Source organism: Luteibacter sp. ME-Dv--P-043b, from assembly GCF_030209605.1.
Taxonomy (GTDB): Bacteria; Pseudomonadota; Gammaproteobacteria; order Xanthomonadales; family Rhodanobacteraceae; genus Luteibacter.
This window is the reverse complement of the sequence record NZ_JARVRT010000012.1, coordinates 229094-286764: the sequence shown is the minus strand read 5'-3', so window position 1 is coordinate 286764 and position 57671 is coordinate 229094. Positions and strand designations below refer to the sequence as shown.

General features: G+C 64.9%; 40 protein-coding genes and 1 pseudogene (2 of these 41 running past the window's edge). 20 read left to right on the top strand and 21 right to left on the bottom strand.

The genetic code is table 11. The features are described from left to right. Positions 1 to 8119, bottom strand: partial view of an autotransporter-associated beta strand repeat-containing protein gene (locus tag QRN34_RS07955; RefSeq protein WP_285403472.1) — the 5' portion only. The gene continues 1112 nt to the left of window position 1, outside the view; 8119 of the gene's 9231 nt are visible here — the first part of the coding sequence; its start codon is at positions 8117 to 8119; its stop codon lies beyond the left edge, outside the window. On the opposite strand from QRN34_RS07955, the gene QRN34_RS07950 reads away from it, so the two are divergent. Further along, complete coding sequence (locus tag QRN34_RS07950) at positions 8118 to 8417, top strand: hypothetical protein (RefSeq protein WP_285403471.1); 300 nt, start codon at positions 8118 to 8120, stop codon at positions 8415 to 8417. The genes QRN34_RS07955 and QRN34_RS07950 overlap by 2 nt on opposite strands. A 201-nt stretch (positions 8418 to 8618) precedes the next feature. On the opposite strand, the gene QRN34_RS07945 is transcribed toward QRN34_RS07950, so the two are convergent. Then, on the bottom strand, positions 8619 to 10115 hold the full coding sequence (locus tag QRN34_RS07945; protein ID WP_285403469.1) for an FAD-dependent monooxygenase: 1497 nt from the start codon (positions 10113 to 10115) through the stop codon (positions 8619 to 8621). Between the two features lie 64 nt (positions 10116 to 10179). Between QRN34_RS07945 and QRN34_RS07940 the strand changes: the two genes are divergently transcribed. After that, complete coding sequence (locus tag QRN34_RS07940; protein WP_285403467.1) at positions 10180 to 10662, top strand: MarR family transcriptional regulator; 483 nt, start codon at positions 10180 to 10182, stop codon at positions 10660 to 10662. A gap of 81 nt (positions 10663 to 10743) precedes the next feature. Next, on the top strand, positions 10744 to 11985 hold the full coding sequence (locus QRN34_RS07935; protein WP_285403465.1) for an NAD(P)/FAD-dependent oxidoreductase: 1242 nt from the start codon (positions 10744 to 10746) through the stop codon (positions 11983 to 11985). 50 nt (positions 11986 to 12035) lie between these two features. Here the strand turns inward: QRN34_RS07935 and QRN34_RS07930 are convergent, their stop codons facing one another. Next, the gene (locus tag QRN34_RS07930) at positions 12036 to 12686 is read right to left on the bottom strand and encodes an SDR family oxidoreductase (protein WP_285403463.1); all 651 of its coding nucleotides are present in this window, start codon (positions 12684 to 12686) and stop codon (positions 12036 to 12038) included. A 122-nt stretch (positions 12687 to 12808) separates the two neighbouring features. On the opposite strand from QRN34_RS07930, the gene QRN34_RS07925 reads away from it, so the two are divergent. Together QRN34_RS07925 and QRN34_RS07920 are read left to right on the top strand one after the other, a co-directional pair. Beyond that, entirely contained in the window at positions 12809 to 13576 is a 768-nt protein-coding gene (locus QRN34_RS07925) for a hypothetical protein (protein WP_285403461.1), read from the top strand. A 349-nt stretch (positions 13577 to 13925) separates the two neighbouring features. Continuing rightward, a complete protein-coding gene (locus QRN34_RS07920; RefSeq protein WP_285403460.1) occupies positions 13926 to 15632 on the top strand; it encodes a methyl-accepting chemotaxis protein in 1707 nt (568 codons plus the stop codon). 57 nt (positions 15633 to 15689) lie between these two features. On the opposite strand, the gene QRN34_RS07915 is transcribed toward QRN34_RS07920, so the two are convergent. The 3 genes from QRN34_RS07915 to QRN34_RS07905 form a co-directional block, all read right to left on the bottom strand. Beyond that, the gene (locus QRN34_RS07915) at positions 15690 to 17516 is read right to left on the bottom strand and encodes a M61 family peptidase (protein ID WP_285403459.1); all 1827 of its coding nucleotides are present in this window, start codon (positions 17514 to 17516) and stop codon (positions 15690 to 15692) included. Positions 17517 to 17670: 154 nt separating this feature from the next. Beyond that, positions 17671 to 18435 (bottom strand): bifunctional NADP-dependent 3-hydroxy acid dehydrogenase/3-hydroxypropionate dehydrogenase YdfG, encoded by a 765-nt coding sequence (gene ydfG / locus QRN34_RS07910; RefSeq protein WP_285403458.1) that lies wholly within the window; start codon positions 18433 to 18435, stop codon positions 17671 to 17673. A 78-nt stretch (positions 18436 to 18513) separates the two neighbouring features. Then, entirely contained in the window at positions 18514 to 20187 is a 1674-nt protein-coding gene (locus QRN34_RS07905; RefSeq protein WP_285403457.1) for a PAS domain S-box protein, read from the bottom strand. A gap of 285 nt (positions 20188 to 20472) precedes the next feature. Here QRN34_RS07905 and QRN34_RS07900 point away from each other — a divergent pair, with 285 nt between their 5' ends. Both QRN34_RS07900 and QRN34_RS19175 read left to right on the top strand, forming a co-directional pair. Further along, a complete protein-coding gene (locus QRN34_RS07900; protein WP_285403456.1) occupies positions 20473 to 21600 on the top strand; it encodes an FAD-dependent monooxygenase in 1128 nt (375 codons plus the stop codon). A 19-nt stretch (positions 21601 to 21619) separates the two neighbouring features. Next, positions 21620 to 22001, top strand: a pseudogene (locus QRN34_RS19175) (VOC family protein). A gap of 15 nt (positions 22002 to 22016) precedes the next feature. Here the strand turns inward: QRN34_RS19175 and QRN34_RS07885 are convergent. The 3 genes from QRN34_RS07885 to QRN34_RS07875 all read right to left on the bottom strand — a co-directional run bounded on the left by QRN34_RS07885 (position 22017) and on the right by QRN34_RS07875 (position 26374). Next, on the bottom strand, positions 22017 to 23099 hold the full coding sequence (locus QRN34_RS07885) for a PA0069 family radical SAM protein (protein WP_285403453.1): 1083 nt from the start codon (positions 23097 to 23099) through the stop codon (positions 22017 to 22019). A 109-nt stretch (positions 23100 to 23208) separates the two neighbouring features. After that, complete coding sequence (locus QRN34_RS07880) at positions 23209 to 24873, bottom strand: MFS transporter (RefSeq protein WP_285403452.1); 1665 nt, start codon at positions 24871 to 24873, stop codon at positions 23209 to 23211. 10 nt (positions 24874 to 24883) lie between these two features. Beyond that, positions 24884 to 26374 (bottom strand): hypothetical protein, encoded by a 1491-nt coding sequence (locus QRN34_RS07875; protein WP_285403451.1) that lies wholly within the window; start codon positions 26372 to 26374, stop codon positions 24884 to 24886. A gap of 165 nt (positions 26375 to 26539) precedes the next feature. Between QRN34_RS07875 and acs the strand changes: the two genes are divergently transcribed. Together acs and QRN34_RS07865 are read left to right on the top strand one after the other, a co-directional pair. Next, positions 26540 to 28480: an acetate--CoA ligase gene (gene acs / locus QRN34_RS07870; protein ID WP_285403450.1), complete on the top strand. Its 1941-nt coding sequence runs from the start codon at positions 26540 to 26542 to the stop codon at positions 28478 to 28480. A gap of 31 nt (positions 28481 to 28511) precedes the next feature. Continuing rightward, positions 28512 to 29180 carry a response regulator transcription factor gene (locus QRN34_RS07865; RefSeq protein WP_036138653.1) on the top strand — a complete coding sequence of 223 codons (669 nt, stop codon included), beginning with the start codon at positions 28512 to 28514 and terminating at the stop codon, positions 29178 to 29180. Between the two features lie 36 nt (positions 29181 to 29216). Here the strand turns inward: QRN34_RS07865 and QRN34_RS07860 are convergent, their stop codons facing one another. Continuing rightward, positions 29217 to 32705, bottom strand: a complete 3489-nt coding sequence (locus tag QRN34_RS07860) for a PAS domain-containing hybrid sensor histidine kinase/response regulator (RefSeq protein ID WP_285403449.1) — start codon at positions 32703 to 32705, stop codon at positions 29217 to 29219. Positions 32706 to 32794: 89 nt separating this feature from the next. Between QRN34_RS07860 and QRN34_RS07855 the strand changes: the two genes are divergently transcribed. Together QRN34_RS07855 and QRN34_RS07850 are read left to right on the top strand one after the other, a co-directional pair. Beyond that, the gene (locus QRN34_RS07855) at positions 32795 to 33421 is read left to right on the top strand and encodes a 4'-phosphopantetheinyl transferase superfamily protein (protein ID WP_285403448.1); all 627 of its coding nucleotides are present in this window, start codon (positions 32795 to 32797) and stop codon (positions 33419 to 33421) included. Positions 33422 to 33560: 139 nt separating this feature from the next. Further along, positions 33561 to 34304 carry a pyridoxine 5'-phosphate synthase gene (locus QRN34_RS07850; protein WP_285403447.1) on the top strand — a complete coding sequence of 248 codons (744 nt, stop codon included), beginning with the start codon at positions 33561 to 33563 and terminating at the stop codon, positions 34302 to 34304. A 52-nt stretch (positions 34305 to 34356) separates the two neighbouring features. Here QRN34_RS07850 and QRN34_RS07845 read toward each other — a convergent pair whose 3' ends face one another. From QRN34_RS07845 to dnaA, 9 genes are all read right to left on the bottom strand, one after another. Next, positions 34357 to 34764 carry a biopolymer transporter ExbD gene (locus QRN34_RS07845; RefSeq protein WP_036138661.1) on the bottom strand — a complete coding sequence of 136 codons (408 nt, stop codon included), beginning with the start codon at positions 34762 to 34764 and terminating at the stop codon, positions 34357 to 34359. 5 nt (positions 34765 to 34769) lie between these two features. After that, positions 34770 to 35183, bottom strand: a complete 414-nt coding sequence (locus QRN34_RS07840) for a biopolymer transporter ExbD (RefSeq protein ID WP_036138663.1) — start codon at positions 35181 to 35183, stop codon at positions 34770 to 34772. 11 nt (positions 35184 to 35194) lie between these two features. After that, on the bottom strand, positions 35195 to 35962 hold the full coding sequence (locus tag QRN34_RS07835; protein WP_036138666.1) for a MotA/TolQ/ExbB proton channel family protein: 768 nt from the start codon (positions 35960 to 35962) through the stop codon (positions 35195 to 35197). A 53-nt stretch (positions 35963 to 36015) separates the two neighbouring features. Next, on the bottom strand, positions 36016 to 36678 hold the full coding sequence (locus QRN34_RS07830) for an energy transducer TonB (RefSeq protein WP_036138669.1): 663 nt from the start codon (positions 36676 to 36678) through the stop codon (positions 36016 to 36018). A 199-nt stretch (positions 36679 to 36877) separates the two neighbouring features. Next, positions 36878 to 38179, bottom strand: coding sequence for a hypothetical protein (locus tag QRN34_RS07825; RefSeq protein ID WP_285403446.1), 1302 nt, complete (start codon positions 38177 to 38179; stop codon positions 36878 to 36880). 282 nt (positions 38180 to 38461) lie between these two features. Beyond that, positions 38462 to 40906, bottom strand: a complete 2445-nt coding sequence (gene gyrB, locus QRN34_RS07820) for a DNA topoisomerase (ATP-hydrolyzing) subunit B (RefSeq protein WP_285403445.1) — start codon at positions 40904 to 40906, stop codon at positions 38462 to 38464. 66 nt (positions 40907 to 40972) lie between these two features. Next, positions 40973 to 42055: a DNA replication/repair protein RecF gene (gene recF / locus QRN34_RS07815; RefSeq protein WP_285403444.1), complete on the bottom strand. Its 1083-nt coding sequence runs from the start codon at positions 42053 to 42055 to the stop codon at positions 40973 to 40975. 94 nt (positions 42056 to 42149) lie between these two features. Continuing rightward, on the bottom strand, positions 42150 to 43250 hold the full coding sequence (gene dnaN / locus QRN34_RS07810; RefSeq protein WP_285403443.1) for a DNA polymerase III subunit beta: 1101 nt from the start codon (positions 43248 to 43250) through the stop codon (positions 42150 to 42152). Between the two features lie 214 nt (positions 43251 to 43464). Continuing rightward, a complete protein-coding gene (gene dnaA / locus QRN34_RS07805) occupies positions 43465 to 44823 on the bottom strand; it encodes a chromosomal replication initiator protein DnaA (protein ID WP_285403442.1) in 1359 nt (452 codons plus the stop codon). A gap of 190 nt (positions 44824 to 45013) precedes the next feature. Here dnaA and rpmH point away from each other — a divergent pair, with 190 nt between their 5' ends. From rpmH to QRN34_RS07770, 7 genes are all read left to right on the top strand, one after another. Then, positions 45014 to 45148: a 50S ribosomal protein L34 gene (rpmH, locus tag QRN34_RS07800; protein WP_036109021.1), complete on the top strand. Its 135-nt coding sequence runs from the start codon at positions 45014 to 45016 to the stop codon at positions 45146 to 45148. Positions 45149 to 45162: 14 nt separating this feature from the next. Continuing rightward, on the top strand, positions 45163 to 45543 hold the full coding sequence (gene rnpA, locus QRN34_RS07795; RefSeq protein ID WP_051938536.1) for a ribonuclease P protein component: 381 nt from the start codon (positions 45163 to 45165) through the stop codon (positions 45541 to 45543). A gap of 67 nt (positions 45544 to 45610) precedes the next feature. After that, complete coding sequence (gene yidC / locus QRN34_RS07790; protein WP_285403441.1) at positions 45611 to 47314, top strand: membrane protein insertase YidC; 1704 nt, start codon at positions 45611 to 45613, stop codon at positions 47312 to 47314. A gap of 52 nt (positions 47315 to 47366) precedes the next feature. Continuing rightward, complete coding sequence (gene mnmE, locus QRN34_RS07785) at positions 47367 to 48710, top strand: tRNA uridine-5-carboxymethylaminomethyl(34) synthesis GTPase MnmE (protein WP_285403440.1); 1344 nt, start codon at positions 47367 to 47369, stop codon at positions 48708 to 48710. Between the two features lie 44 nt (positions 48711 to 48754). Next, on the top strand, positions 48755 to 50503 hold the full coding sequence (locus QRN34_RS07780; protein ID WP_285403439.1) for a RecQ family ATP-dependent DNA helicase: 1749 nt from the start codon (positions 48755 to 48757) through the stop codon (positions 50501 to 50503). Positions 50504 to 50557: 54 nt separating this feature from the next. Next, positions 50558 to 50929, top strand: a complete 372-nt coding sequence (locus QRN34_RS07775; protein ID WP_285403438.1) for a phosphoribosyltransferase family protein — start codon at positions 50558 to 50560, stop codon at positions 50927 to 50929. A 1-nt stretch (position 50930) separates the two neighbouring features. Beyond that, entirely contained in the window at positions 50931 to 52316 is a 1386-nt protein-coding gene (locus QRN34_RS07770) for a DNA-processing protein DprA (protein WP_285403437.1), read from the top strand. A 12-nt stretch (positions 52317 to 52328) separates the two neighbouring features. Here the strand turns inward: QRN34_RS07770 and QRN34_RS07765 are convergent, their stop codons facing one another. Both QRN34_RS07765 and QRN34_RS07760 read right to left on the bottom strand, forming a co-directional pair. Continuing rightward, positions 52329 to 53555 (bottom strand): MFS transporter, encoded by a 1227-nt coding sequence (locus QRN34_RS07765; RefSeq protein ID WP_285403436.1) that lies wholly within the window; start codon positions 53553 to 53555, stop codon positions 52329 to 52331. A gap of 108 nt (positions 53556 to 53663) precedes the next feature. Continuing rightward, positions 53664 to 54572, bottom strand: coding sequence for a LysR family transcriptional regulator (locus QRN34_RS07760; RefSeq protein WP_036138689.1), 909 nt, complete (start codon positions 54570 to 54572; stop codon positions 53664 to 53666). Positions 54573 to 54678: 106 nt separating this feature from the next. Between QRN34_RS07760 and QRN34_RS07755 the strand changes: the two genes are divergently transcribed. Together QRN34_RS07755 and QRN34_RS07750 are read left to right on the top strand one after the other, a co-directional pair. Next, positions 54679 to 55731: an NAD(P)-dependent alcohol dehydrogenase gene (locus QRN34_RS07755; RefSeq protein WP_285403435.1), complete on the top strand. Its 1053-nt coding sequence runs from the start codon at positions 54679 to 54681 to the stop codon at positions 55729 to 55731. Between the two features lie 74 nt (positions 55732 to 55805). Continuing rightward, positions 55806 to 57671 carry the 5' portion of an AAA domain-containing protein gene (locus QRN34_RS07750; protein WP_285403434.1) on the top strand. The gene runs 1272 nt beyond the window's last position, so the window shows 1866 of its 3138 coding nt (coding positions 1–1866); it begins with the start codon at positions 55806 to 55808; its stop codon lies beyond the right edge, outside the window.

Genomic DNA, 57671 nt, shown 5'->3' with positions numbered 1-57671 from the left:
CGCCCGAGCCCAGCCCGCTACCGGCCTGGCTGTAAGTCAGCGCCAGGTTGTTGCCGATCACCTGCCAGCTCGTGTCCAGGAACGGCAGGTTGCTGCCCGTCATGGTGCTGCCGGCATAGCTGCCGGTGATGCCCTGGGACGCGCTGATTACGTTGACCTGGGTGACCGGGCCGAACGACGTGCCGTTGTTCTCCACCGTCACCGTGCCGCCCAGCACCGCCGTGCCGTTGACGACGACGGCATCGGTCACGCCATTGGCGCCCGTGCGGATATAGGTGCTGGAGCCGGCGCCGAGGGTCAGGCCACCGACCGTCAGCACCGTACCCGGCGTGCCCGTACCCGCGGCCGCACCGGTCGCGCCCGGTACACCGCTGGGCGCCACCGTGCCGTCGACCACCACCGGACCGGTGACGGTACCGCCGCCGATGATCGCGCCGCCCGGGTTGATCGTGGCCGGCCCACCCAGCGTGCCGTTGACCGCGATGGTGCCCGCGACGACCGTGCCGCCCGGGAAATTCACCGTCGTGCCTGCGCCGACCGACAACGTACCGTTGCCCACGTTGAGGTTGTCGATGTTGTTGAACACGCCGCCCGGCAGGGTGGCATCGCCCGAGCCCGTGACGTCGAGCGTGGTGCCCGGGCCGGTGCCGTTCACGGTGCCGGTAACCGCCGGCAGCTGTCCGAACCCGATGCCGATGGTGCTGCCGCCGCCGAGGTTGACCGTGCCGGCGATCGGGCCCGTCACCGTCACGACGTTACCGGTGCCGCCGAGGTTGATCGTGCCCGCGCCGCCGACGGCTATGCCGCCGTTGTAGGGGTTGCTGGCGTTGAGGATGCCGCCGTTGACGGTCAGGCCACCGGTGAAGCCGGCCAGCGAGCCGCCGAGGGTAAGGCTGCCGGTGCCTTCCTTGTCCAGGCCGCCCGTGCCGCTGAGGCTGCCGTTCAAGGTGAGGTCGGCCGGGCCCTGCACGGTGACGCCGTTGCCGCCCACCGTCACGGCATTGCCGAGCGTGACGCCGGTGCTCGCCTCCAGCGCCGCGCCGTCGATGCCGAGGCCACCCGTGCCGAGGGCCGTGTCGCTGCCGACCACCAGCGTACCGCCGCCGACCGTGGTGCCGCCGGTGTAGGTGTTGTTGCCGGTCAGGGACAAGCGGATCGTGCCTTGCTGCAACAGGCTGCCGGTGCCTGAGATGGCACCGGCCAGGGTCAGGTCGTTGCTGCCGGGCAAGGTCAGCGCGGCGTTGAGCGCGATGTCGTTCGCCAGTGTGGTGACCGCCGTGGTGTCGAGGCTGGCCGCGCCGCCGACGGTGAGCGCGCCGGTACCCAGGGCCGCGCCGTTGCCGACGGTCAGGCCACCGGCGTTGAGGGTCACGCCGCCGCTGAAGGTGTTGGTGCCGCCCAGCGAGAGCGTGCCCGTGCCGTTCTTGACCAGGCTGCCGGTGCCGGCGACGGTGCTGTCGAGGGTCGCATCGGCATTGCCCGCGAGGGTCAGTGCGTTGGCGCCGAGGTTCACGCTGCTCCCCGCCACGCCGTTGAGCGAGCCGATGGTCTGGTTGCCGGCGGCGGCGATGTCGAAGCCACCGGTGCCGGCCAGGGTGACAGCCCCGCCGCTGGCCAGGCTACCGCCCGCGCCGATCGCCAGCGTGCCGTCGTTGACCGTGGTGCCGCCGGTGTAGCTGTTGGCACCCGCCAGGGTGAGCGTCGCGCCGCCGTTCTTGGTCAGGCTGCCGGCACCGGTGATGGCACCGCCGAGCGTCAGGTCGTTGCTGCCCAGCACGGTCAGGCCCGCGTTGAGCGCCACATCGTTCGCCAGGGTGACGGGGCTGAGCGCGTCGAGCGTGCCCGCGCCTGCCACCGTCAGCGCGCCGGTACCGAGCGCCGCGTCGTCGTTCACCACCAGGCCGCCGGCGTTGAGCGTGACGCCGCCGCTGAAGGTGTTCGCGCCGCCGAGCGCCTGGCTGCCCGCACCGTTCTTGATCAGTGCGCCGGTACCGGCGATGACGCCGTCATAGGTGCCGTTGCCGACGCCGTTGAGCGTGAGCGTGCTGCCGCCGAGCGTGACGTTGCTGCCGGCGACGCCGTTGAGCACACCGATCGCCTGGTCGCCGCCGCCGGCGATATCGAACGCGGTGCCCGCGTTGGCCAGCGTCACGGCGCCCGTGGGCGACAGGCTGCCGCCCGCGCCGATGGCGAGCGTGCCGTTGTTGATCAGCGTACCGCCGGTATACGTGTTGATGCCGGTGAGCGTCTCGATGCCGGTGCCTTCCTTGATCAGCCCACCGGTGCCACCGATGCTGCCGCCGAAGGTGCCGTCCGTCGCACTGCCGACCGTCAGCGTGTTGCCGCCGAGGTTCACGGTGCCGTTGCCCACCAGGGTGCCGAACACCTGCGTACCGTTGCCGGCCGAGAGGTCGAAGATGGCGCCCGTGGCGAGATTCACCGTACCGGTGTTGAGCAGGCTGGCACCGGCGCCCAGGGCCAGCGTGCCGCTGTTGATGAAGGTGCCGCCGGCATAGGTGTTCGTGCCGTTGAGCGTGAGCGTCGCGGCCCCGTCCTTGGTCAGGCTGCCCGCGCCCGTGAGCGCGCCGTTGAGGATGATGTCATTGCTGCCCGCCACGGTGAGGCCCGCGTTGAGCAGCACGTCGTTCGCCAGGGTCACCGCATTGGCGGCATCCAGCGTGGCCGCGCCGCCGACGGTGAGTGTGCCCGTACCGAGCGCGCCATCGTTGCCGACGACCAGGCCGCCGGCGTTGAGGGTGACGCCGCCGCTGAAGCTGCTATTGCCGTTGAGGGTCTGGATGCCGGCGCCGTTCTTCACCAGCCCGCCGCTGCCGGTGAGGCTGCCGCTGAACGTGGCGTCCGTCACACCCGCCAGCGCCAGCGTGTTGCCGCCGAGGGCCACGGTGCTGCCGGCCACGCCACTCAACGAACCGATGGCCTGGTTGCCGGCGGCGGTGATGTCGAACGTGCCGGTGCCGGCGAGGTTCACCGCGCCCGTGCCGGCCAGGCTGCCACCCGCACCGAGCGCCAGCGTGCCGGCATTGATGATCGTGCCACCGGTATACGTGTTGGCCGCGGTGAGCGTGACCGTGGCCGGGCCGTCCTTGATGATGCCGCCCGCACCGGAGATCGCGCCGTCGAGGGTCAGCGCGTTGCTGCCGAGCAGGTCGAGGTTGGCGCCGCCGGCGAGGTCGATGGTGTTGCCCAGCGTCAGCGCGGCACCGGTATCGAGCGAAGCGTTGCCGCCGACGTTCAGTGCACCCGTGCCGAGTGCCGCATCGTCGCCCAGCAGCAGGCCGCCGGCGTTGAGGGCCACGCCACCGGAGAACGTGCTGGCGCCGCCGAGCGCCTGGAAGCCTGCGCCGTTCTTCACCACGCTGCCGGTGCCGGCGATCAGGCCGTCATAGACGCTGTTGCCGACGCCGCCGAGGGTGAGCGTGTTGCCGCCGAGGGTCACCGTGCTGCCGGCCACGCCATTGAGCAGGCCGATGGCCTGGTTGCCGCCGGCGGAGATGTCGAAGCCCGTGCCCGGGGCGGCGACGTTCACCGCACCGGTGGCGGCGAGGCTGCCGCCCGCACCGATCGCCAGCGTGCCGGCGTTGATCGTCGTGCCGCCCGTGAAGGTGCTGGCGCCGGTCAGCACCTGCGTTCCCGTACCTTCCTTGATCAGGCCGCCCGTGCCCGCGATCGCCCCGGCGAACACGCCGTTGGTGGGACCGCCGATGGTCAGGGCATTGGCGCCCAGGTTGACTGTACCCGCACCGGTGAGGGTGCCGAAGCTCTGCGTGCCGTTACCCGCCGACAGGTCGAAGGTGGCCCCGCTGGCGAGGTTGACGATGCCGCTGCTGGCCAGGCTGGCGCCCGCACCGAGTGCCAGCGTGCCGGCGTTGATGTTGGTACCGCCGGTGTAGGTGTTGGGGCCGTTCAAGGTGAGCGTGGCCGCGCCTTCCTTGGTCAGGCCGCCGGTTCCGGTGATCGCGCCGTTGAGGGTCAGCGCGTTGCTGCCCAACACGGTGAGGCCGGCATTGAGGGCGATGGCGTTGGCCAGCGACACGGGGCCGTTCGCATCCAGCGTGGCCGCACCGCCGATGGTCACCGCGCCGACGCCGAGCGCGGCATCGTTGCCGACGATCAGGCCGCCGGCATTCACCGTCACGCCGCCGCTGAACGTGCTGGCGCCGCCGAGGGTCTGCACGCCGGCGCCGACCTTGACTAGGCCACCGTTACCCGAGACGGCACCGTCGAAGACCTGATCCGTCGCCGTACCGAACTGCAACGTGTTGCCGCCGAGCGCGATGGCGCTGCCGGCCACGCCCGACAGGGCGCCGACGGTCTGGTTGCCCGCGGCCGAGACGTCCAGCGTTGCGCCGGCGTTGGCCAACGTCACCGCGCCGGTGCTCGCCAGGCTGCCGCCGGCACCGAGGGCCAGCGTGCCGGCGTTGATCGTGGTGCCACCGGTGTACGTGTTGGCACCTGCAAGCGTGAGCGTCTGCGCACCGTTCTTGGTCAAACTGCCCGCACCCGACAGCGCGCCGGCCAGCGTCAGCGCCTGGCTGCCCTGCACCGCCAGATTGGCGCCGGCGGCGAGGCCGATGGTGTTGGCGAGGTTGAGCGCGGCGCTGGTATCGAGCGACGCATTGGCACCGACGTTCAGCGCGCCCGTACCGAGCGCGCCGTTGTTGCCCAGCAGCAGGTTGCCGCCGTTGAGGTTCACGCCACCGCTGAAGGTATTGGCCGTCGCAAGATTGAGCGTCGCGTTGCCATTCTTGGTCAGGCTGCCCGTGCCGGACACCACGTTGTTGAGCGCCAGGTCCTGGTTGCCCAGCACGGTGAGCGCGCTGCCAGCTCCGAGGTTCACGGCGTTGCCGAGCGCTACCGCGGCCGTGTTGTCCAGCGTCACCGCACCGCCCACGTTCAACGCACCCGTGCCGAGCGCCCCGCTGTTGCCGAGCAGCAGGCCACCCCCGGTGACGCTGAGGCCACCGGTAAACGTGTTCGCGTTACTCAGCGTGAGTACCGACGTACCGCCCTTGGCGAGGCTGCCGTCGCCGGCGAGGACGCCGGCGAGTGTCACGTCCTGGCTGCCGGTCAGTGCCAGCGACGTGCCGCTGCCGAAGTTGACCGCGTTGGCGAGGTTGAGTGCCGTGGTGCTGTCCAGCGCCACCGCGCCACCGACGTTCAGCGCACCCGTGCCCAGTGCATCCGCATTGCCGAGCAGCAGGCTACCCGCATTGAGGTTGACACCGCCGCTGAAGGTATTGGCGCCATTGAGCGTCAATTGCGTCGTGCCGTTCTTGGTCAGGCTGCCCGTGCCGGACACCACGCCACCCAGGGTGACGGCCTGTGTACCGGGGAGCGTGAGCGTGGCACCGGCCAGGTTCACCGCGTTGGCCAGATCGAGCGCCGCACTACCGTCCAGCGTCGCATTGCCGCTCACCGTGAGCGGCCCCGTGCCGATGGCGTTGCTGTTGCCGAGCAACAGGCCGCCCGCATTGAGGTTGACACCCCCGCTGAACGTGTTGGCACCCGTGAGCGTCTGCACGCCCGCGCCGGTCTTCACCAGCGACCCGGTACCGCCGATGACGCCGGCGAACGTCTGGGCGGTGGCGTCGCCGAAGGTGAGCGCATTGCCGCCGAGCGCGATCGTGGTACCGGCCACACCGGACAGCGCGCCGATGGTCTGGTTGCCCGCCGCCGCGATATCGAACGCCGCGCCGGCATTGGCGAGGGTGACCGCGCCACCGGCAGCCAGCGTACCGCCCGCGCCCAGCGCCAGCGTGCCGGCGTTGATCAGCGTGCCGCCGGTGAAGCTGTTGGCACCGGTCAGCGTGAGCGTGGAGGCACCGCTCTTGAGCAAGCCGCCGTTACCGCTCACCACACCGCTGAACGTCGCCGGCTGTCCACCGAGCACATTGAGCGTGGCACCGTTGCCCAGGCTCATGGCATTGGCGAGCGTCAGCGGCACGCTGCCGTCGAGCGTGGTGGATGCATTGACGTTGAGCGCGCCGCTGCCCAGGGCGCCGCTGTTGCCGAGCAACAGGCCACCGCCGTTGACGGTCAGGCCGCCACCAAAGGTGTTGGCGCCGTTCAAGGTCAGCAGCGACGTGCCGGTCTTGACCAGGTTGCCGGGGCCGGAAACGACGCCGCCGAGCACCAGCGGCTGGCCACCCAGCAGGTTGAGCGTACCGCCGGTATTGAGGCTGACGTTGTTGGCCAGGGTCAGTGCCGTCGTGGTATCCAGCGTGACGTTTGCGCCGACGCTCAGCGCGCCGGTGCCGAGCGCACCCGCATTCCCGAGCAGCAGGCCGCCGCCGTTCAACGCCACGCCACCGCTGAAGGTATTGCCGCCTCCGAGCGTCTGCACGCCGGCACCGACCTTCACCAGCCCACCGGTGCCGATCAGCGTGCCCGCGTAGCTGGTGCTCGTGCCGAGGCCACCCGTGGTGAGCGTGGTGCCACCCAGGTTCACCGTGCCGCCCGCACCGGCGAGCGAACCGATCGTCTGATTGGCACCGGCGGAGAGATTGAGCGTGGTGCCGTTCACCAGCGTCACCGCCTGGGTCGGCAGCAGGGTGCCGCCCGCGCCCACGGCGAGCGTGCCGCCGTTGATCGAGAAAGAACCCGACAGCGTGTTGGCCGCGCCCAGGGTCAGCGTGCCCGCGCCCGCCTTGATCACGTTGCCCGCGCCGGACAAGGCGCCGTTGAGCGTGAGCGCCTGCGCACCGTTGAGGGTGAGCGTGGTGCCGCCACCGACGGCCACCGTGTTGGACAGCGTGGTCGCCGTGGACGCGGTGAGCGTGCTGGAGCCGGTGACGTTGACCGCGCCGGTACCGAGTGCCGCGTTGCCGCCGAGCAGGATGCTGCCGCCATTGAGCGTCGTGCCGCCACTGTAGGTGTTGCCGGCGGCTAGGCTCAGCGCGCCCGTGCCGGTCTTGGTCAGCGCGCCGGTGCCGGAAATCGCACCCGCGAGTCCCAGCGTGTTGGTGCCCTGCACGGTCAGGCCGGCCCCTTGCAGGTTGAGCGCCGTGGTGACGCCCAGCCCGTTGATGGCGGCTTCGAGTGCCGCACCCGACACGGTCGCCGTCGCCCCGAGGTTGTCCGCGGTGTTGAGCACCGCCGTGCCACCAGTCAGGTTGCTGGCGTTGGCGAGGCGACCCACCAGGGTCCAGCGTCCGCCTGTGATGTTGAGGTTTTCGAAATTGATGTACTGCGACGACGTGGCCGTATTGGCACCGTTGCCCGCGGCACTTTTCAGCGTCAGCGTATCGACACCGGTGCCGCCGTCGACGACACCGGCGGACGCGAAGTTGAGCACGCCCACGCCGAGCAGATCGGGTACGGACAACGCCACGCCCACGCCGGTGCTGCTGACGCTGGCGGCGGTGTCCGCCACGAAGGTGTCGTTGCCGCCACCGACGTAGACGCTACCCAGGATCTGTCCGTTGTTGATCAACGTGTTGGACGTGCCATTGAAGGCGATGCGCCCCTGCACCGTACCGCCCGCGGCATTGGTCATGTTGACGTTGCCCTGGCCCGACGCGACGATCGCCGGCGCATCCACGGCAAGCACGCTCACGCCGGCCAGCGGCTTGCCGCCGATGATGTTCGAGTTGACCAGCGTAGTGGTGCCGCCTGCGCCGTTACGTATGTCCAACGCCACGCCGCTCAGGTCGCCCACGTTGACCGAGGCAACGCCAAAGGTGCCGTACATGCCGCCGGTATTGGTGATCGTGTGGTTGCTTGCGTTGGCGTTACCGACGATGGTGCCCTTGGACAGCGCGCTGAGGATGCCCAGGAACGACGGATCGATCATCCCCGCGTTGTTCAGCGTCACGTTGTTGCCCGAGAGCGTCATCGCGGGCGTGAGCAGGCCGAGTACCGGTGCCACGCGGCCATCGGCGGTGACGTTCACCGTGAGGTTGTTGGCTGCCGTGTTGAACGGGTTGCCCACGGTCGTGCCGCCCGAGCAGGTCACGGTCACACCATCGCCGGGTGAGCCAGGCGCGCAATCCGCCCACACCTGCTGGCTGACCAGGCCCAGGAGGGTCGAGGCGAAGGCAAGGCCGATGCCCTTGCTGATCGGATGACGACGGACAGATTTCACACGGCGCTTGCTCATGACATTCCCCATAAGCACACGCGTCATCCGTCTGGCGGACGATCGCGCGCACTTCAGCGACGGCGCCGGAAACATTCCGGGCCGTGATGGACATCCGATCGATGACGTCCGCAAAACCTGCATGCGCAGGCGTTTGCTTTCGGGCGCAAGCCTAAGCGCCGGCATCGACGCTCCGATGCACAAATCTGGCGGTGGCTTTCCGGGTGCTTTCCAGGGAAGTGTCGGGAAAATCGACGATTCGGCAAACAGTGGACAAATGCGGCAACCGCGGTTCGTCTTTGCGACGGTTTACGCGTAAGTAGTCTTACTTAGAAAAGCGCTTTATTTATGCGTTTATATCGTGCTTACAGGTCGATGCCATGCGGCGTCCGCTTCACTTGCGTGAAGGGCGATTCCCTGCATGTTCGCGCAACGGTTTCTTGCCGGATAACGCTTGCGATTATCCGTGGCGCGGAGCGCGTTTCACCGAAAAGACGTGACGAGCTCTGCGCGGTTTTTCTCAAACGTGCACGCCTGCGGGAAGGAACGACCGCAGAAAGCGAGACAGCGTTTCGAGGTGCCCGGCGCCCGCGATAGCCCCGATGTAGCCGTCCGGCCTGATAAGGAACCCGTCGCCGTCGCATGCCGCGTAGGCCGACTGGAACACGCCGTCGCTGTCGCGCAGTTCGTGATCCGTGCCGACGTGATGAACATCGACGCCGGCAGGCCATGATGCGGTTTCCTCGTCGCTGTTGAAGATCATCAGTGTCCAGTGCCGGCCCTGCGTGAGTTCGAACAGGCGCTTGCGTGTGCCGTGCCGGGTGGTGAACCAGGCGTCGGGCGCACGATCGCCCGCACGAGGGCCGTACTGCCTTGACGGGGATTCGTAGCGCAACGGACTCGAGGCGTAGCCGATGTCCAGCTGGCGGGTCTCGCGACCACGTCGCATGTCACCCTGCCTCGCGGCATCGAGCAGACGCGTGGACAAGCCCAGCATCTCTTCCGCGACGGGGCGTCGTTCGTCCTCGTAGCTGTCGAGCAGCGCGTCCGCTGCGCCATCGCATACGGCTGCCAGTTTCCAGCCCAGGTTGTAGGCATCCTGGATGCTCGTGTTGAGACCCTGTCCACCGGTGGGTGGATGCACATGCGCCGCATCGCCGACCAGGAACACGTCGCCACTGCGGTAATGCGTGGCAAGCCGCGCACTCATGCGGTACACCGATACCCACGCGACATCGTCGACACGCAGGTCGGAGCCGCCGGTGCGTTGGTCTATCAGCGCCTGCACGCTGGCCACGTCGGTGTCGATGTCGCCCTCCGCCGCCACCGGCGCCTGCAACTGGATCAGGTCGGTGCCCTGCAGCGGGCAAAGCGCGAGTTGCCGGGACATGTCGCCGTCGTTGAAGCGATGCCAGTAACGCCGGTCCAGCCCATGCATTCGCAGGTCCGCAACCATGGCGCGAGCACCCAGCGTCTTGCCGGGAAAGTCGATGCCAAGCAATCCGCGTACCGTGCTGCGCCCGCCGTCGGCACCGACGAGGTAGCGGCAGGTGACCGCGCTTGCCTCGGTGGGCGTGCGCAGGCCCACGCGTATCGCATCCGCCTGGACCACATCCGTGACCTCGGTATCCCATTCCACGGCGCCGCCCAGTTCGCCGAGCCGCTCGCGAAGGATCGCTTCGGTGCGTGACTGCATCACCATCCAGGGGGCACCGTAGGGCTCGGTCGCCGTGGACCCGGCCGTCGCGATGGCCTGCTGCTCTTCCCGCCCACCGTCCGCGTCGTGAATCCATTGGCTGGGATAGGGCCCGCCCGCCGCCAGGATGCGATCGACGACGCCCAGGTCCGCGAACACTTCCAGCGTGCGTGGCTGGATACCCTTGCCGCGCGACCCTTCGAACGCCCCGGTGCGGCGATCGACGATACGATATGGCACGCCACGGCGGGCCAGTTCGATAGCGAGGGTGAGGCCCGCCGGGCCGGCGCCCGCGATCATCACGTGCGTTTGGACAGACATGCTCGGCTCCTGTTATGTGCACAATGCACATATTAAGGACGAGTCTACGGCGATGGATTAATAAGTGCAAGATACACATAAAAAGGCGACGTTCCGCGAACTGCACATGGCGATGGTGGCGCTGGTCGGCGTGATGAACCGCCCCCAGCGCGATGAGCAGCTGCTCGCCGCGGCGGGCGTCAGCCTCGATCGCGCGCTGTTTCCCCTGCTGGTGCTGGCAGGCCGCTTCGGCCCGATCGCCGTGGGCGAACTGGCCGATCGCGTGGGCCGCGATTACACGACCGTCAGTCGTCAGTTGGCCAAACTGGAATCCCTCGGGCTGATCATGCGTCAGCCCGGGCAGAAAGACCGTCGCATCACGGAAGCCACCACCACCCCGGCAGGCGTGGCCATGAACGCCGCCATCGATACGGCCCGCGAACGCATGGCACGCCAGATCTTCGATCGCTGGGAGGATGCGGATGTCGAAACACTGACCCGTCTTCTTTCCCGGTTCGCGCGAGAACTGGAGGCCGTGGACCCAGCACTCCACCTCCGCGACGACTGAGCGCACCGTCGCTCACCGGATCGCCACGGCTGCGCCGGTACAACCGGGGAAAGGCGGTTCCCACCGCCGGAGGCCGCGATCTTGAACGAAACCCTGGATGTGGCGATCGTCGGCGCGGGTGCCGCGGGCGTGGGCGCGGCGCGCCGCCTTGCGGCATCGGGGCAAAACGTCCTGCTGGTCGAGGCATCGTCGCGCATCGGCGGGCGCGCCTTCACTGTCGAGATCGATGGCCTGCCGCTCGACCTGGGCTGCGGTTGGCTGCATTCCGCGGATCGCAACCCGTGGACCGTGATCGCCGATGAAGCCGGCATCGCCGTGGATCGCCACAATCCGCCCTGGGGTCGCTCGATACCCCGACCCGGGTTTTCCGTGCAGGAGCAGGAAGAAGCCCGCGCCGCCTACGACCAGTGGCACGACCGGATCATGGATACGCCTTTGCCGAGCGACGTCGCGGCGGATCATCTCGTCCCGGGCGGCCGATGGAATGCCTACCTGCAGGCGATGAGCGGCTTCATCAACGGGGCCGACCTGGAGAAGTTGTCCATCGCCGACTACGCGCGCTACGAGGGCGCGGCCACCGGCGAGAACTGGCGACCGGTCCGCGGCTACGGATCGCTGGTCGCGGCGTCCCTGCCGATGGACACACCCTGCGCGCTGTCCACACCCGTGGAGCGTTTGGTGCTGCCCGATACCGGCGGCGTGAGGCTGGGCACGCCACACGGCGACCTGCATGCCCGCGCCGTGATCCTGACCGCCTCCACCGCGGTACTGAGCGGCCCCACGATCCGCCTGCCCGACGCCCTCGATCCCTGGCGCGAGGCGGCTGGACGGTTGCCGCTCGGGCACGATGAAAAGGTCTTCCTGCGCATCCTCGACGACAACGCTTTCCCGTCCGAGCAGCACGCCATCGGCAATCCACACGATGCGGCCACGGTGTCGTACCACATACGCCCGCTGGGCCGACCGATGATCGAGTGCTTCCTCGGCGGTGCGAGCGCGCGGCAACTGGCCGAGGAAGGCGTGATCGCCGCTTACGAGCATGTGATGAACGAGCTGGTGGCGCTGTTCGGGCGGAAGGCGCGTGAGAGCCTGCGGTTGTTGACCACCTCGCAGTGGCGGCACGACACGCGCATCGGTGGTGCGTACAGTCACGCGCTGCCGCAGTGGTCGTCAGCGCGACGGACCCTGGCGATGCCGTTCCAGGAGCGGGTGTTCTTTGCTGGCGAAGCGACGCACGAGAGCGCGTTTTCGACGGCGCATGGGGCGTATCTGAGTGGGGTTCGGGCGGCGGAGGAGGTGCTGGCTGCCATCGACATCACATGACGGACAACGTCGCCTGGGCTGCCGAACGTTCGGTCACGTGTGGCTGTCGCTTATTGACCAAGCGCAGCCTCGATCGGCGTCTCCCCGTCGATGAACCGCAGTGTCTTCCCCACGGCGATGCCACTCTCCAGCACGCTGGCAATAGCCCACGCCACATTGGCGCGGGACGTCTTGTCACCACCGGACGACGGGCCCTCCACCACATCCACCCGTCCCGAAGCGTCGTTGCCCGTCAGTGTGCCCGGGCCAAGAATGGTCCAGTGCAGTGACGTGGTACGCAGATAGGCATCGGCCGCGGCCTTGGCTTGCGCGTAGGCATAAAACCCATTGTCAGGGTCGACGTGGTCGATGCCCGCACCGATGTACGAGACCATGACGAAGCGTTTCACGCCCGCCTGGACCGTGGCATCCATCGTGCGGATAGCCGCATCGCGGTCCACGGCGTAGGTACGCTCGGGGCTACCGCCACCGGCACCTGCCGACCAGACGACGGTGTCGCAGCCCTTCAGTTCTGAGGCAATGGCATCGGTGTCGGCATGCTCGATATCGAATACCGACGGCTGCGCACCCAACGCGGAAATATCTGCCGCATGCTCAGGGTTGCGAATGAGTGCGCGCACATCGTGATGCGCAGCGACAAGACGGGGTATGAGCAGCAGCGCGACCTTGCCGTGGCCGCCGACAATGGCAATGCGGTTCATGGGGCTTCCGATTAGTGGTTTGCCCGGACTATAGCCATTGGGCTGTTGGGTTACCGTCTATGCGACCACTATCCCCAGGGGCGAGGCATTCGATTTACGATAGCGGCCTCTGGCTGGGCGTGATGGAAAAGACGATGAAGGCTACCTTGCTCAGCGATACCCGATTCGCCATGCGTATGGCGATCCTTATCCTTGTCACCCACGCCGTGGGCTATCTCACGCACGAATACGCGCATACAACGATGGCGTGGATGCTCGGCTACATGGCGAACCCCTTCGCGCTCGACTACGGCGGGCTCACACCGGCGAACCTCATCCTGCTGTCCGACGTCGGCGACAACGTGCCTTACGACGCCGTGTTCGCAAGCGGGCATGGGTCAGCCGCAGCGGCGATCGCCCTCGCGGGCCCTTTCATCGGCAATGCGCTGCTTTACGTGTGCCTGTACGCCGCATGCAGGCGTCGCGCGAGCGGGCGGATGGCTGCCGCCACGTTCTGGCTCTTGTTGATGTGCGCCGGTAACGTCTGGAGTTACGTACCCATTCGGGCGCTGGCGACGCACGCGGACATTGCGCTGGCCGCACGTGGTTTGCAGATCGGCACCGTGGCCTTGTTCCCGCTGCTGATGGTTCCATCGATGCTTCTGGTCGGACACTTCTTCGCGAAGGCCTGCCCGCTGTTCATACGAAACATCGCGCAAGGCAATCAGGCACGAGCACTACTGATGATCGCGATGACGACGACGTGGTTCTTCTCGTTCTTTGGACGCGTGGGCATGTCGGGAAGTTACGGCACGGCGGCACAGGTCTTCTCCATCGTGTCGGAAATCGTGTTGCTTCCCATCGCCCTTGCAGTCCTCTGGCATCAATGCGTGGCTGACGTCGACGCCTAAAGCAACGCTCCCGCGACATGCGCAGCGTCGTGGTAGTCCGCATGCTTCACTTGCGTTCGACAAAGGTGAAAGAGAAATATGCGATGCAGCGTCGGACAACGAAACCCTGCAGACGTTGAAACATCGCTCGATTAAGGCTTATTTCTGCGACTTCCGTCGCACGAACTAACTGTGCTGTATTCCGCACTAATTAGCCAAAACACATTTTTTGTGCGGTATATGGCACGAAACAACGTGAACCACGTCTCACAAAGCCGACTACGCAGTTAATGGAAATACCAGATCTGCCGGATTTGCATCAAGAAGCCTGCGCGTGTGCCGTCAGAGGAGAACACTTTTAGGACTGCTCATGACAATCAAACTCAAGATCACGCTGGTCATGGCTTTTTCACTCTTCGTCGCGTTACTCCTGGGTGGTACCGGGTTGGCATCGTTGTTGAGCATGAAAAGCCGGATGTCGGATCTCTACAACGATTCGATGGTGTCGATCATGGATGCGACGCGGATACGGGCTCGCACACTCGAGATACATGTTGCGACGAGCCGAGCCTTCCTGCGTATGAATGCAGAGTCCGTCGACCAGGCGGAAAAAATGCTGGTCGCCAACACGGCACTCGTCGATGCGGCATGGCGCGATTACTACCCCGCCCACACGTCCGAGGCCGACGAAATCGCACTGGCCAAGCAGTTCATCGTTCATCAGCAGACGGAAAGGCAACTCACGGCCAAGACACTTGCCGCCATCAAGGCCAAGGACGTGGCCGGCGCGAAGGAATTGCTGACCGGCCCGCTCGGCGCGGCCTACGATGCCGAAATGGCGGACATCGACCAGATCGTCAAGAGTGAGAAAAAGCAGGCTATGGCGTCCTACGATGCTGCCGTCGTCGCCGTCCATCGCACCGCGGTCTTCATGTTCTCCGTGGCGTTCCTCGGGGTTATCCTCGTTGCTATTGTTGGCGTGAAGCTCACGCGTGCCGTCATGCGTCCCCTGCTTCGCGCTCGCGAACTGGCCACTCGCATCAGCGAAGGCGAGCTGGATCACCGGCTGCAAGTGTCCGGCAAGGACGAGCTCAGCGACACGCTGCGTGCGCTCTCCGTCATGGACGCCAAGCTGTCGTCCATCGTTTCCGGCGTGCGCGAGAGTGCCTCCCAGGTGAACCAGGCGGCCCGCGACATCTCCGAAGGCAACGACGACCTGTCCGCGCGTACGCAGGAACAGGCATCCTCCCTGGAAGAAACGGCGGCGTCGATGGAAGAAATGGCCGCGGCGGTCAAGCAGAATGCCGAGAGCGCCGAAGCCGCCCGTACGATCTCGCGCGGACTGCGCGAAGACGCCCTGGCGGGCAGCGATGTCGCCGGCGACGCCGTTCAGGCCATGGAACAGATCACCCAGGCGAGCCGGCAGATCGGCGAGATTGCCGTGTTGATCGACGAAATCGCTTTCCAGACCAATCTGCTGTCGCTCAATGCCGCGGTGGAAGCGGCGCGTGCTGGCGAGCAGGGTCGTGGCTTCGCTGTCGTCGCGTCCGAGGTACGTTCCCTGGCACAGCGAAGCGCTGGCGCCGCGAAGGAAATCAAGGCGCTGATCGGAAGCACGGCGGAACGGGTGGAAGCGGGTGCCGCGCTGGTCGGCAAGACGGGTGAGGCACTGACCAAGATCCAGGGCGGCGCATCGCGTGTCGCCGAGATCGTCAGCGAGATTGCCGCGGCGTCGCAGCAGCAATCGGCAGGCGTCGAGCAGGTGAACCAGGCCGTGGTGGATCTGGACGATGTCACCCAGCGCAATGCGGCACTGGTGGAAGAGGCGAGTGCGGCCAGCCGCCATTCGCTGGAGTTGTCGGACGAGTTGATCAGGCAGGTGTCGTTCTTCCGAGTCGCCGACGCGGCAAAGGCCGGCAGCAAGGCATCGGCCGTGTCGCCCGCGCCGGCACCCCCGGCCGTGGCCGCACCGGCGCGTCCTGTCGCTGCCGTCCTTGCCGCTGCATCCCCAACCAAATCCCCTGCACGGCAGCCCGTAGAGAAGAAGGAGCTGGAGTCGGCGTGGCGGGAATTCTGAGTCGACCCGGCTGTCGGAATGAACCGGCGTCAGTCGAAGAAGATGCCGCGCAGTAACTCACACGCGCGGCATCAGCAACGCAGACAGGCGATCCGGCACGCCCGGTACACGACGCAATGCCGGGTAGCGCGGTCCACCGTGATAATCGAGCATGCCATGACGGATCTTGCCGTCTCGCTCGAAGTCGAACGAGACGGGCTGCCGCACGGACGCGGCAAGGGCCGACGACAACGCATCCGCGGTGAACGCCATGCCGTTCACCTGCGTGATACGCACACCCGGTGCCATGCCTGCCTTGAATGCAGGGCCGTCCCATACCACGCCACGGACCAGGCCCTTGTCGTCCACCGGCAAACCGAGCGAGTAACCGAGGTTGGACACACCCTCCGCCGCTTCGTCTTCGATGAAGCTGGCCGAGGGTGTCTGCACGTAGACCAGTTCCCAGCCTAGACCACGCAGGCCGTCCAGTACCCGGGAGTCCTTCGCGTGCAAGCGCTCGTCGAGAAATGCCTTCCAGTCCATCGGCGCCTGTCGTGCAAGCGCCTGGCTGACGTCGTCGAGGGTATACGTGGACGTGCCTGCATCCTTGGAAGAGACCGCGAAGAAATCGCGAGCGAAATCGTCGATGCCCCTGTGACCCTGCGAAGCGTCTTGCATGCGAGCATGCACATCGAGCCACAGCAGTACGCCTTCGGCGTAGTAATCCTTGCGCCGTTGCCACTCGGGCCACACGTTGGTGCGCCCACTGACATACAGCGGGTCGTTGGTCGTGTCCTGCAGATCCTTCCAGGTTCGGCCTAGATGCGCCTGCACGGATGCGGCATCCATCGCCAGTTTATCCCGTGTCTGCTGCAGCGTACGCATGCCGCTGCGCGCTGCCAGCACGCGGCCCCAAAACTCCGTTTGACCTTCATAGACCCACAGCAGGCTGTTGCGGGTGGGCACGTTGGGCGTCGCCAACCACGCATCCGCCGGCAGCCGCCAGCGACCGTTCCAGGCATGCACGTGCTCATGCGCGATAAGGTCGCGATTGTTGAGTTGGGCTTCGGGATGGCGCAGGTAGTCCGCAGGCAGATAGATTTCGGCGGATGAGGCGTGTTCGATGCCACCGGCCGAGAATGCATCGTCCAGCAGCACCAACGCATCGAAGCGAGCGTACGGAGCCCGCCCGAACACCGCCGAGGTTTCCGTTACCAATCGCTTCAACGCGGCTTCGTCATCGGGCGCCATAGCCAGATCCGCTGGATCCGTCGACATCAGGTCGAGCTGGACGGTGGGGGTTCCCGCCGTCAACGGCACGCGGCGGAGGTACCGGGCAGCGAACACGGGCGCGTCCAGCAGCGTCTCCATGGCGATTGGCGCGAACTGTACGTCGCCACCGTCTTGCGAGCGCACCGGTAACGCGGAGGCAATCTGCAGGCCATCGGGTACGGCAAGCGCGGCCTGAACCGGGATGTTCCTGGCAAACCAGCCGGCCGGATAGATCATCAGGTGCTGCCAGGCGATATTGACCAGATCGTCGCGAAGCAAAGCGTCATCGACGCGGGTGATGTACTGAAAATCCACCTCGAGGTGCCGCGCATGCGCCGGAATCACCACGTGGAATGCGTGCATGTCGATAGTGTCGCGTTCCCAGTCGAGCGTCTTCCCGTCGGCCTGTATCGTCAAGCCGGCCATGCTGGCCGCCGAGACGGTGTGCCCATGACTGGATAGTTCCCACTCCGGATACAGCAGGGTGACTGCGCCAGTGGCCTGCACCGGAATGACCTCGTGCACGCGGAAGACCTTGTGCGCGGTGTCACGCGCGTCCACGGACACGTCGATCTGTCCCTTGAACGCATGGTCGACGGGCAGAGGGATGGTGGATGGAGGCGTCGCAGGCATGGCATGGAGGCCTGCGGCCAGCGCAAGCATCGGCAAGCCGGTGGCCCAGCCCAACCTTGCGCGTCGCGACGGTTCGCGTACGGCGTGCTGCATTACCGGGTGACCGGTACCGCGACGCGTGCACCTTCATACCTATCAGTGGGAGAGAACAACCTCATGACGTCGTGCCCTGGTTCCGTTGGATCGGCAGGGCGCCGAAGGACTGGCTTACCGGCATCAGTTCGATCGCATTGATGTTGACGTGGGCTGGCAAGGTCGCCGCCCAGAACACGGCTTCGGCGACATCGTCCGGCGTGAGCGGCATGGTTCCGTCGTAGACGGCGGCGGCACGCGCCTCGTCGCCACCGAAGCGAACGACCGAGAACTCCGACCCTCCGGCAAGGCCCGGTTCGATGTCGGTCACGCGTATGCCCGTGCCCGCCAGGTCGGCGCGCAGGTTGAGCGAGAACTGCCGGACGAACGCCTTGGTCGCGCCATAGACGTTACCGCCGGGATAGGGGTACGTCGCCGCGATGGAACCGATATTGATGACGTGTCCGCGGCGACGCGCCACCATGCCCGGCAGGATGGCGCGCGTGACGTACATGAGGCCCTTGACGTTGGTATCGACCATCGTCTCCCAGTCATCGGGGTCCGCGGCATGCGCGGGTTCGAGTCCCAGCGCCAGGCCGGCGTTGTTCACCAGCAGGTCGATGGATGCGAGCTCGGCAGGCAGGCTGGACAACGCCGCATCCACGGCCGTCCTGTCACGCACGTCCATCTGCAAGGGGTGGACCCGTTCCCGGCCCAGCTCGTCGGCAAGGGCATCGAGCCGGTCACGGCGGCGGCCCGCGGCGATCACCCGGTGGCCTGCGGCCGCGAAGCGGCGCGCCATGGCGGCGCCAAACCCGGCGGTGGCGCCGGTCACGAGAACAATCATTGGAGTATCCAGGATATGGGATGACTCCCCGCATTATGCCGGGACGATGCCTCGCCACGCACCCGCCACCCTCGTCGCTTATCGGTTGAGCAGCGCCGATATTTCCGTCGCCGAGTCGGACGACTTCTTCGCCAGCTGCCGTACTTCGGAGGCTACGACGGCGAAACCGCGTCCCGACTCACCGGCATGGGCCGCCTCGATGGTCGCGTTCAGGGACAGGATATGCGTCTGCATGGCGATACCGTTGATCACCTCGATGGCGTTGCGCACGCGCTCCAGCGTCGTGCGCTGGCCGGTCACGTCGGTGGCATAGAGGATCAGCTTGGCGAACGTGCCGTCGATGGCGAAGATCGGGTTGATGGTGGCCTGGAGCCAAAGGTCGCGGCCGGCGGCATGCACCGCCAGTTCCGTGGAGATCGATTCGCCGGCGACCAGGCGTGACCGACCCTCGCCATCCATGACCGCCCGGAAGATCGACGACAGTGCCGCGCCCGCCTGGTCTGCGGTGTCCATGCCCAGGACACCGAGCATCGTCGGACTGACGTCGAGCACCGTGCCGTCAGGCAACCAGTTGGCCGTGGCCGTGGATTTCCATATGGCGGCAAGGCGGGTTTCGTCTTCCTGCGCGCGAAGCCGCGTCTCGGTGACGTTGGCCTGCACCGAAATGAACTTGCGCAACTGCCCGTCCGCGCTGAAGACCGGATTGATCGACAGGGATATCCAGTACGGCGTGCCGTCCTTCGCGTAGTTGAGGATCTCTTCGTAGAACGGCTCACGCGCTTCCAGCTTGGCGCGGATACGACCGATCGTCACGGGGTCGGAATGCTTACCCTGAAGCAGTGGCCCTGGCTTCTTCCCGATCACGTCCAGGAAAGCATGGCCCGATAGTTTAGTGAAGCCGCTGTTGACGTATTCGATGCGGCCATCCGGCCCGGTGATGATGACCGAGTTGTCGGTTCCGTTCGCCACCAGCGACAGCAACTCGAAGCTTTGCCGCTGGGCTACCTGTGCCGTGATGTCGGTGGCGAACTTGACCACGCGCACTGGCATGCCATCCAGGCCCAGCACGGGTGTATACGTGGCCTGGATCCAGACGTGCTTGCCCGTCTTGTGCACGCGCTTGAATTCCGCGACCTGGAACTCGCCCTGACGCAGACGATTCCAAAAGGCGAGGTAGGCCGGACTATCGTGTTCCTGCGGATCGACGAACAGGCGATGATGCTTGCCCACCACCTCGTCCAGCCCGTAACCGAGCGCATCGAGGAAGTTCGCGTTCGCGGTGAGGATAGTGCCGTCCATCGCGAATTCGATCACCGCCTGCGATCGACCGATAGCGGTGATCTGGCTCTCACGGTGAAGGTCCATCAGCTTCCGCTGCGTGGTGTCCTGCGCGATCTTCACCACGGACACCGCGTTGCCCTTCTCATCCAGCACCGGATTGTAGGTGGCCTGCAACCAGACCACGTCACCCTGCTTGGTCAACCGCGGGAATTCGGCCGCCTGGAATTCACCTCGTCGCAGGCTGTCCCAGAAGGCCGCGTACTCGGCGCTCTGGGCCATCTCCGCCGCCACGAACATCGAGTGATGTTTTCCCTCGATCTCGGACGCGGCATAGCCCATCAGATCGCAAAAACGTGCGTTCGCCGCAAGGATAGTGCCGTGCACGTCGAACTCGATGGCGGCCTGGGAGCGAAAAAGGGCGTCGAGCTTACGGGTGGCGTGGGACTTGAAGAGGGCGGCGAGGTTCCACACGGCGATGCCTTGGTCGGGATCTTTCGATAGAGTCCGGTGGCAAGCCAGAACCATGCCATGCAACGCGATGGCGTTACGGCGCGCCGCGGTGTGCCGGGATGCCCTTACCTCACCTAACGATATGACCTGAATTGGCATATTCGTCGAATAAAGGGCGGAGGTGAGCTAGTGCATGTAGCGCAGGAAATTACGCCTCATCGATGACCAAGCGAGGGCATGAAGCCTGGAGACCGCTGGCATACTCGACGCCCCCTGGCTTCGTGCCGCTCGAGCAGAGAACGATCGATGTCGATAAAGCCCACCACAGACATTCTCATCGCGGGCGGGGGTATTGCCGGCCTCGCGGCGTGGCGCGCACTGGAGCAGCACGGCGTGCGCTCGACGGTCATCGAACGCCGGATGCAGGCGGTGGATGGTGGCCTCGCCATCAACCTGCCGGGTAATGCCATCGCGGCGCTTGCCCGGCTGGGGCTGGGCGGGGGCATCGGTCGGATCGGCCATCCTGTGCGCCGGCGCGAATACCGCGCCGAGGACGATCGCCTGCTGGCCGCCATTGATGAGGACGCATTCTGGGGCGAGGCGATGCGTCCCCGCGCCGTGCGCCGCGCCGATCTCATGGCGTTGCTGGGAGGGGGCATGCCGAGCGACCGTGGCCGGTTCGGCAGCGCCGTCACCGCCATCACGCAGGACGCAGAGGCTGTCCACGTGCAACTGGCTACGGGTGAAACACTGTCCAGCCGCCTCTTGATCGGCGCGGACGGCGTTCATTCCACGGTGCGCGAATCGATCATGGGTGCCTCCGAAAGCCAGTCGGCGCTCATCGCCTCGGCCAGCTGGCGTTTCATGGCGCCGAACCCGGGTATCGATGGATGGACGTTCTGGACGGGCAGACGCGGAATGATCCTCTTGCTACCCGTCGACGACGCGACCGTGTACGGCTGGGTAACCGTCAGCGAAGCCGACACGGCAGCCGACGACCATGAACACCTTCGACGCACGTTCGCCCGATTTCCGGAGAGAGCACGCAAGGCCCTCGACTGGGTCTTGTCGCATCCCGAGCACCTCTATCATTCGCCGCTCGAAGAAGTGCAGGAGAGCCGCTGGCACGAAGGTCGGGTGACGCTCATCGGTGACGCTGCGCATGCGACGGCACCGGTCTGGGCACAGGGCGCGGCATTGGCCATGGAAGACAGTTTCGCGCTTGCCGCACTCGTTGCGGGTGTGGACGATCCAGCAAGCATCGGCGACCGCTTCCGCCAGCAGCGGATGCAGCGCGTCGCACATGTGAAGGCGATGACCGATCGGTTGTCGAAGGCGGCGGGGCTTCCCTATGCCGTCAGGCGCCTGATCATGCCGTTCATCGTGCCACGCAGCTACAAGGCCACGTATGGCCCACTAAGGGATAGTCAGTGACATACCGGAGTACCGCAGCATGATCGATCACCTGGATCACATCGTCCTTACCTGTACCGATCCGGAGGCGACGACGCATTTTTACGTTCACGTCTTGCGGATGAAGAAGGAAACGTTTCGCGGCGGTCGCGTGGCGTTCCTTGTTCGGAAACCAGAAGATCAACCTGCACGTGAAAGGCCATGAGTTTGAACCCAAGGCCCATTTACCCGTCCCGGGCGCGCTGGACTTGTGCTTCATGGCCAGCATCCCGCTCGATCAGGTCATCGCCCACCTGGACGCATTGAAGTGGCCGATCGTCGAAGGCCCGGTCGAGCGGACCGGCGCGACGCAGAAGATCCGCTCCATCTACGTGCGTGATCCGGACCTCAACCTCATCGAGATTTCGGAACCGATCGCCTAGATCCTGACGATGCCCTCAGAACAACTCCCCCTGTGGTGAAGCAATCCTAGGCGGCACGAACCTCGATGTATCCAACACCGTGTCCCAAGCCCGATGGAGCCCCGCCTTCCGCGTCGCCACCTGCACCCGCTTCCGAATGATGTCCGCAAACACTCCCTGCCCGCGCATGCGCGTCGCAAAGTTGCTGTCGTAATCCTTCCCACCATTCATCTGCTGAATCAGACTGATGATGTGCGCCGCCCGATCCGGGTAGTGCAACTCCAGCCACTCGCGAAACAGCTGTTTCAACTCGTGCGGCAAACGCACGCAGGTATACCCGATCGAATTCGCACCCGCTGCACCGGCTTGCTCGATGATCGCCTCGACGTCCTTCTCGTTGAGCGCCGGGATGATCGGTGCCACCAGCACCCCCGCCGGCACGCCGGCATCGCGCAACGTCTTCACCGCCTGCATCCGTCGATGCGGCGCGCTCGCGCGCGGCTCCAGCTTCGACGCCAGCTTGTTGTCCAGCGAGTTGATCGAGATGAACACCTGCACCAGCTTGCGCTCGGCCATGGGCACGAGGATGTCCAGGTCGCGTTCGATCAACGCGTTCTTGGTGACGATGGTGCAGGGATGGTTGCACTCGTTGAGCAGCGCGAGCGCCGCGCGGGTGAGCCGCCAGGTTTTCTCGATCGGCTGGTACGGGTCGGTATTGCTGCCGATGTTGATCGGTTGGCAAGTGTAGTTCTTGCGCGCCAGCTCGTGGCGGAGCACGTCGGCCAGGTTGCTCTTGGCAAATAGCTTGGTCTCGAAGTCGAGGCCCGCGGACAGGTTGAGGTAACCATGCGACGGCCGGGCGTAGCAGTAGATGCATCCATGCTCGCAACCCCGGTAGGGGTTGGTGGCGCGATCGAACCCGATGTCCGGGGAGTCGTTGCGGGTAATGACGCTTCGGGCGAGCTCCTCGCGCACCTCGGTGACCGGGCGCCGCGCCTCCTCCTCACGCGGCCAGCCGTCGTCTTCGGCGTGGTACCGCACGGACTCGAACCGGCCTTCCGGGTTGGAGGCGGCGCCGCGGCCTTTGTGCTTGTGGAACAGGGGGATAGGGCTCGACATGCGTACAAATGTACGCCACTTTCGTCTCAGAAGTCGGGATACGGTTCGCAGAATGCCGAAAGCGCGCCAGGATCAGGCGGAGGCCGACATGCCTCCGCCCGTGACGCGCTCAATCCTCCAACGGCACATCCTTGGTCTCGCGCACGAAGAACAACCCGATCACGAAGGTCATCAGGGCCACGGCCACCGGATACCACAGGCCGTAGTAGATATCCCCCTTCCACGCCACCAGCATGAAGCCGATGGTGGGCACGAAGCCGCCGAACCAGCCATTGCCGATGTGGTACGGCAGGCTCATGGACGTATAGCGGATGCGCGTCGGGAACATTTCCACCAGCCATGCGGCGATGGGCCCGTAGACCATGGTGACGTAGAGCACCAGGATGGCCAGCAGGAGTACCAGCATCGGGTAGTTCGCCTGCGCGGGGTCGGCCTTTTCGGGATAGCCCGCCGTCTTCACCTGGGCGGCGACCTTCGCGGTGAACGCCTTGCTCTGCTCAGTAAAGGCCGCCTTGTCCAGGCTGCCGCCCTCGAACGACTCGATCACCGCATCGCCGACCTTCACCGTGGCCAGTGTGCCCGCGGGTGCGGCGGCGTTGGTATACGGAATGCCCTTCTTCGCCAGTACGCTCTTGGCGACGTCGCACGAGCTGGTGAAGGTCTTCTTGCCCACCGGGTCGAACTGGAAGGTGCAGGCTTCCGGATCGGCGGTGACGACTACCGGTGCGGCCGCGGCGGCGGCTTCCACGGCGGGATTGCCGAAGTGGGTCAGGCCCTTGAAGATCGGGAACATCGTCAGCGCGGCGATCAGGCAACCGGCCAGCACCACCGGCTTGCGACCGATCCGATCGGACAGCCAGCCGAAGAAGACGAAGAACGGCGTGCCGATCAGCAGCGCGCCGGCGATCAGCAGGTTGGCCGTGGTGCCGTCGATCTTCAGGCTTTGCGTCAGGAAATACAGCGAATAGAACTGGCCCGTGTACCAGACCACGGCCTGGCCGGCGGTGGCGCCGAACAGTGCCAGGATCACCAGCCGCAGGTTCTTCCATTGGCCGAAGGCTTCGGTCAGCGGCGCCTTGGACTGCTTGCCCTCGGCTTTCATCTGCTGGAACACCGGCGACTCGTGCAGTTGCAGGCGGATGTAGACCGATACGCCGACCAGCACCGCGGAAAGCAGGAACGGAATGCGCCAGCCCCAGGCTTCGAACGCCTCGGTGCCCAGGCCCAGTCGCGTGCCGAGAATGACCAGCAGCGAGAGGAACAGGCCGAAAGTGGCGGTGATCTGGATGAAGCTGGTGTACAACCCGCGCTTGCCCGGCGGCGCATGTTCCGCCACATAGGTCGCCGCACCACCGTATTCACCACCCAGGGCCAGGCCCTGCAACAGGCGCAGCAGGATGAGCAGCACGGGCGCGGCCACGCCCATCGTTGAATACCCGGGCAACACGCCGACCAGGAACGTCGAGGTGCCCATGATCAGGATGGTGATGAGGAAGGTGTACTTGCGCCCGATCAGGTCGCCGATGCGACCGAACACGATGGCACCGAACGGACGGACGGCAAAGCCGGCCGCGAACGCAAGCAGGGCGAAGATGAACTGGCTGGTCTCGTTCAACCCCGTAAAGAACTGCTTGCCGATCAGCGCCGCCAGCGAGCCGTACAGGTAGAAGTCGTACCACTCGAACACGGTGCCCAGGCTGGACGCGAAGATCACGCGCCGGTGGCTGGTGCCGATGCTGCCGTCGGCACGCAGGCCGCTTGCGGTAGTCGCCATGTCGCTCCCCTTAGAACCGGTAGTTGCCGTTGAGCGTGAGTTCGTTGCCGGCGGTTTTCTGCCGGCCCAGGCCGTTGGTGGTGGTCGAATCGAGGTTGGCGTGGATCCACTCCACGCTGAAATCGAACGGCCCGGTGGTGTACTGCAGGCTGGCCGCTTTCTGGCGGCTCTTCAGCAGGCCGGGGGTGTTCGCCGCGCGCCAGCGCAGCACATCGTTCTCGTCGGGCTTGCTGACCGAGGCGAAGGCATACACCGTCCAGTGCGGGTCGAACTTGTAGCCCGCCTGCAGGTAACCGCCCTTGTCCTTGATATCGCCGAACTGCGACAGGTCGCCGAACAGTTCGCCGATCGCATTGCCGGTGTACACCACGCTCTTGAAGATGAACTTGCCGGGCGTCCACAGGCCGCCCAGTTCCACCGCCGTGCTCTTCAGGTTGCTCTTGATCGGCGTGGCGGTAAGGCCATCCACGCCGTGCAGGTCCACCTTGCTGTAGTGGCCGGCCACGAAGGCCTGCCAGTTGCCGCCCTTGGCGGTGAGGCGGGCTTCCACCTGCGGCTTGAAGCCCGCGTTGCCGGCGGTCTGGTAATTGGTGGTTGCGTTGGCACCGGGGCCGTTCCAGCTGCCCTGCAGCACGGCCATGTCGAAGCGCCACTTGGTGCCTTCGGAGCCGTGGTTGAGTTCCTGCATCCAGATGGCCCCGGGGAAGCGCCATCCGATCACGCCGCTGCCGTAGCCCAGCGGAAACGCGATATGCGACAGCGACTGCGGGATGTAATCGAGCGGGAACATCAGGTCCCACATCTGGCCGATGCGGAACGTGGTGCCGGTGCTGGCGTTGGCGATATCCATGTACGCCTGGCGCATACGCAGCTCCGGCTGCGAGCCGGCATAAGCACCGGTGCCGTTGAAGCCACCGAAGAAATCCATCTCTAGGCGACCGCTGCCGGCCCAGTTCTCGTTGAACTTCGCCCCGGTGAAGTCCAGCCAGAAGCGCGTGTTGCGCACGTCCACGCCGCTGACACGGCCATCGGCGCGATTGGCGCCACCGGCCGGGATCGGATACTCCGAGTTGGCGCCGTTGCCGTAGGTATACGCCTTGTTCTGGGTGAAAGCGCTGGCGTTGATGAAGCCGTGCAGCGCCAGCGACACACCGGGCGCGGTGCCCGTGGTGAAAGCCGGCTTGGCCGGGACGGTGGCGACCACCTTCTCGACCTTGGCCACTTTCTCCTCGGTCTGCTGCGATTGCGCTTGCGCCGCCTGGGCCGTGGTCGCGGCCTCCGTGGTCTGCGTCTTTTGCTCCTGGATCATCGCCTTCAGTTCCGCCAGCTGCTGCTCGAGCTGGTTGACCCGCGACTCCAGCGCCGCCTCGCGGCTCGTGGTTTTCTTCGATCGCGACTGGGCGTGGGCGAGGTCCGGGACCGCCACCATCGGCAGCATGAGGGCACAGGCGACACTGAGGGCGATGGCCTTGCGGCCACCGTAGCGGTTCGTCTTCATCATGGTCTCCCCAACCATTGGCAGCGCGAGCATGTGGCCGTTCCAGCCGGGGTTCCATTCGCCAAAGGTCGAAACTCGACCAAAGTCGTAGCCGGTGCGACCCATCGGGTCGCGTGGCGGGGATAAACTTCCCCTCATAGCCCCAACGCCGTCCTTAGAGGAGCACGCATGTCCGACATCCATCCCGTCGATCCCACCTTCGCCGCCACCGCGCGCGTCGGCAAGGCCGACTACGAGGCCAACTACGCCCGCTCCGTGCAGGATCCGGAAGGCTTCTGGAAGGACATGGCCACGCGGATCGACTGGATCGTGCCGCCGACGAAAATCAAGGATGTCTCGTTCGACCCGGCCGACCTGCACATCCGCTGGTACGAGGATGGCCAGCTCAACGTATCCGCCAACTGCCTCGACCGGCACCTGGCGACGCGCGGCGACAAGACCGCCATCATCTTCGAGGGTGACGACCCCGGCGAGTCGCGCAGCCTGACCTACCGCGAGCTGCACACCGAGGTCTGCAAGTTCGCCAACACGCTGAAGAACCTGGGCGTGGCCAAGGGCGACCGCGTGCTGATCTACCTGCCGATGATTCCCGAAGCGGCGGTGGCCATGCTGGCCTGCGCACGCATCGGCGCCGTGCACTCGGTGGTGTTCGGCGGTTTCTCGCCCGATTCCGTGGCGGCACGCATCGCCGACTCCGGTGCCAAGCTGGTCATCACCGCCGACGAGGGGTGTCGCGGCGGCAAGAAGATCCCGCTCAAGGCGAACGTGGACGAATCGCTGAACCGCCCGAATACCAACAGCGTGCACACCGTGGTGGTGGTGCGACGCACCGGTGGCGCCATCAACATGCAGTCGCCGCGCGACCGCTGGTACCACACACTGATGGAAGGCCAGTCCGCGGAGTGTGCGTACGAGGCGATGAACGCGGAAGATCCGCTGTTCACCCTCTACACCTCCGGCTCCACGGGCCAGCCCAAGGGCGTGCTGCACACCAGCGCGGGTTACCTGGTCTATACCAGCCTCACGCACGAGTTGACCTTCGACCTGCGCGAGGACGACATCTACTGGTGCACGGCCGATGTGGGCTGGATCACGGGCCACAGCTACGTCGTGTATGGCCCGCTGGCCAACGGCGCCACCGTGGTGATGTTCGACGGTGTGCCCAACTACCCGGACTTCAGCCGCTTCTGGCAGGTGGTCGACAAGCACAAGGTAACGCTGTTCTACACCGCGCCCACGGCCATCCGCGCGCTGATGCGCGAGGGCGACGAGCCGGTAAAGAAGACCTCGCGCAAGAGCCTGCGCGTGCTGGGCACAGTGGGTGAGCCGATCAACCCGGAGGCCTGGAACTGGTACCACCGCGTGGTGGGCGAATCGCGCTGCCCCATCGTCGATACCTGGTGGCAGACCGAGACCGGCGGCTTCATGATCACGCCGCTGCCCGGCGCCACTGCACTCAAGCCCGGCTCCGCCACCACGCCGTTCTACGGCATCGTGCCGGCTATCGTCGATGCCGAGGGACGGCCGCAGGAAGGCGCCGCCAGCGGCAACCTGGTGATCACCGATTCATGGCCGGGCCAGATGCGCACGGTGTACGGCGACCACCAGCGCTTCATCGACACCTATTTCAAGACCTATCCCGGCAACTACTTCACCGGTGACGGCGCCCGTCGCGACGAAGACGGCTACTACTGGATCACCGGTCGCGTGGACGACGTGATCAACGTATCCGGTCATCGCATCGGCACCGCCGAGGTGGAGAGCGCACTGGTGTCGCATGCCAAGGTCGCCGAGGCAGCCGTGGTCGGCTGCGCCCACGACATCAAGGGCCAGGGCATCTATGCCTTCGTCACGCTGAAGGCGGGGGAGACCGGCAGCGACGAGCTGGCGAAGGAGCTGGTGGCCGCGGTGCGCAAGGAGATCGGCCCGATCGCCGCGCCGGATCACCTGCAGTGGGCACCGGGCCTGCCGAAGACGCGGTCGGGCAAGATCATGCGGCGCATCCTGCGCAAGATCGCCGAGAACCAGCCCGACCAGCTGGGCGATGTGTCCACGCTGGCAGACCCGGGCGTCGTGCAGAACCTGGTCGACCAGCGGTTGATCCGGTGATGCCCGGCCACCCGTGTCGTCGCGATCGCTGATGGCCGACGTCCTCATCGCCGACGACCATCCGCTGTTCCGCGACGCCCTGCAGCGCGCGGTGCTGGCGGCGCTGCCGGATGCCGTCGTGCATACAGCGGATAGCGTGCCGGCGCTGTTCGCGCTGATCGAATCGCTGCCGGACGCGGACCTGCTGTTGATGGACCTGCACATGCCGGGTGCACGCGGCTATTCCGCGCTGGCGCATATCCGCGGCCAATACCCGGGGCTGCCCACGCTGGTGGTTTCGGGACACGAGGAAGCGCAGGTGGCGCGTCGTGCCCTGGGGCACGGTGCGTCGGCCTACATACCAAAATCGGCGTCGGTGGAACAGATCGTGGAAGCGGTGCGTACCGTGCTGGACGGCGACGTGTGGCTGCCGCACCAGTTGGTCGGTGGCAACGTGGAGCTCAAGCCCGACGAGGCGGCGGTCGCCGCGCGCGTAGCGTCACTCACGCCGCAACAGTTCCGCGTGCTCGGCATGATCGCCGAGGGCTTGCTCAACAAGCAGATTGCCTACGACCTAGGTGTCTCCGAGGCCACGGTAAAGGCGCACATGACAGCGATCATGCGCAAGCTGGGCGTGTCCAACCGCACGCAGGTCGCCCTGGCGGCAAGCCATCTGGACGTGGACAAGGAAGCCTTTCCGGGAAATACCGCGGAACCCTGAGACGCGGCAGGGCCAGGCAACCGGCTTGGCTTCGGCTCACGCCGCGCCGGTACCCGTACCTACGCGTTTCGCCAGCGCTACCAGCAGCGCGCGCAGCGCGGCCGGCCGCACCGGCTTGTGCAGCACCGGATAACCCAGCGTACGTGCACGCTGCTTCAGCGCCGTGCTGCCGTCGGCCGTGACCAGGGCCGCGGGCGGCATCGGCACGATGGTCGTGCCGATGTGTTGCAGGGCGTCCACGCCATCCATGCCTTCGCCCAGGTGATAGTCGGCGAGGATGAGATCGACGTGCGTGGTCGAGAGCACCGCCAGCGCCGCGGGTACGTCGATGGCCACGCGGCAATCCACGCCCCAGCGGCCCAGCAGGGCCTGCATGCCCTCCAGGATGGTGTCGTCGTTGTCGAGGCACAGCACCGTCAGCGGCAGCTGCTCGCCGCCGGGACGTGCCATCGTCGGCGCGCGCTTGCGCGATACCGCCGCCGTTCGCGGCACGGTGATGCTGAAGCAGCTGCCGCGCCCGACCCGCGAGCGCAGTCCCAGTGTATGGCCGAGGATGCCGGCCAGGCGCTCGCAAATCGACAGCCCCAGGCCGAGGCCTTTTTCGCCCCACGGCGATGGACGCTCCAGCCGCTGGAACTCGCCGAAGATGCGTGCCTGCTGCTCTTGAGCGATACCGGGTCCGGTATCCCACACCTCGATGCGCAGGTGCTCGCCCTCGTGGCGCACGCCCAGCAGGACGCCACCGGTGCGCGTGTAACGCAACGCGTTGGACAGGAAGTTGGCCACGATGCGTCGCAGCAGTTGCGCATCCGAGCGCACGGAAAGCGATGATGGCACCACGTGCAGCGTAAGGCCGCGCTGCTCGGCCACCACGGCGAACTGCTGCTTCAGCGAATCGAACAGGTCCGCGAGGGCAAAGGGGAGTACCTCGGGCCGGTAGCTGCCGGCATCCAGGCGCGAGACGTCCAGCAAGGCGTCGAGCAGGTCCTCGGCCGCGCGGAACGATGCGTCGATGCGTTCGGCCAGGCCGGCCGCTTCCGTGTCCAGGCCGGGATGTTGGCGCAGCGCCGAGGTGAACAAGCGGGCGGCGTTCAGCGGTTGCAACAGGTCGTGGCTGGCGGCGGCGAGAAAGCGTGTCTTCGACGCATTGGCCGCTTCCGCGTCGCGTCGCGCCATCGCCGTGGCGTTCAACGCTTCCGACAGCTCGGCCGTGCGCACCTCCACCCGTTGTTCCAGGGTTTCGTTCGCATCGATCAGCGCCTGCTCCACGGTCTTGTACGCGGTGACGTCGGTGAACGTGGTGACGAAGCCGCCGCCGGGCAGCGCGCGCCCGCGCATCTCGATCACGGTGCCGTCGGGGCGTACGCGCGAGAACACGTGCGGCGAACCGGCACGCATGTAGCGGATACGCTTGGCGACATGCTCGTCCACCTCACCGGGCCCGCATTCGCCGAGCTCGGCGTTCCAGCGGATCAGGTCCGCCACGGGCAGGCCGACGTAGACCATGCCCTCGGGATAGTCGAACAACTCCATGTAGCGGCGATTCCAGGCCACCAGGCGCATGTCGCCGTCCACCACGCTGATGCCTTGCGAGACGTTTTCCAGCGTCGTGGACAGCAGTTCGCGGTTGAAGCGCAGCTCCTGCGAGGCTTCGTCGAGCAGCGCCATGGCCTCGGCGATGTCCAGTCCGGTACCGGACAGCGCGCCCATCAGGATGCGTCGTGCGCTGGCCGCGCCCACGGCGCTCGCCAGCAGGCGTTCGGTGAACTGGATCAACGGACGATCCGCAGCATCCGACGACTCCAGTGCCACGCCGTGGCGCTCGCCGTATTCATGGAACGCACGCGCGGTGACCCGCTCGCCGACGATACGGCCGGCGATGGTGCCCAGGTCGCGCACGGTGACGCGACCGCGCCAGTCGCCGGCGCCGCCGGCGCTGCGCACGAAGGGATCGACGAACAGCGCGGCGTGCAGCCGCTCGGCCACGCTGGGTCGAAAACGCAGGGAGATGAAGACCAGGCAGCCGACGTTGGTCAGCAGCGACCAGAAGGTGCCGTGTGTCACCGGCTCCCAGCCGGTCAGGTGGAACAACTCGGTGGGTTTCAGCCAGGCGATGCCGAACGGGCCATCCTGCAGCCATGAGGTACCGATCCATCCCGCACGCGTCATGGCCGGTAGCAGCAGCGTATAGGCCCATACGGCGAAGCCGGCCAGCAAGCCCACCTGCACACCGCTGCGGCTGGCACCGCGCCAGTACAGGGCGGAGACGATAGCCGGCGCGAACTGAGCCACCGCGGCGAAGGAGAGCAGGCCGGTAGCGGCAAGGTTTTCCGCGTCCGCGATGATGCGGTAGTACACGTACGCCATGGCGGCCAGGCCGACGATCGCGATGCGTCGGATCAGCAGCACGGTGCTGGACAGGTCCGCGCGCTTTTCCAGGTCCAGGCGACGGATGCGCAACAGCATCGGCATGACCAGGTCGTTGCTGATCATCGTGGCGAGCGCCACCGCCGCGACGATCACCATGCCGGTGGCCGCGGAGAAGCCGCCGATGAAGGCGAGCAGGGCCATGCCCGTGTCGCCATGTGCGAGCGGCAGGTTCAGTACCCACGCATCCACGTGGCCACCGGTCACCTGCGGCAGGCCCAGGCCGGCGCTGACGATCGGCAGCACGGCGAGCGAGATCAGCACCATGTAGATCGGGAACAGCCAGCGGGCCCGGCGCAGGTCGCGCGGGTCCTCACACTCCACCACGCCGATCTGGAACTGGCGCGGCAGGCAGAACATGGCGCAGAAGGCGAGCAGGGTCTGTGCGACGAACCCGGGCGGCATGCTGCCTTTCTCGATCTGCTGGAGCGGCGCCCGCAGCGTTTCCTGCAGGCCGGGGCCATGTCGCCAGGCGTAGATGCCGATGGCGACGAAGGCCAGCAGCTTGACCAGCGACTCCGCCGCCACGGCCAGCATCATGCCGTGGTGGTGTTCGGTGGCATCGATGGTGCGCGTACCGAACAGGATCGCGAAGACGGCGAGCAGGGCGGCGCACCACAGGGCCGTGTCACCGAACCACCACGCGGAGTTACCGGCGCCGAGCACGGCGAACGACATCGCCACGGCTTTGAACTGCAGCGCGATGTACGGAATGATCGCGACCACGGCGATCACGGCCACCAGCGCCGCCAGGCCGTGCGACTTGCCGAAGCGCGCAGCGATGAAATCGGCGATCGAGGTGATGTTGCGCTCCCGGGCCACCAGCACCAGGCGCTCGAGCAGGCCGAAGCCCAGCACGAACAGCAGCAGCGGTCCCAGGTAGATCGGCAGGTAGGCCAGCCCGGAACGCGCCGCCGTGCCGACCGCGCCGTAGAACGTCCACGACGAGCAATACACCGCCAGCGCCAGGCTGTAGACCAGCGGACGCAGACGGGGTTGCCGCGGATACAACGGCCGACGGTCGCCCGCGTAGGCGATGACGAACAGTAGCCCCACGTAGAGCAGGGCCACCAGCAGCAGAAGCCATCCTGCGATCACGTCACCTCGCTCCCCCTTCGACAGCGTTTCGATTCTAAGGCACGCGGGCGCACTTGCCGTCGTTGCCGTTCCCACGCAGCATCGTCACCATGCCCCAGTTCCCACCCATTCCGCCGCTTGCGGACAACGACATCCACGTCTGGCACACACCGTGGCCCGGCGGCAAAGGGGAAACGTACTTCGCGGCGCTGGTTGCGGCGTACGCCGGCCCCGGCGCGCCGGACATCGTTCGCGGCGACCAGGGCAAGCCCCGGCTACCGCCTCCCTTCGACGGCCTCGGCTTCAGCTGGTCGCACAGCGGCGATGTCGCGGTGCTGGCCATCGGCCGGGGGCCGGCGGGATTCCTGCTGGGCGTGGACGTGGAGACGGAGCGCCCACGAGCCCGGGCCCTGGAGCTGGCGCGTCGCTTTTTCGCGGCGGACGAGGCCGCATGGTTGGAAAGCCTTCCGGAGGATGGACGCGTAGCCGGCTTCATTGCCTTGTGGACCGCCAAGGAAGCCGTGCTGAAGGCCCATGGTGGCGGGCTGTCCTACGGCCTGCACCGTGCCGCGTTCACGCTCCGCGGGGACCAGGCGCTGCCGCTCGTGTTCGATGGCGACCTCGGCCCGGCCGACGCGTGGCAGGTGCGACCACTGGCGCTGGGCGAGGGAAGGCGGGGCGCGGTCGCCTGGCGTGGTGGTGAACGCCGGGTCCGCGTCTTCACATCTTCGCTTTGAACCTTTTCGGCGTCGGCCGTGTCTCAGTTACGTGTGTGTGTGAGCCGTGGAGTGCGCCACAGGGAGGTGGCGCGTTATGCTGGGAAGACAGTCATTACGCACGTCGCGAAGGTGGCGTGCGTTTTTTTTTGGACCGTCGATGACCCTACTCAGCGTCAACCTCAACAAGATCGCCGTGCTGCGCAACTCGCGCGGCGGCAGCGAGCCCTCGATCGCCAAGGCCGCGCACACCTGCATCGATGCGGGCTGCGGCGGTATTACCGTGCATCCCCGGCCCGACATGCGCCACGTCACCCCGGCGGATGTCCGTGTCATTGCCGGCTTGCTGCGCGGGCGCGTGGAATACAACATCGAGGGCAATCCCTTTGCGGCGGCACGCGGCGCCTATCCCGGCCTGCTGGAACTGGCACGGGAAGTACGACCCACCCAGGTGACGCTGGTGCCCGACGGCGACGGCCAGATCACCTCCGATCACGGTTTCGATCTCACGGCCGACATCGAGACGCTCCGCCCCGTGGTGGCCGCGTTCCGTGAGTTGGGTTGCCGCGTCAGCGTGTTCGTCAACGCCGGCGGCGCCGGTTTTGCGGAGGCCAGGGCTATCGGTGTCGAGCGTGTCGAGTTGTACACCGGGCCTTACGCGGAGGCCTTTGAGCAGGGTGACGCGCGGCGCGAGCTGGCCGCGTTCGCCGACACCGCGCAGCGCGCGCAACAGGCGGGGTTGGCCGTGAATGCCGGCCACGATCTCAGCCAGGCCAACCTGGGCACGTTCAAGTCGGCCATCCCGGGGCTGGCGGAGGTGTCGATCGGCCATGCCCTGATCGGCGAGGCCTTGTACGACGGCCTGTCGCGAACGGTACGCGCCTACCTCGATATCCTCTCGTAAAAAAAACCCCGCCGTGAGGCGGGGTTTTTCGTCTAACCGGACAGACCGTGGATCAGTTCGAGTTGACGAAACCGATCTTGGTCAGGCCCTGGCCCTTTGCGTCGGAAAGCACGCGAGCCACGGCCTCGTACTGTGCCGCGTCGTCCGCGTCGATCTGCAGTTCCGGCTGGTTCGACTGCTGGGCGATCACCGCGATCTGGGCCTTGAGGCCAAGCTCGTCAACCGGCGTGTCGTTCCAATAGAGCGAGCCATCCTGGCGGATCTGCAGCCGGACGGGATCCGGCGGGTTCTCTGGGTTTTGCACGTTCGGATTCGGCTGCGGAAGATCGATCTTGATCTTATGCGACAGCATCGGAGCCGTGATCATGAAGATGATCAGGAGCACCAGCATGACGTCGACGAGCGGCGTCACGTTGATGTCCGCCATGGGACCACCAGAGTTGCCTGAACTGAATGCCATTTTCGTTACTCCTTGCCGGTCGACATGAAGCCGACGTGGACCATACCGGCTTCCTTGGCATCGCCAAGGATCTTCTTCACCACCTTGTACTCGGTGGTGCGGTCCGCACGGATCTGGAGTTCCGGCTGCGGCGACTTCGCCGCCGCAACCGCGAACTGGGCCTTCAGTTCAGCCTCGCTGACTTCACCGTCATTGAGGAAGTACGTACCGTCCGGCTTGACCGCGAGATCCATCGGTTCGACCGGGGTGTCATCCTTAACGTTCGGATTAGCCTTCGGCAGATCGATCTGGACCTTATGGGACATCAGGGGTGCCGTGATCATGAAGATGATCAGCAGAACCAGCATCACGTCGACGAGCGGCGTGACGTTGATTTCCGACATCGGGCCACCGCTGTTGCCACCGCTGGACATAGCCATGGGTCAGCTCCTTACTTCTTGACGACGACCGGCGCCGTACCTTCGACGCGAGCGCCGGTGGCGAAGAAGTCGTGCAGGTCATGCGCGAATTCGTCGAACTTGGCGTAGGTCAGGCGGTTGGAGCGCATGAAGAAGTTGTACGCGAGCACGGCCGGGATAGCGGTGAACAGACCGAACGCGGTCATGATCAGCGCCTCACCGACAGGACCGGCAACCTTGTCCATCGACGCGGAACCCGAAGCGGCGATACCGATCAGCGCGTGGTAGATACCCCACACCGTACCGAGAAGACCGATGAACGGGGCCGAGGAGCCGACCGTGGCGAGCAGGGTCAGGCCACCTTCCAGACGCAGGCTCTCGCGAGCGACGGCCTGGCGGAGTGCGCGGTCGATGAATTCCGAACGCGACAGCGTTTCGGCGAGGCGACCGCCAGCAGCCTGCTGGTGGTGAGCGACGGCCGAAGCGGCATCGAGCGCGATCTTCGAGAACGGTTCGCCCTTCGGCTGCTCTTCGAGCATACGAATGGCTTCCTGCGTCGACGAGGTGTTCCAGAAACCCTGGATGACCTTGTCGGCGCGGGCCCGCACCATGCTGTTACGGATGAAGTTGGCGACGATGAAGTACCACGAGAGTACGGACATCGCGACCAGCACCACGAACACGATCCAACCTAGGAAGTCGAAGTTGTGAATGAGGTGGTCGAAGCCCATCTGCTTGAGGGCATCGGCGTTGGAGTTTTGACCTGGCTGAGCAGGCTGAGCGGAGGTGTCTTGCAACATAACGCTACCCTTGGGAAGTCAAGCGTGAACTTAAAAGATGTAAGTGTGGGGGCTTACAGCTGGTTTAGGTTGAACGTAACGGGGACACGTGCATAGCCTTCGACGGCAGCACCGCCTCGCTTGCCCGGGTTGAATCGCCAGTTCCTTGCGGCATCCTCCGCGGCTTTGTCCAATTCGCGGAAACCGCTCGACTGGTCAACCTTGATGTCTTTCGGCGCACCGTCGACACCCACGAGGACCAGAAGAACCACCGTACCTTCATGCCGCTGACGGACCGCCTGCGGCGGATACTTTGGCGGGTTACGCTGACGGTACGACAGATTTTCGCTCGGCGCGATATCCGCCGGCGGAGCAGGCGGCGCGGGAGGCGCCGGCGGCGGAGCCGGAACAGGATTCGAGCTCGCTTCCTCGACAGCCGGCGGCGGTGGAGCCGGCGGCGGCGGAGTCGGCGGCGGCTTCACCTGCTGGATGATCTTCGGCGGCGGCTGCTTGGGGGGTTCGGGCGGCGGCGGCGGCGGAGGGGGCGGGGGCGGCGGCGGTTCGATAAAATCGACCTGCACGACTTTCTCTTTCTGCTTTTCCTGCGACTTCGGCGGCGCCATGGGCGCGACCAGCAGCAGGAAGGCGAACGAGTGCAACGCAATGGCGACTGCCAATGCGCTGGTGCGCCCCCAACTGAACGGCGCTTGGCCGGTTGATTCGTTACTTGAGGCCATCAGTCACTATCAAGAGCTAATCAAGCGGAAGTGAGCCCGCACTGCTCTTCCGGCGTTCGGCAATTGACATTGCCGAAAACGCAGGTTTCTGCAAGCGGAAAGATATGCAAGTTACACCAGCATATGGCGTTTGTATAGCGCCTGAAGGGAGGATTCGTGACGATCTTGAATCCTCCACTTTTCAGCACCTTACAAGCGCTTACTTGGTGTTCTCTGCATTTTTCAACCAGGCGTTGGCCTTGGCAGACGTTTCAGGGTCCTGCGCCGCGAGCTTCATGTCCGCAATAGCACCCTGTTTGTTCTTCTGACCACGCTTGGCTTCCGCGCGCACCATATAGGCCTGGCCCTTATGCTGAACGCCCTTGCTGATGGCATCGGTCACCGATTTCTCGGCAGCCGGGTATTGATTCTTCTGCAGCTGGAGGCGGGCGACGCTGAGCGACACCTCGCCGTCCTTGGCCAGCGGAGCAGCCTTCTGGTACGCGGCCAGCGCGGCGCTCTCGTTGCCTGCCGTAATGGCGGCGTCGCCCTGCAGCTTGTAGACCTCGGCGGAGGGCTTCACCACGCCCTTCGACAGACCGTCTTCCAGCACGGCCTGCGCCTTGCCGGCGTTGGCTTCCTGGCGCTCGCTGTGGTCCTGGCCATCGATCAGGTAGACCTTGGCGAGGTTGATATACAGCTTCTCGTCCTTGAAGGCGCCCGCGGCACGGCCCTTTTCGAGCAGCGCGATCGCTTCGGGATACTTCTGCGCCTGGATCAGCGAGGACGCCGCGTTCTGCATCGCGGTCGGGTCGTTCGGATTCTTGGCCAGCTCGGCCGAAGCCAGGTCGGCAGCCTTATCGCCCTGGCCGGTCTCCGCATAGCTGGCGGCGAGGATCTGGTCCCACGAGCCCTGCGGCTTCGCGTCCGGCATCGACTTCGCCTTGGTGATCGCGGCGATGGCTTCCGGGTACTTCTCGAGGCGGTAATCGATATTGCCTTCGAGACCGTAGGAGTCGGCGGTTTCCTTCTTGCCTTCCGAGCGCCATTCCTGCAGCGACTGCAACGCCGGGGCGTACTGCTCGTCGGCCACCAGGAACTGCGTGTACATGTACTTCAGCTGGAAATAGGTGTCGTTCGGCATGACGCCGATGTCCAGCGCCTTCTTCAGTTCGACGATGGCGCCTTTCACGTCGCCGTCGTTGTACTTCATGTTGGCCAGGCCCTGGAGGGCGAGTGCCTGGGCATACTTGCTGCTGGTGCCCGAGCCATCGGCCAGCGGCTGCAGGATCTGCGTCGCCTTGTCCTTGTCGCCATTGTTGGCGGCGTCCAGGCCCTCGTTGATGGCCTTCTGGTCTTTCTCGGTCTTGAGGTCGAGCTTGGGCTCCGTACGCGTGGCGTTCGGGTACAGCGCTTCTTTCTTGTCCTTGGGAGCCGAGTCACGCGCGCTGACCGCACCGCTGGCAAGGGAAAGAGCGACCGCCGTGGCGAGCGCGAGCTTTGCGAAGGAACCCTGTTTCATCGAATGACCTCAGGCTGTAGGACTCGGCGCTCAACGAACAGTGCCGGGGGACTACAGAGGTTAACCTGATTCTATTCCTAAGAACAAGTCGCAGTGCGATAAAAAACAATAGTCAAAACAATGACTTGTTATATGTTTGTTGGCGCAGTGCAAATTTGTGGCCCTTATGGCCCTTGAAAACGGCGTTTTCATCCTTCCCTGCGAGTTGTGACGCAGGTCAAAAAAAGAGCCCGATGCGTGACCGCCATCGGGCTCCGGGATGTAAACGCTTACGCCAGATCGTCAGACGTCCAGGTTGGCTACTTTCAGCGCGTTCGATTCGATGAAGTCGCGACGCGGTTCCACGGCCTCGCCCATCAGCATCGAGAACATCTGGTCGGCGGCCACGGCATCCTCGATGCCCACCTGCAGCATGCGACGGGTTTCCGGATTGACCGTGGTTTCCCACAGCTGCTCCGGATTCATTTCACCCAGGCCCTTGAAGCGCTGGATGGAGCGGCCCTTCTTGGCTTCTTCCAGGAGCCAGTTGCGCACGTCCGCGAAGCTGAGTACGCCGCGCGAGGCGTTGCCGCGGCGAACCACGGCGCCGGGCTGCAGGTGCAGGTCGGCGAGTTGACGAGAAATACCCAGGATGGCACGGAATTCGATACCGCCGAAGAACGCCTGCGGCATGATCCACGTGTGGCTGAGGCCGTGCTGCATCCGCTCCACTTCGACGGCGGCGCCCTGCTCGTTCAGCGCCGGACGGAAGCGCAGCTTGTAGGTGGGCTTGCCCAGGCCGCTGGCACTGAGGCGCGTGGCAATGCCATCGAGCCAGGCCTGCATGGCGACAGGGTCGGCCCACAGGCCTTCTTCCATCGGCACGTGCTCGATCATCGCGGTGAGCGAGGTGGTGTCGAAGCGATGGCTGAGGCGAGCGATCTGGTCCAGGGCGGACTGGTAATCGTGCAGCAGCTTCTCGAGGACCTCGCCGCTCACGGGTGGCGCGCCCTCTTCCGGCATCAGCGACGCGTTATCCACCGCACCCGAGATCAGGTACTGGTTCAGGACCACGTCGTCCTTGATGTACATCTCCTGCTTGCCCTGCTTCACCTTGTACAGCGGCGGCAGGCCGATGTAGACGTGCCCGCGTTCGATCAGTTCGGGCATCTGGCGGTAGAAGAAAGTCAGCAGCAGCGTGCGGATGTGGGAGCCGTCCACGTCCGCATCGGTCATGATGATGATGCGGTGATAGCGCAGCTTGTCCGGGTTGTATTCGTCCTTGCCGATGCCCGTGCCCAGCGCGGTGATCAGCGTGCCGACTTCGGCGGAGGCGATCATCTTGTCGAAGCGTGCCTTCTCCACGTTGAGGATCTTGCCCTTCAACGGCAGCACGGCCTGCGTGCGCCGGTTGCGGCCCTGCTTGGCCGAGCCGCCTGCGGAGTCACCCTCGACCAGGAACAGTTCGGACAACGCCGGATCCTTTTCCTGACAGTCCGCCAGCTTGCCCGGCAGACCGGCGATGTCGAGCGCGCCCTTGCGGCGGGTCATCTCGCGGGCCTTGCGGGCCGCTTCGCGGGCACGTGCCGCATCCACCGCCTTGGAAGCGATGGCCTTGGCCTCGGCCGGATGCTCCAGCAGGAACTCGGACAGGCGGTCGTTGACCACCTGTTCCACCGCGGTCTTCACCTCGCTGGAAACCAGTTTGTCCTTGGTCTGCGAGGAGAACTTCGGATCGGGCACCTTGACCGACAGCACGGCGATCATGCCTTCGCGCATGTCGTCGCCGGACAGGCCCACTTTGGCGTTCTTGGCGAGGCCTTCCTTCTCGATGTAGCTCTGCAGCGTACGCGTCAGCGCCGCGCGGAAGCCCGTGAGATGGGTACCGCCGTCACGTTGGGGAATATTGTTGGTGAAGCAGAACATCGTTTCCTGGTACGCGTCCGTCCACTGCATGGCCACTTCGACGGTAATGCCGTCGGCGGTTTCCGTGCTGAAGCTTACGACCGTCGGGTGTAGCGCGGTTTTCAGCTGGGACAGATGCTGGACGAAGGAGCGGATGCCGCCCTCGTAGGCGAAGATGTCCTTGCGCTCGTTGCGCTCGTCCACCAGCTCGATGGTGACGCCCGAGTTGAGGAAGGCCAACTCACGCAGGCGCTTCGCCAGGATGTCGTAGTGGAACTCGATGTTGTTGGTGAACGTGGCCGGGCTGGGCAGGAACCGCACCATGGTGCCGCGCCGCGTGGTGTCGCCCACGGGGCCGATGGGGGCCTGGGCCACGCCGTGTGCGTATTCCTGACGGTATTCCTTGCCGTCACGCCAGATGGTCAGCCACAAACGCTCGCTCAGCGCATTGACGACGGAAACGCCCACGCCATGCAGGCCACCGGATACCTTGTACGAGTTGGCGTCGAACTTGCCACCGGCATGCAGCACGGTCATGACCACTTCCGCCGTGGAAATGCCCTCTTCCGGGTGGATCTCGACCGGGATGCCGCGTCCGTTGTCCGAAACACCGACGGACCCGTCTTGCCCGATCACGACCGTGACGTAGTCGCAGTAGCCAGCCAGGGCTTCATCGATCGCGTTATCGACGACCTCGAACACCATGTGGTGGAGACCGGTGCCGTCGTCGGTGTCACCGATGTACATACCGGGGCGCTTTCGCACCGCGTCCAGGCCCTTGAGGACCTTGATGCTGCCGGAATCGTAGGCGTTGGACTGGTTCGGATCGAGAGGTTCGTTCATGCGATGCCTGGTGGTGGCGCGGGGTGCGGCCCGATGCGGCGCAGGTGCGCCGGCATAGTCGGTCGATTATAGCAAAGCCGCGACGGCACCCTGTTCCACGTGGAACACAGTGACCGGTTGGCTAGAAAGTGCGTCCGGAATGTCTGTTCCGGTGACCAGGACCTGCGCGTCGCGACCGAGAAGCTGGGCCACGACCCACTCTTGATGGGTGCGGTCCAGCTCCGACGCAAGATCGTCGAGACATATCACGGGCCACTCTCCCTTGATCTCGGCGTGAAGCGCCGCCTGCCCAAGCAGGCAGGCCAGCGCGGTCAGTTTTTCCTGGCCACGTGAAAGGTGCTCCCGCAGGGGAGCCTGTTCGAAGCTGATGGCGAAATCAGCGCGATGGGGGCCGACGGTTGTGTGGCCGCGTGCGAGATCACGGATGCGTCGTGCGGCCAAAACGCCCAGCAATGGCTCACCCTCCTCCCAACCGGGGCGATAGCGCAGGTCGAACGCGCCCAGTTCGGGAAGGACGTTGGCGGTGAACTCTCGGATGTAGGGCAGCAGTCGGGCCAGGTAAGCCCTGCGATGTGCGGTCATCGCTTCGCCGGTAGAGGCCAATTCCGCTTCCCACGGCTCGATCCATGACGCTTCGATCGGCCCACCGCCCCGTAACAGCGCGTTTCGCTGCTTGAGGGCACGTTGGTATCGGCGCCACTGTCCGATGAAGTCGTGTTCCACGTGGAACAAACCCCAGTCCACGAAGCGCCGGCGTTCATCCGAAGCGCCGGCGATGAGATCATGTGATCCCGGCTCGAAGCAGACCACGGCACACTCCTGCACCAGCGCGCCCAGCGATGCCGCCGCGTCACCGTCCACCCGCGCTTGCCAACGGCTACCTTCGCGGCCCAAGCCAAGGCGGCGTGCACGCTCGTCTTTCCCACGCACTTCCGCGAATACGGACAAGGACGCCGCCCCGCGCTGCAACAGGACATCACGCGATCCCGCACGGAACGAGCGCCCGTGGGACAGCAGGTAGGCCGCTTCGAGGATGCTGGTCTTCCCGGCACCGTTGGGACCCACGAACACGTTGATCCCCGCAGCCGGAGACAGCGAAACGCTGTCGAGGTTGCGCAACCCGGCGATCCTGAGTGATTCGTACTTCATGGTGCCCTGTGTTGACCGGAACGACGAAACGAAAAACGCCGGGGTGTCGAAGACAACCCCGGCGTCATCAGCCGAACTTTAGCGTGGATGCCGATCAGAGGCGAAGCGGCATCACGACATGACGCGCTTCTTCGTTGCCCTCTTCCTGGAGCAGGCAGCTCGACTGCGCATCACGTAGGTTGATGCGCACCTTCTCGCCACGCAACGCGCCGAGCGCATCCAATAGGTAGCCGACGTTGAAGCCCACGGCGAGGTCGTCGACAACGGTCTCTGCTTCGACTTCTTCCTGGGCTTCTTCCTGCTCCGGGTTGTGCGCGACGATCTTGATGCGACCTGGCGTGAGTTCCAGCTTGACGCCGCGGTACTTCTCGTTCGAGAGGATGGCCGCGCGCTGCAGTGCACTGCGCAGCACATCGCGCTCGATGGTCGCGGACTTGTCGGCACCGAGCGGGATGACGGCCTCATAGTCTGGGAAGCGTCCGTCGATGAGCTTCGACGTGAACATGACGCCACCACGCCGCACGCGCAGGTGATTACGGCCGAACTCCAGTTCCACCGAACCCTCGCCCGCTTCCAGGAGACCGATCAGTTCGTTGACGCCCTTGCGAGGAATGATGATCTGGCGCCGTGCCGATACCGAACTCTGCAGCTTGGTTTCCTTCAGCGCGAGGCGGTGGCCGTCGGTGGCCACGCAACGCAGCGTGTGTTCTTGCAGATCCAGCAGCATGCCGTTGAGGTAATAACGGACATCCTGGTTGGCCATGGCGAAGGCCGTGCGGTCCATCAGGTCGCGCAGCACCTCTTCCGGCAACGTGACCCGCTCGACCAGTTCGATTTCATCGACGGTCGGGAACTCGCTGGACGGCAAGGTGGCCAGGGTGAACCGGCTGCGGCCTGCATTCAGGGCGATGCGCTCGCCGTTGAGCTTGATGTCGATCTTTGCGCCATCGGGCAGCGCACGGACGATATCGAACAGCTTGCGCGCAGGAATCGTGATCTCGCCTTCCTGCACGGCATCGGCAGCGGTGGTAGCGACCATCTCCACTTCAAGGTCGGTACCGGTGAACGAGACCTCTTGTCCGGTAGCGCGAACCAGGAGGTTGGCGAGGACGGGCAGCGTCTGTCGGCGTTCGACGACGCCCACCACTTGCTGCAGGGGTTTGAGCAGAACTTCCCTATGGATGCTGAATTGCATGCGACCCCTACTCCTGCTTTTAATGTTTTTAAGATTTATATAGTGGTTGTTGTTAGGGCGGTGGATAAGTAGACAAGCCTGAATTTCTATTGAATTTCAGTAATTTGTATTTTCATATCCATCGGGTCTAACCGGTGAAGCTATGTGGGTGTCTTGTGGATAACTTCGAGGCCCAAATCTATCCTCTGTCCATCCACCTATTATCCACAGGTTCTCAGCCCGTCAATATACGGATCAGCTGCTCCCAGTCCTGGCGCATGCGTACGTCCTTCTCGCAGAAACCGCGGATGGTCCGGCAGGCATGCAGCACCGTGGTGTGATCACGGCCACCAAACGCTTCACCGATCTCGGGAAGGCTGTGCTCGGTCAGTTCCTTGGACAGGGCCATGGCGACCTGCCGGGGCCGCGCCAGGGAGCGCACGCGGCGCTTGGAGAGCAGATCGGAAAGGCGGACCTGGTAGTAATCGGCCACCGTCTTCTGGATGTTGGGCACCGTCACGGCCTGCGCATGGGTATTCAGCAGGTCGCGCAGGGTTTCTTCGGCGAAGTCCGTAGTGATCGGCTTGCGGTAGAAGTTGGCCCGGGCCGCCAGCGTATTCAGGGCGCCCTCGAGGTCGCGCACGTTGGAGCGGATGCGCTTGGCCAGCAGCATGGCCACGTCCTCGGACACTTCCATGTCCTTCTCCGCGGCCTTCGAAAGCAGGATGGCTGCCCGCGTCTCGAAGTCGGGCGGCTCGATCGCCACCGACAGCCCCCACCCCAGACGCGACTTCAGCCGCGGCTCCAGCTTGTCCAGTTCCTTGGGATAGCGGTCGCAGGTGAGGATGATCTGCTGCTTCGCCTCGAACAACGCATTGAAGGTGTGGAAGAACTCTTCCTGCGTAGTGTCCTTGCCGGCGAAGAACTGGATATCGTCGATCAGCAGCGCGTCCACCGTGCGGAAGCGGCGTTTGAACTCGTCCATGTTCTTTTGCTGCAGCGCCTTGACCATGCCACTGACGAACTGCTCCGAACGCAGGTAGAGCACCTTCGCGCCGGGATTGTTCTGCAGCAGCATGTTGCCGGCGGCGTGCATCAGGTGGGTCTTGCCCAGGCCGGTGCCACCGTAGAGCAGCAGCGGGTTATAGGCCCTGCCCGGATTCATCGCGACCTGCATCGCCGCCGCCTTGCCCAGCTGGTTCGACTTGCCCTCGACGAAGGTCTCGAAGGTGTAGTGCATGTCCAGGTTGTGGACATGGGGCGGTTCCGGCGGCGCCTCGGGCGCCCGAGGCGCCTGCTGCGAGGGGGACGGGGACGGCGTGGCGCTGCTTACGCGCACCGGCACGGCCCTGCCGCCGGACGAGCCCACTTCCAGGCGTACCGTGACGGGATGGCCGATCAGGTGTCCGGAGATACTCTGGATCTTTTCCAGGTACTGCTCGCGGATGGTATCCAGCGAGTACGGGTTCGGGGCATACAGGTGCAGGCCGGACGCGTCTTCCCGGGCCTGCAGCGGCATGAGCCAGGTATGGACTTCCTCGGCGGTCAATTCGCCTTCAAGACGCTCGAGACAGCGCCTCCAAAGATCACTCATCGGGTATTCTTGCCACAGAAGGGGCGCTTGCGCGCGGGGTGGACGGCAAAGTCTACCAGCGTTCCGCCCCCCGTCCGGTGTCCGATCGGCGGCAGCCTCGTGATGGGCACGTGTCCAACCGGTTGACAGTAATCGGGATTGTCGGACATACTTGCCGGCCATATTCAATCTTCACCCGGATGTCTTCGCCATGAAGCGTACTTTCCAGCCCAGCTTGCTCAAGCGCGCCCGTACCCACGGCTTCCGCGCACGCATGGCGACCGCCGACGGCCGCAAGATCATCAACGCCCGTCGTGCCAAGGGTCGCAAGCGTCTGATCCCGTAATCGGCGATACGGTCGTGCGTGCCGCCGCCATGCCGCGCGAAGCGCGGTTACGCCGCGCCGCCGACTTCGCCGCGTTGCGAACAGTCAGCGGTCGCCTCGGCGGCCGCTGTTTTCTTTTGCGCTTCGGAAACAACGACGTCGACACCGCCCGGCTCGGCCTGGCCATCTCCAAGCGCTGTTCCAAGCGCGCGGTCGACCGTAACCGGATCAAGCGCCTGGCACGCGAGGCGTTCCGCCGCGCCCGCCCCGATCTTCCGCCTGTCGACATCCTGGTCATGGCCAAAGACATCGCCGTGCAGGAGACAGGCGCAGCACTGCTTGCCGAGCTGGAAACCCTGTTGCGTCGCATCCGGCCGTTGAAGCGCGAGGGTGCGGACGGCACAATCGCGCGTTGATCTTTCTTAAGTCACCCCCGCCCTTCCCGGCCCCTCGGCCGCGGCGTCATTCGGATCTGGCCCTGCAATGAATCAAACGCGCACGCTTCTCTTCTTCGCGCTCATGTTCGTGGCGTATCTCTTGTGGACCGAGTGGGAGAAGGACTACGTCCATCCGCCGGCCCCCGCTGCGCCGGCCGCCCAGGTCGATGCCGCCGGCAAGCCCGGTGCCGATGCCAGCATTCCAGGTTCCACCGCGCCGGCCGCCGTACCAAACGAGAACGCCCCACCCGCCGAGGGCAAGGCGGAGCTGGTCACGCTGTCCAACGACGTGCTGCGCCTGACGATCGATACCCGCGGCGGCAGCATCGTCCGCTCGGAACTCCTCTACTACCCGACCAACCCGGTCACCAGGAAAGATCCGGTCTCGCCGCCGGTGCGCCTGCTGGACGACGAGGGCGCGCACTTCTTCGCCGCCCAGGATGGCCTGGTCAGCAGCAACGGTGCGGCGCCGGACCACCGCGCCCTGTTCCATGCCGAAAAGACCGAGACGACGCTGGCCGATGGCCAGAAGTCGGTCAGCCTCGATCTCACCTGGACCGATCCCTCCGGCGTGAAGGTGGTGAAGCGCTATACGCTCAAGCGGATGGACTACGTGGTGGATCTCGACCAGCGCGTCGAGAACGGTTCCACGGCGGTCTGGACGGGTAACGCCTATCACCAGCTGCAGCGCGTCGCCAACGAGAAGGTCAACTGGTTCAAGGCGTATACCGACCCGGCGCAGCACAGCTTCTTCGGTGCCGCGTGGTACAGCCCGGATACCAAGTTCGAGACGCTGCCGCTGGTGGACTTCGCCAAGAAGCCGCTCAACCGCGCGATCACCGGCGGCTGGGTCAGCATGCTCCAGCATTACTTCTTCGTCGCGTGGATTCCGCCGGCGGAGCAGAGCGTCACCTATAGCAGCGCCGTGGTCGATCCCAACTCGGCCACGCCGCGTTACCTGGTGCGTGCGTTCGGTCCGGCCATGCAGGTGGCCCCGGGCCAGTCGGTCGACAGCGTCGCGCGCCTTTACATCGGGCCCAAGCTGCAGGGCACGCTGGACGCCATCGCCCCGGGCCTGGAACTGACCAGCAACTACGGCTGGTTCACCATCATCGCGCAGCCGCTGCACTGGCTGCTGTCGCAGCTGCACGCCATCAGCGGCAACTGGGGCGTGGCCATCATCCTGCTGGTGCTGCTGATCAAGGCCGCCCTGTTCAAGCTCACCGACGCGCAGTTCCGCTCGGGTGCACGCATGCGCAAGCTGCAGCCGCGCATCGCCGCGCTGAAGGAGCGCTACGGCGACGACCGGATGAAGATGCAGCAGGCCACCATGGAGCTGTACAAGAAGGAGAAGATCAACCCGATGGCAGGCTGCCTGCCCATCCTGATCACCTTCCCGATCTTCATCGGCCTGCTGCGCGTGCTGTCCGAATCGATCGAACTGCGCCATGCGCCGTTCTTTGGCTGGATCCACGACCTGTCGGCGCCCGATCCGTTCTACGTGCTGCCGGTGCTGTACTTCCTGGTCACGCTGCTCACGCAGCGCATGATGCCGACCGCCGGCATGGACCCGACCCAGGCCAAGATGATGAAGGTGATGCCGCTGATCTTCGGCGTCTTCTTCGCCTTCTTCCCCTCGGGCCTGGTGCTGTACTGGACGGTGAACGGCGCGACCAGCCTGCTCCAGCAGTGGTGGATCAACCGCAGCGTGGAACGCGCCGACGCGGTAGCGAAGATCACCAAGGCATAACCTCAAGGCGGCGCGTCGAAAGACGCGCCGCTTCGCCATACGCGGGTAAGCGATGAATCACGGCGACGACACCATTGCAGCCATCGCCACCGGCGCCGGCGCGGCCGGTGTCGGCGCCGTTCGCGTCTCCGGGCCGCGTGCACCGGTCATCGCCGCGACCTTGCTGGGTCGCGAACCAACACCACGCCACGCCCATTTCGCCGCGTTTCGCGACGCCGACGGTGAACTGATCGATCGCGGCCTGCTGCTGTCCTTTCCTGCGCCGGCCTCCTACACCGGTGAGCACGTGCTCGAATTGCAGGGCCACGGCAGTCCCGTGCTGATGGACGCGCTGCTCCGCCGCTGCATCCAGCTGGGCGCACGGCTGGCACGACCCGGTGAGTTCACCGAGCGCGCCTTTCTCAACGGCAAGCTCGACCTCGCCCAGGCCGAAGCGGTGGCCGATGTCGTTGCCGCCACTTCGGAAGCGGGCGCGCGTGCGGCACTGCGCTCGATGGAAGGCGTGTTCTCCGCGCGCGTGGATGCGTTGCTCGCCGAGTTGATCGCCTTGCGCGTGCACATCGAGGCGGCCATCGATTTTCCCGAGGAGGAGATCGACTTCCTGGCCGATCCGCTTATCGGCGAGAAGCTGAGCGCATTGCGCACGCACCTCGATGAGCTGCTGGTCGAAACACGTCGCGGGGTCAGGCTCAACGACGGTATCGTCGTGGCGATCGTCGGCCGACCCAACGCGGGCAAGTCGAGCCTGCTGAACGCGCTGGCAGGCGAAGACCGTGCGATCGTCACCGATATCGCCGGCACCACGCGCGATGTGTTGCGCGCCTCGGTCAGCATCGACGGCGCGTCACTGGAGCTGGCCGATACCGCAGGGCTACGCGAGTCGGACGACGTCGTGGAGCGCGAGGGCATCCGTCGCGCGCATGCCCAGCTGGAGCGATGCGATGTCGCGCTGCTGGTGACGGACGAGACGCATGCACGCGACGACCTGCCGTTCTTCGAAGGCGCACCCGACCATGCGACGCGTATCGTCATCGTCAACAAGATCGACCTGACCCATACGGCCGCACGTATCGAGCGGTGTGACGGCTACGACATGCTTTGGTTGTCCGCGTACACCGGTCTGGGTATGGATGCGTTGCGCAGCATGTTGAGGGAATTGGCCACTGCGGGTTCCGGTGACGGTGCATTCAGTGCGCGCCGTCGCCATGTGGTCGCCCTGGAGACCGTGCGCGATCATCTTGCCTGCGCTTACGATGCGCTGCACGATTCCCATGCCGGGGAGATTGCAGCGGAAGAGTTGCGGCATGCGCAGCAGGCTCTGGGTGAAGTGACGGGAGCCTATACGTCGGACGATCTTCTGGGTGCGATATTCGGGTCGTTCTGTATCGGGAAATAGGCTACAACCATGAACGCCGCCCCCGGCTTCCCCGAGTGCGCATCGTGGATATCGTATCGAACGCATGGAGCGAGATCATGGAGCTCCATTCGCGAATGACGAATCAAAGGATGGATATGACGACAAGAGTTCAAGCCGAAAGCTACCTGAAAAGCGCGCTCGCTCAACCGCACGCGTGCTTTCGCGACGGTCAATGGGAAGCGATTGATGCGCTGGTCAATCAGCGTCAGAAGCTACTGGTGGTACAGCGCACGGGATGGGGAAAGTCGTCCGTGTACTTCATCGCCACGCGATTGCTCCGCGAAGCAGGTTCCGGGCCGACTATCATCGTTTCGCCTCTGCTTGCATTGATGCGAAACCAGATCGAGGCAGCGCAGCGGCTTGGCGTGCGTGCCGCGACAATCAATTCGTCCAACGTGGATCAGTGGCCACATACGGTTAGGGATGTATTGGAAGATCGCGTGGACGTGTTGCTGGTGTCGCCGGAACGCTTTGCCAACGACAGGTTCAGTGAACAAGTACTGTTGCCGATCGCTCAGCGCCTCGGGTTATTTGTCGTAGACGAGGCACACTGCATTTCCGACTGGGGCCACGATTTCAGGCCTGACTATCGGCGCCTGGTCAACGTCTTGCGTCGTATGCCGTCCAACCTTCCCGTACTGGCGACTACAGCCACGGCCAATGACCGGGTTGTCGCCGACATAGTCGATCAGCTCGGCGACATTCGTGTGCTGCGCGGTTCGCTGATGCGCCCGTCGCTGGAACTGCAGGCCATTCGACTTCCCGATCAGGCCGCCCGGCTTGCCTGGCTGGCCCACTATATTCCACAGATGCAAGGCTCCGGCATCATCTATGTCCTGACTCAGCGCGACGCCAGACAGGTCGCACAATGGCTGCGTAATAACCAGATACATGCGGAGGCCTACTTCAGCGGCGCCTTTGGACCAAGCGGTGAAGATGCTGACGCCTGGCGTGAAAAACTGGAAGATCGACTGCAGAAAAATCAATTGAAAGCGCTTGTCGCAACGACGGCTCTCGGCATGGGCTACGACAAGCCGGACCTCGGCTTTGTCGTGCACTACCAATCACCAGGCTCCATCGTCGGTTACTACCAGCAAGTCGGTCGTGCAGGTCGCGGCATCGACCGTGCGCTCGGCATCCTGTTGGCTGGCAAGGAAGACGGGCGTGTACACGATTTCTTTCGGACAACCGCCTTTCCGAGCGAGCAAAGGGTAATGGATCTGTTGAACCAGCTTGAGAATTCCGACGGGCTCAATGAAAGAGCACTGGAGCAGAAGCTCAATATCCGCCAAGGGCAGATTTCACACGTACTGAAATATCTCTCGGTTGAAAATCCGGCACCCATCATCAGGCAAGACAAGCAGTGGGTACGAACGCCCGTACCCTATCGCCTGGACCAGGAACGGATTCGCTACCTGACCGGCATTCGCGAGCAAGAGTGGAAGCAGATTCAGGCGTATATCGACACGAGAGACTGCAGGATGAAGTTCCTTGCGCAGGTACTTGATGATCCGGACCCTGTCCGGTGTGACAAGTGCTCGTCGTGCCTGGGACGATCGATTGTGCCTGATACATTTCCGCACGAGTTGCTCACTAAGGCGAACCGCTTCCTGCGTCATTCGGAGTTTCCGCTCGAATGCAAGAAACAGATCGCACAAGGGGCGTTTCCTCGCTACGGCTTTCATTTCAATAACATTCCCCATGATCAGCGCGCGGAAGCGGGCCGTGTCCTGTCGCGCTGGGGCGATTCCGGCTGGGGGGCGATAGTCTAAGAGGGCAAGCATGCCGGGCACTTCAGCGATGAGCTGATCGAGGCGATGGCGGACATGATCCAGAACCGGTGGCGCCCTACGCCGGCGCCTGCTTGGGTTACGTGCATTCCGTCGCGCAATCATACCGAGCTGGTTCCCGATTTCAGCCGTCGGTTGGCTCAGCGGTTGGGGCTGCCGTTCCATACCGTGATTACCAAGTTGTTCGACAATCAACCTCAGAAATTCCAGCAAAACCGCTATCACCAATGCAACAATCTTGACGGTGTCTTCAGTGTCGAAGCCGTGTTACCAGGCGGACCGACTTTGCTCGTCGATGACATAGTGGATTCTGCCTGGACGCTGACCGTAGCAGCTATCCTTCTCCGAAACGCAGGTTGTCCGGCCGTGCTCCCTGTAGCCCTGGCCGCCACGAGTGATGGAGAGTGAGATGCAGTTGAGTGAGCAGGCTCAAGCGATTTTGCTGCTGACGGCATGGCTGGGTAAGCAAGATCACGTGGGCGCCACTCCCTTGAGTCCGTCGGAATGGGGACGTTTCGCCTTATTCCTGCGTGGAGCAGGCCATAGCCCGGCCGACGTGTTGCAGACCCGTGACCTGGCCGGGCTACTCACAGGCTTCGAGGGCGGAAACATAACTACGGAGCGTGTGTCCCGTTTGTTGGGGCGTTCTGCCGCGCTGAGCATCTCTCTGGAGAAGTGGGAGAGGGCAGGTCTGTGGGTACTCACTCGATCCGACGCGGCCTATCCATTTCGCTGGAAGCGACAGTTGAAGAACAATGCACCACCGGTGCTGTTCGGCGCCGGGAATGTCGATTTACTCAACCGTGGCGGAATCGCGGTCGTTGGCTCGCGCGATCTGACAGACGCCGAGTTGTCGTTCACCGACAGGCTCGGCCGCGATATAGCCGGCCAAGGACAGCCCGTCATTTCGGGTGGTGCGCGTGGTGCGGACGAAGCGGCCATGCTTGGCGCGTTGGCCTCCGACGGCATGGCGGTAGGCGTACTGGCAGACTCGCTGTTGCGCGCTGCCACGTCTACAAAGTATCGCAAGGCGCTCATGCGAAACGATCTGGCCCTGGTCTCGCCTTTCAATCCGGAAGCCGGCTTCAATGCAGGCAACGCCATGGCGCGCAACAAATATATTTACTGTCTTTCGAGCGCTGCCATCGTCATCGCAGCTACCGAGAACAAAGGCGGGACATGGGCTGGTGCCATGGAAGATATTGGAAAGAAATGGGTGCCCCTGTGGGTACGCCAAGCGAGCGTTTCCGGAAACCATGCTCTGGTCCGCAATGGCGCAAACTGGCTACCCGATGATTTCACCTTACAGCAGTTGACGATGAGCCGCGAAGACCCGGGGATAGGGTCGCCTGACGGTCAGGTAGCCAATCATTCCCAGATACCTCTACCCGATAACCAGGCGGAAAGCCCTCCGCAGGCTTCGAGCACGAAGGGCGAAGCGGAAGCCGTAGTTATTGATCGACACGCGCCCGCCGCTTTAATCGGTACAGAACAGACGGAGCCTCAGGAAACCGCATATACGGCGTTTCTACGGCAACTCTATGTCCTCTTGCACGAGGACGCGTTGAGCTTGAAACAGCTTGAACGTGGTTTCGAGCTCAAACCGAGGCAGCTTTCCGAGTGGCTGAAGCAAGCCGGGTCGGATGGCGTCATAGCAAAGACCAGATCGCCAGTGAAATACCGATTGCTAAAATCGAATGAGTTAGTCAAGCCGGCGGATGAGGCGGAAGAAAAGTCCGATCAATGTGGAGATTCCGACATTGAGAAGCGCGTCCAGTCGGATTTTGAATTCTGATAACGACGCGGCTCAGCAAGCCTGCGCGGTCCCTCGGCGTGTCGACCGCTTCTCGGCCGCGACCGACATCGCCCACACCCCGGTCCCCGCCAGCGCCAGCAAACTCCCCACCCAACCCGGCGAAGTCCATCCGTAACCCCCGGCGATGGCAAGCCCACCCAGGTAAGGACCCAACGCATTCGCCGTATTGAACGCCGAATGATTGAGCGATGCCGCCAGACCCTGCGCATCGCCCGCCACGTCCATCAGCCGCGTCTGCAACACGGTGCCCAGTGCCCCGCCGATACCGATGAAGAACACATCCAGGCTGAGCAGCCATACGTTGCCCGCGGTGAACGGGAAGATCGCCAGGATCACCAGGCTCCACAGCAGCAGCACACCCGCCGTGCGCATCAGTGCGCGATCGGCGAACACCGGCACCACCATGTTGCCGATGGTCATGCCGATGCCGAACACCGCCATGACCCACGGCACGCTGGACAGCGGCATGTGGGTGACGTTGATGAGGATGTCGGCCAGGTAGGTATAGACGGCAAACATGCCGCCGAAGCCGATGGCGCCGATCGCCAGCGTGTACCAGACCTGCGGGCGCTTCAACGCGCTGAGTTCACGCAGCGGACTGGCCTTGGCATCCGCCGGCGTGTTTGGGGCGAAGATGGCGACGGCGATCATGGTGAGCAGGCCGAGCACCGCGACCAGAGCAAACGCCCAGCGCCAGCCGACGGCCTGGCCGAGCCAGCTCGCCATCGGTACGCCCACGATGGTGGCGCAGGTCAGGCCGAGGAACATCTGCCCGACCGCGCGTGTACGGCGGTTGGCCGGCACCAGGGACGAGGCGACCAGCGCGGCGACGCCGAAATACGCCCCGTGCGGCAGGCCGGCGAGGAAACGGAACACCAGCATCCAGTGATACCCGGGCGACAGGCCGGTCAGCCCGTTGAATACCGTGAACATCGCCATGAGGATCAGCAAAAGGCGGCGTCGTGGCACGCGTGCGCCCAGCACCGTCATGACCGGCGCGCCCACCACGACACCCAGAGCATAGGCGCTGATCGCATGTCCGGCGGTGGGTGCATCGATGCCCAGGCCCTGCGCGAACAGGGGGAGCATGCTCATCGAGGCGAACTCGGTGGTGCCGATGGCGAAACCACCGACGGCCAGGGCAAGGATCACCAGGCCGACATGGGCGACACGGACGGGCGGTGCGCCCGGCTCGGGGAGGGGAGCAGAAGCAGACATGGAAGGACTCGGCGACAGGAGAGGCGCGCCCGGCATGATGCGGCGCAGCATGCGTCTAGAATACGCCCGTGGCCGGAACGGTGAAACCGTGGATCGAGCCGTCGCCCTTCACGCCGCCGTGTCGGGAAGCGGGTGATCGCGGATGAACTCGATGAACGCGCGCAGTGCCGAGGTGACTCGCCGCTGGCGGGGGTAATACAGCATGAAGCCGGGATACGGCGGACACCAGTCCTCGAGCACGCGCACCAGCAGGCCGTCGGCCACCAGGTCTTTCACCTGGTCGTCCAGCACCAGCGTCAGCCCGATGCCAGCGACCGCGGCGTCCAGGGCGATGCGAAAATCGCCGAACGTGACCCGTCCGCGGACATCCAGTTCGAGCTTGGTCGAGCCCTGCTCCAGCTCCCACTTGTAGATGCGCCCGCTGGGAAAACGAAAACGGATGCAGTCGTGCTGGAAAAGATCGTCGGGCACCAGCGGCGTGCCGCGGCGGGCCAGATAGTCCGGCGAGGCCACCACCGCGCCGCGCTGCACACCGCTGATCGGCACCGCGATCATGTCCTCGGGTACCTGTTCGAAAAAGCGGATGCCTGCGTCGAAGCCCGACGCAACGATATCGATCAGGCCATCGTTCTCGACGGCCTCGAAATGGATATCCGGATAAGTGGCCAGGAACCGTGGCAACAGGGGCGGCAGCAGCAGCTGCGCCGTGACCCGGGGCATGTTGATCCGCAAGGTGCCCGCGGGCGCCGCCCGAAAGTTGTTCATCTCCTCCAGCGCGTCGTTGACGCCCATCAGGGCCGGCTCCAGCCGTTCCAGCAGGCGCTGGCCGGCTTCTGTCAGGGAGACGCTCCGCGTGGTGCGATGGAACAGCACCACGCCAAGCCGCTCCTCCAGCCCCCGTATCGCGTAGCTGATGGCGGACGTCGACAGGGTCAGCTCCGCGCCGGCCTTGCGGAAGCTGGCGTGGCGGGCGACTGCGGCAAACGCGGCCAGGTGGGAAAGATTATCAGGACGCATGATTATCAAGGATACCTCAACGATACATGCCGATAATCCCGCTGGCGGGGCTCATTGTTGAGGGTTTATCGTTGCGCAGCTTTTTCCACTGAATGAGGATGACCCCATGATCGATGTCCGCGGATATGCCGCCAAGAGCGCAACCACGCCCCTCGTTCCCTTTACCTTCCAGCGCCGTGAGCCGGGCGACCACGACGTTCGCATCGAAATCCTCTACAGCGGTGTCTGCCATTCGGACCTTCACCAGGCCAAGGGCGACTGGGGCAACTCCGTGTTCCCGATGGTTCCGGGCCATGAAATCGTCGGGCGTGTCGTCGCCGTCGGTTCGGCGGTGAAGAAGTTCAAGGTGGGCGACTTCGCCGGCGTGGGCTGCATGGTCGATTCCTGCCGCGAGTGCGATTCCTGCGAGAAGAGTCTCGAGCAGTACTGCCTGAACCACACCAGCTTTACCTACAACGGCACCGAGCAGGACCGGACCACGCCGACCCAGGGCGGCTATTCCACCGAGATCGTCACCGAAGAGCGCTTCGTGGTGAAGATCTCCGAAAAGCTCGACCTGAAGGCCACCGCGCCGCTGCTGTGCGCCGGCATCACCACCTATTCGCCGTTGCGCCACTGGAACGTCGGCCCGGGCCAGAAGGTTGGCGTGATCGGCCTCGGCGGCCTCGGCCACATGGGCGTGAAGTTCGCCAAGGCGCTGGGTGCGCACGTCACCATGATCACCACCTCGGCCTCCAAGGGCGAGGATGCCAAGCGCCTCGGTGCGGATGCGGTGCTGCTCTCCACCGACGCCGAAGCCATGACGGCGCAGGCCGCGAGCTTCGATTTCCTGCTCAATACGGTGCCGGTGTCGCACGACATCAACCCGTACACCAGCCTGCTGCGGCTCGACGGCACCATGGTGCTGGTGGGGGCGCTGACCCCGCTGGAAGGCGTGGTCGGTGGCAGCCTCATGCTGCCCCGCCGCACCATCGCCGGTTCCGCGATCGGCGGCATGGCCGAAACGCAGGAGATGATGGATTTCTGCGCCGAGCACAACATCGTGTCCGACATCGAGGTGGTCGACATGGCCTCGATCAACGAGACCTATGTGCGCCTGGCGAAGAACGACGTGCGCTATCGCTTCGTGATCGATATGGCGACCATGCCGGCCGCCTGATCCACCGAAGAAGCGCTCGCGGCGCGGGTAACCTGTCGGATAATCGCCATGCGATAGACCGACAGGGAACCTGAATGGATGCGTCCGACCTCCTCCGCTACTGGCATGCCGTCGAGCTGCTGCAGCCCCAGACGATTCCCGATCTGAAGATCCGGGACAAGGACTACCAGGCGTACATCCATGACATGGACGACGGGGGGCCGTTTCCATGGGATCCGCTCAGCCCGGTCGCTCGGCAGCCGGTAAAAGAAGGCCGGATCTGGTCGCACCTGGTCTATGCGCATTGGTTCCGCAGTGCGCGACTCGACGCCGTGTTGCGCGATGTCTTCGGGGAAGAAGAGGGCTATCGCGAGCCGCAGGACCGTGATATCGCACTTTTTGCTGTGCGTTTCACGGCCGACGGACGTTTCGTACCCGACAGCCTGGTGTTGTCGAGCGCTGCCTGGATGCTGGGGCGCGTCGTCGCGGGGCAACCGTGGAAGCGTGGCTTCGATGTCGCGCAAAAAGCGGCGACGGATCTTGCCACGCAGTGCTTCCATGGCGAAGTCGATGCTGCCGCGTTCGCGCGGCTCAACGACGGTATCGTCGCCCTGGTCGGCCTCATGGCCTTCTTCGAGGACGACACGCGGCGTCACCGCGTGCTCTCTACCGTGATCGACCCGAAGAACGCCGGGAAGCCCAACGACGATCCGCTCAACAGCTTCATCCTCGACGACCTGGCCGACATTGCCGAGCAGATCGGACATGGCACGACCAGCGAACCGCTGCGCGCCTACCTGAAACGGCATGACGGCGCAGGACGCATCGACGTCACCGACGACGCGGTATCCGAACGGCTGATCCGTGAACTCCTGCCGTCACGTCATCCGTCCGGATGCTGGCCGACAGAGGAGCACCGTGGGCTCGTGCATGCGCAGCAGCTGGCGGTGAACCGTATTGTCGGTGAGTTGCGGCACGGTGTCGGCTTGCTGTCCGTCAACGGTCCACCCGGCACGGGAAAGACCACGATGCTGCGCGACATCGTCGCCGCGGCCGTGACACACCGCGCCGACGTATTGGCCGGCCTGCCCCGTGCCTCGGACGCTTTCGTCAACGACCCGCGCACCGAGGTCGAGACGACCCAGGACGGCACGAAGAAACGTTACTGCTACCGCTTCAAGGACGCCCTGTTCGGACACGAGATCGTGGTCGCGTCGTCGAACAACGGTGCCGTCGAGAACGTGACGATGGAACTGCCGCAGCGTGACAAGGTGGATGCCTCCTGGCTCGACGGGGAAGAGGATCATTTCAGCGACTTGGCCGGGCTGCTTGCAGGAAAACCGGCATGGGGCCTGGTCTCCGCAAAGCTGGGTGCCAAACGCAACCGCACCGACTTCATCGATCGCTTCTATTGGGGCTCCGGCGAGTTGCCACCTCCACCGGCCGGCGACGACACGCCCGCCGCGCCGAAAAAAGCCGTGGGATTCAAGGAATGGCTCAAGCTGAAAGCGGACGTCACGTGGACGACGGAGATGCGCCAGGCGACGTGGACGACGGCCGTGACGCGCTACAAGGCCGCCGTGACGTCGGCCCACGCCATGATCGCCGATGTCGCCTCGCTCGGCGATCGTTTGTCTCGCCTGGGTGAGGCACGTCGACACGTTGCGTCATGCCGCGACGCGCTCGCGGCAGCGACGACGGCGCATGGTCATGCCCTGCGTGAGATGCACAGCGCAGCTGCCGGTCGCGACGCGCTCCGCGCCGCGATCCAGGCATGCATGGATCGCGTGGCGGCGCATGAGCGAACGCGCCCCGGTTTCCTCGACAACCTGATGACCCTCTGGGGGGCATGGCGTCGTTGGTCGGCCATCCACGAGCACGAACAGCGCGCCCTGCGCCTGGCGGACGGCGACCTGGCGGCGTTCGACCAGCGACAGCGGCAGGCACACACTGTCGTGCAG

Excerpts from the sequence above, each read along its gene's own strand:
- QRN34_RS07945 (WP_285403469.1), bottom strand. The coding sequence starts at position 10,115 with ATGTCTGTCCAAACGCACGTGATGATCGCGGGCGCCGGCCCGGCGGGC.
- dnaN (WP_285403443.1), bottom strand. The coding sequence starts at position 43,250 with ATGCAATTCAGCATCCATAGGGAAGTTCTGCTCAAACCCCTGCAGCAA.
- QRN34_RS07925 (WP_285403461.1), top strand. The coding sequence starts at position 12,809 with ATGGAAAAGACGATGAAGGCTACCTTGCTCAGCGATACCCGATTCGCC.
- QRN34_RS07775 (WP_285403438.1), top strand. The coding sequence starts at position 50,558 with ATGATCCAGAACCGGTGGCGCCCTACGCCGGCGCCTGCTTGGGTTACG.
- QRN34_RS07880 (WP_285403452.1), bottom strand. The coding sequence starts at position 24,873 with ATGGCGACTACCGCAAGCGGCCTGCGTGCCGACGGCAGCATCGGCACC.
- QRN34_RS07765 (WP_285403436.1), bottom strand. The coding sequence starts at position 53,555 with ATGTCTGCTTCTGCTCCCCTCCCCGAGCCGGGCGCACCGCCCGTCCGT.
- QRN34_RS07855 (WP_285403448.1), top strand. The coding sequence starts at position 32,795 with ATGCCCCAGTTCCCACCCATTCCGCCGCTTGCGGACAACGACATCCAC.
- QRN34_RS07930 (WP_285403463.1), bottom strand. The coding sequence starts at position 12,686 with ATGAACCGCATTGCCATTGTCGGCGGCCACGGCAAGGTCGCGCTGCTG.
- QRN34_RS07875 (WP_285403451.1), bottom strand. The coding sequence starts at position 26,374 with ATGATGAAGACGAACCGCTACGGTGGCCGCAAGGCCATCGCCCTCAGT.
- QRN34_RS07885 (WP_285403453.1), bottom strand. The coding sequence starts at position 23,099 with ATGTCGAGCCCTATCCCCCTGTTCCACAAGCACAAAGGCCGCGGCGCC.
- mnmE (WP_285403440.1), top strand. The coding sequence starts at position 47,367 with ATGAATCACGGCGACGACACCATTGCAGCCATCGCCACCGGCGCCGGC.
- rpmH (WP_036109021.1), top strand. The coding sequence starts at position 45,014 with ATGAAGCGTACTTTCCAGCCCAGCTTGCTCAAGCGCGCCCGTACCCAC.
- ydfG (WP_285403458.1), bottom strand. The coding sequence starts at position 18,435 with ATGATTGTTCTCGTGACCGGCGCCACCGCCGGGTTTGGCGCCGCCATG.
- QRN34_RS07840 (WP_036138663.1), bottom strand. The coding sequence starts at position 35,183 with ATGGCTATGTCCAGCGGTGGCAACAGCGGTGGCCCGATGTCGGAAATC.
- QRN34_RS07900 (WP_285403456.1), top strand. The coding sequence starts at position 20,473 with ATGTCGATAAAGCCCACCACAGACATTCTCATCGCGGGCGGGGGTATT.
- QRN34_RS07825 (WP_285403446.1), bottom strand. The coding sequence starts at position 38,179 with ATGAAACAGGGTTCCTTCGCAAAGCTCGCGCTCGCCACGGCGGTCGCT.
- dnaA (WP_285403442.1), bottom strand. The coding sequence starts at position 44,823 with ATGAGTGATCTTTGGAGGCGCTGTCTCGAGCGTCTTGAAGGCGAATTG.
- QRN34_RS07950 (WP_285403471.1), top strand. The coding sequence starts at position 8,118 with ATGACATTCCCCATAAGCACACGCGTCATCCGTCTGGCGGACGATCGC.
- QRN34_RS07920 (WP_285403460.1), top strand. The coding sequence starts at position 13,926 with ATGACAATCAAACTCAAGATCACGCTGGTCATGGCTTTTTCACTCTTC.
- QRN34_RS07770 (WP_285403437.1), top strand. The coding sequence starts at position 50,931 with ATGCAGTTGAGTGAGCAGGCTCAAGCGATTTTGCTGCTGACGGCATGG.
- QRN34_RS07760 (WP_036138689.1), bottom strand. The coding sequence starts at position 54,572 with ATGCGTCCTGATAATCTTTCCCACCTGGCCGCGTTTGCCGCAGTCGCC.
- acs (WP_285403450.1), top strand. The coding sequence starts at position 26,540 with ATGTCCGACATCCATCCCGTCGATCCCACCTTCGCCGCCACCGCGCGC.
- gyrB (WP_285403445.1), bottom strand. The coding sequence starts at position 40,906 with ATGAACGAACCTCTCGATCCGAACCAGTCCAACGCCTACGATTCCGGC.
- QRN34_RS07865 (WP_036138653.1), top strand. The coding sequence starts at position 28,512 with ATGGCCGACGTCCTCATCGCCGACGACCATCCGCTGTTCCGCGACGCC.
- QRN34_RS07830 (WP_036138669.1), bottom strand. The coding sequence starts at position 36,678 with ATGGCCTCAAGTAACGAATCAACCGGCCAAGCGCCGTTCAGTTGGGGG.
- yidC (WP_285403441.1), top strand. The coding sequence starts at position 45,611 with ATGAATCAAACGCGCACGCTTCTCTTCTTCGCGCTCATGTTCGTGGCG.
- QRN34_RS07845 (WP_036138661.1), bottom strand. The coding sequence starts at position 34,764 with ATGGCATTCAGTTCAGGCAACTCTGGTGGTCCCATGGCGGACATCAAC.
- QRN34_RS07850 (WP_285403447.1), top strand. The coding sequence starts at position 33,561 with ATGACCCTACTCAGCGTCAACCTCAACAAGATCGCCGTGCTGCGCAAC.
- QRN34_RS07915 (WP_285403459.1), bottom strand. The coding sequence starts at position 17,516 with ATGCCTGCGACGCCTCCATCCACCATCCCTCTGCCCGTCGACCATGCG.
- QRN34_RS07755 (WP_285403435.1), top strand. The coding sequence starts at position 54,679 with ATGATCGATGTCCGCGGATATGCCGCCAAGAGCGCAACCACGCCCCTC.
- QRN34_RS07835 (WP_036138666.1), bottom strand. The coding sequence starts at position 35,962 with ATGTTGCAAGACACCTCCGCTCAGCCTGCTCAGCCAGGTCAAAACTCC.
- recF (WP_285403444.1), bottom strand. The coding sequence starts at position 42,055 with ATGAAGTACGAATCACTCAGGATCGCCGGGTTGCGCAACCTCGACAGC.